General features: G+C 48.7%; 39 protein-coding genes and 1 pseudogene. 18 read left to right on the forward strand and 22 right to left on the reverse strand.

What is annotated here, in order from left to right; translation table 11 throughout:
• Positions 1 to 505: 505 nt before the first annotated feature.
• The 6 genes from mfd (at position 506) to DWX84_RS14945 (ending at position 11,311) form a co-directional block, all read left to right on the forward strand.
• The gene (gene mfd / locus DWX84_RS14920) at positions 506 to 3,868 is read left to right on the forward strand and encodes a transcription-repair coupling factor (RefSeq protein WP_122377546.1); all 3,363 of its coding nucleotides are present in this window, start codon (positions 506 to 508) and stop codon (positions 3,866 to 3,868) included.
• A 27-nt stretch (positions 3,869 to 3,895) separates the two neighbouring features.
• Positions 3,896 to 5,797, forward strand: a complete 1,902-nt coding sequence (locus DWX84_RS14925; protein ID WP_121961204.1) for a long-chain fatty acid--CoA ligase — start codon at positions 3,896 to 3,898, stop codon at positions 5,795 to 5,797.
• A gap of 24 nt (positions 5,798 to 5,821) precedes the next feature.
• Positions 5,822 to 5,977 (forward strand): hypothetical protein, encoded by a 156-nt coding sequence (locus DWX84_RS21490; protein ID WP_162613644.1) that lies wholly within the window; start codon positions 5,822 to 5,824, stop codon positions 5,975 to 5,977.
• A gap of 388 nt (positions 5,978 to 6,365) precedes the next feature.
• Entirely contained in the window at positions 6,366 to 7,193 is an 828-nt protein-coding gene (locus tag DWX84_RS14935) for a DUF6261 family protein (protein ID WP_122377547.1), read from the forward strand.
• 179 nt (positions 7,194 to 7,372) lie between these two features.
• A complete protein-coding gene (locus DWX84_RS14940; protein ID WP_122297682.1) occupies positions 7,373 to 9,961 on the forward strand; it encodes a DUF5686 and carboxypeptidase-like regulatory domain-containing protein in 2,589 nt (862 codons plus the stop codon).
• A gap of 54 nt (positions 9,962 to 10,015) precedes the next feature.
• On the forward strand, positions 10,016 to 11,311 hold the full coding sequence (locus tag DWX84_RS14945; protein WP_005863068.1) for a Na+/H+ antiporter NhaC family protein: 1,296 nt from the start codon (positions 10,016 to 10,018) through the stop codon (positions 11,309 to 11,311).
• Between the two features lie 151 nt (positions 11,312 to 11,462).
• Here the strand turns inward: DWX84_RS14945 and DWX84_RS14950 are convergent, their stop codons facing one another.
• From DWX84_RS14950 to DWX84_RS15000, 11 genes are all read right to left on the reverse strand, one after another.
• Entirely contained in the window at positions 11,463 to 12,431 is a 969-nt protein-coding gene (locus DWX84_RS14950; RefSeq protein ID WP_057326474.1) for a hypothetical protein, read from the reverse strand.
• A 6-nt stretch (positions 12,432 to 12,437) separates the two neighbouring features.
• Complete coding sequence (locus DWX84_RS14955; protein ID WP_057326475.1) at positions 12,438 to 12,980, reverse strand: ferredoxin domain-containing protein; 543 nt, start codon at positions 12,978 to 12,980, stop codon at positions 12,438 to 12,440.
• Between the two features lie 71 nt (positions 12,981 to 13,051).
• On the reverse strand, positions 13,052 to 15,166 hold the full coding sequence (locus DWX84_RS14960; protein ID WP_121961201.1) for a KamA family radical SAM protein: 2,115 nt from the start codon (positions 15,164 to 15,166) through the stop codon (positions 13,052 to 13,054).
• Between the two features lie 123 nt (positions 15,167 to 15,289).
• Positions 15,290 to 15,685, reverse strand: coding sequence for a response regulator (locus DWX84_RS14965; RefSeq protein ID WP_009275015.1), 396 nt, complete (start codon positions 15,683 to 15,685; stop codon positions 15,290 to 15,292).
• Between the two features lie 131 nt (positions 15,686 to 15,816).
• Positions 15,817 to 17,688: a TonB-dependent siderophore receptor gene (locus tag DWX84_RS14970; protein ID WP_121961200.1), complete on the reverse strand. Its 1,872-nt coding sequence runs from the start codon at positions 17,686 to 17,688 to the stop codon at positions 15,817 to 15,819.
• Positions 17,689 to 17,780: 92 nt separating this feature from the next.
• Positions 17,781 to 18,182 carry a nickel-responsive transcriptional regulator NikR gene (nikR, locus tag DWX84_RS14975; RefSeq protein WP_005857797.1) on the reverse strand — a complete coding sequence of 134 codons (402 nt, stop codon included), beginning with the start codon at positions 18,180 to 18,182 and terminating at the stop codon, positions 17,781 to 17,783.
• Positions 18,183 to 18,271: 89 nt separating this feature from the next.
• Positions 18,272 to 19,867, reverse strand: a complete 1,596-nt coding sequence (locus DWX84_RS14980) for a SusD/RagB family nutrient-binding outer membrane lipoprotein (RefSeq protein ID WP_121961199.1) — start codon at positions 19,865 to 19,867, stop codon at positions 18,272 to 18,274.
• Between the two features lie 4 nt (positions 19,868 to 19,871).
• Entirely contained in the window at positions 19,872 to 23,177 is a 3,306-nt protein-coding gene (locus DWX84_RS14985; RefSeq protein WP_048928209.1) for a SusC/RagA family TonB-linked outer membrane protein, read from the reverse strand.
• A gap of 172 nt (positions 23,178 to 23,349) precedes the next feature.
• On the reverse strand, positions 23,350 to 25,014 hold the full coding sequence (locus tag DWX84_RS14990; protein ID WP_122377549.1) for a SusD/RagB family nutrient-binding outer membrane lipoprotein: 1,665 nt from the start codon (positions 25,012 to 25,014) through the stop codon (positions 23,350 to 23,352).
• 29 nt (positions 25,015 to 25,043) lie between these two features.
• Complete coding sequence (locus DWX84_RS14995) at positions 25,044 to 28,157, reverse strand: TonB-dependent receptor (protein WP_122378557.1); 3,114 nt, start codon at positions 28,155 to 28,157, stop codon at positions 25,044 to 25,046.
• A gap of 234 nt (positions 28,158 to 28,391) precedes the next feature.
• Positions 28,392 to 29,411, reverse strand: a complete 1,020-nt coding sequence (locus DWX84_RS15000) for a FecR family protein (protein WP_036615587.1) — start codon at positions 29,409 to 29,411, stop codon at positions 28,392 to 28,394.
• Between the two features lie 160 nt (positions 29,412 to 29,571).
• Between DWX84_RS15000 and DWX84_RS15005 the strand changes: the two genes are divergently transcribed.
• From DWX84_RS15005 to DWX84_RS15015, 3 genes are all read left to right on the forward strand, one after another.
• On the forward strand, positions 29,572 to 29,940 hold the full coding sequence (locus tag DWX84_RS15005; protein ID WP_005857809.1) for a DUF488 domain-containing protein: 369 nt from the start codon (positions 29,572 to 29,574) through the stop codon (positions 29,938 to 29,940).
• 14 nt (positions 29,941 to 29,954) lie between these two features.
• The gene (gene gpmA / locus DWX84_RS15010) at positions 29,955 to 30,701 is read left to right on the forward strand and encodes a 2,3-diphosphoglycerate-dependent phosphoglycerate mutase (protein ID WP_048928687.1); all 747 of its coding nucleotides are present in this window, start codon (positions 29,955 to 29,957) and stop codon (positions 30,699 to 30,701) included.
• Positions 30,702 to 30,767: 66 nt separating this feature from the next.
• The gene (locus tag DWX84_RS15015; protein WP_005857830.1) at positions 30,768 to 31,340 is read left to right on the forward strand and encodes an RNA polymerase sigma-70 factor; all 573 of its coding nucleotides are present in this window, start codon (positions 30,768 to 30,770) and stop codon (positions 31,338 to 31,340) included.
• Between the two features lie 50 nt (positions 31,341 to 31,390).
• Here the strand turns inward: DWX84_RS15015 and DWX84_RS15020 are convergent, their stop codons facing one another.
• Both DWX84_RS15020 and DWX84_RS15025 read right to left on the reverse strand, forming a co-directional pair.
• The gene (locus DWX84_RS15020; protein WP_048928686.1) at positions 31,391 to 32,326 is read right to left on the reverse strand and encodes a sugar phosphate isomerase/epimerase; all 936 of its coding nucleotides are present in this window, start codon (positions 32,324 to 32,326) and stop codon (positions 31,391 to 31,393) included.
• A gap of 118 nt (positions 32,327 to 32,444) precedes the next feature.
• Positions 32,445 to 33,878 carry an aspartate ammonia-lyase gene (locus DWX84_RS15025; RefSeq protein ID WP_005863095.1) on the reverse strand — a complete coding sequence of 478 codons (1,434 nt, stop codon included), beginning with the start codon at positions 33,876 to 33,878 and terminating at the stop codon, positions 32,445 to 32,447.
• A 451-nt stretch (positions 33,879 to 34,329) separates the two neighbouring features.
• Between DWX84_RS15025 and trpB the strand changes: the two genes are divergently transcribed.
• The 8 genes from trpB (at position 34,330) to DWX84_RS15070 (ending at position 42,273) form a co-directional block, all read left to right on the forward strand.
• The gene (gene trpB, locus DWX84_RS15035; RefSeq protein WP_008772462.1) at positions 34,330 to 35,514 is read left to right on the forward strand and encodes a tryptophan synthase subunit beta; all 1,185 of its coding nucleotides are present in this window, start codon (positions 34,330 to 34,332) and stop codon (positions 35,512 to 35,514) included.
• A complete protein-coding gene (locus DWX84_RS15040) occupies positions 35,511 to 36,914 on the forward strand; it encodes an anthranilate synthase component I family protein (protein ID WP_008779674.1) in 1,404 nt (467 codons plus the stop codon). The genes trpB and DWX84_RS15040 overlap by 4 nt, the downstream gene beginning before the upstream one ends.
• A 122-nt stretch (positions 36,915 to 37,036) precedes the next feature.
• The gene (locus DWX84_RS15045) at positions 37,037 to 37,603 is read left to right on the forward strand and encodes an aminodeoxychorismate/anthranilate synthase component II (protein WP_048928685.1); all 567 of its coding nucleotides are present in this window, start codon (positions 37,037 to 37,039) and stop codon (positions 37,601 to 37,603) included.
• Between the two features lie 169 nt (positions 37,604 to 37,772).
• Positions 37,773 to 38,771 (forward strand): anthranilate phosphoribosyltransferase, encoded by a 999-nt coding sequence (trpD, locus tag DWX84_RS15050; protein ID WP_048928684.1) that lies wholly within the window; start codon positions 37,773 to 37,775, stop codon positions 38,769 to 38,771.
• A 13-nt stretch (positions 38,772 to 38,784) separates the two neighbouring features.
• The gene (gene trpC / locus DWX84_RS15055; protein WP_048928683.1) at positions 38,785 to 39,579 is read left to right on the forward strand and encodes an indole-3-glycerol phosphate synthase TrpC; all 795 of its coding nucleotides are present in this window, start codon (positions 38,785 to 38,787) and stop codon (positions 39,577 to 39,579) included.
• Positions 39,576 to 40,289 (forward strand): phosphoribosylanthranilate isomerase, encoded by a 714-nt coding sequence (locus tag DWX84_RS15060; protein ID WP_044544558.1) that lies wholly within the window; start codon positions 39,576 to 39,578, stop codon positions 40,287 to 40,289. Before trpC ends, DWX84_RS15060 begins: the two co-directional genes overlap by 4 nt.
• Before the next feature lie 25 nt (positions 40,290 to 40,314).
• A complete protein-coding gene (trpA, locus tag DWX84_RS15065; RefSeq protein ID WP_048928682.1) occupies positions 40,315 to 41,088 on the forward strand; it encodes a tryptophan synthase subunit alpha in 774 nt (257 codons plus the stop codon).
• Between the two features lie 42 nt (positions 41,089 to 41,130).
• Entirely contained in the window at positions 41,131 to 42,273 is a 1,143-nt protein-coding gene (locus DWX84_RS15070; RefSeq protein ID WP_048928681.1) for an iron-containing alcohol dehydrogenase, read from the forward strand.
• 58 nt (positions 42,274 to 42,331) lie between these two features.
• Here the strand turns inward: DWX84_RS15070 and DWX84_RS15075 are convergent, their stop codons facing one another.
• From DWX84_RS15075 to DWX84_RS15105, 7 genes are all read right to left on the reverse strand, one after another.
• The gene (locus DWX84_RS15075) at positions 42,332 to 42,910 is read right to left on the reverse strand and encodes an LUD domain-containing protein (RefSeq protein ID WP_009017215.1); all 579 of its coding nucleotides are present in this window, start codon (positions 42,908 to 42,910) and stop codon (positions 42,332 to 42,334) included.
• Positions 42,910 to 44,277, reverse strand: a complete 1,368-nt coding sequence (locus DWX84_RS15080) for a lactate utilization protein B (RefSeq protein ID WP_009017214.1) — start codon at positions 44,275 to 44,277, stop codon at positions 42,910 to 42,912. Before DWX84_RS15080 ends, DWX84_RS15075 begins: the two co-directional genes overlap by 1 nt.
• A complete protein-coding gene (locus DWX84_RS15085) occupies positions 44,274 to 45,014 on the reverse strand; it encodes a (Fe-S)-binding protein (RefSeq protein ID WP_009017213.1) in 741 nt (246 codons plus the stop codon). The genes DWX84_RS15080 and DWX84_RS15085 overlap by 4 nt, the downstream gene beginning before the upstream one ends.
• Before the next feature lie 61 nt (positions 45,015 to 45,075).
• The gene (locus DWX84_RS15090) at positions 45,076 to 45,657 is read right to left on the reverse strand and encodes a Crp/Fnr family transcriptional regulator (protein WP_008772471.1); all 582 of its coding nucleotides are present in this window, start codon (positions 45,655 to 45,657) and stop codon (positions 45,076 to 45,078) included.
• A 72-nt stretch (positions 45,658 to 45,729) separates the two neighbouring features.
• A complete protein-coding gene (carB, locus tag DWX84_RS15095) occupies positions 45,730 to 48,957 on the reverse strand; it encodes a carbamoyl-phosphate synthase (glutamine-hydrolyzing) large subunit (protein ID WP_009017212.1) in 3,228 nt (1,075 codons plus the stop codon).
• Between the two features lie 118 nt (positions 48,958 to 49,075).
• A complete protein-coding gene (gene carA / locus DWX84_RS15100) occupies positions 49,076 to 50,257 on the reverse strand; it encodes a glutamine-hydrolyzing carbamoyl-phosphate synthase small subunit (RefSeq protein ID WP_122377548.1) in 1,182 nt (393 codons plus the stop codon).
• Positions 50,254 to 52,140 (reverse strand): amidophosphoribosyltransferase, encoded by a 1,887-nt coding sequence (locus DWX84_RS15105; RefSeq protein WP_044545050.1) that lies wholly within the window; start codon positions 52,138 to 52,140, stop codon positions 50,254 to 50,256. Before DWX84_RS15105 ends, carA begins: the two co-directional genes overlap by 4 nt.
• A 349-nt stretch (positions 52,141 to 52,489) precedes the next feature.
• Here DWX84_RS15105 and DWX84_RS15110 point away from each other — a divergent pair, with 349 nt between their 5' ends.
• Positions 52,490 to 53,650, forward strand: a complete 1,161-nt coding sequence (locus DWX84_RS15110) for an ATP-binding protein (RefSeq protein ID WP_009017211.1) — start codon at positions 52,490 to 52,492, stop codon at positions 53,648 to 53,650.
• An 86-nt stretch (positions 53,651 to 53,736) separates the two neighbouring features.
• On the opposite strand, the gene DWX84_RS15115 is transcribed toward DWX84_RS15110, so the two are convergent.
• Together DWX84_RS15115 and DWX84_RS21890 are read right to left on the reverse strand one after the other, a co-directional pair.
• Positions 53,737 to 55,368 (reverse strand): IS1182 family transposase, encoded by a 1,632-nt coding sequence (locus DWX84_RS15115; RefSeq protein WP_009017210.1) that lies wholly within the window; start codon positions 55,366 to 55,368, stop codon positions 53,737 to 53,739.
• 155 nt (positions 55,369 to 55,523) lie between these two features.
• Positions 55,524 to 55,646 (reverse strand): annotated as a pseudogene (locus DWX84_RS21890) (UDP-N-acetylglucosamine 2-epimerase); the annotation flags it as partial.

The raw sequence follows: 55,646 nt of genomic DNA on the forward strand, positions 1-55,646 counted from the left end.
GTGGATATAATCTAATGTTCTCATAATTGCTACTTTTTAATTTGTTATACTTTTTGCTTTTCTTGTACCACAAAGATACGGCAAGTATAAGTAGCTGTCAAACAGATAATTTTTATATCAAGATAGAGGAAATTTATTAAACTATTCCATACAATAAGTATGCAAATGACATGAATACATAAATAATTGGATACTAACATTTTAAAAAGACGATTATCATTTTCGAAAAACACGTACGTGTTTTTTTGAAAAGTCGTACATGTTTTTCGGGAAACACGTACGACTTTTTACAGAATCATACGGCAAGGAACTAGAACATACAGAAAAATATACGATAAGTCTCCCTTTTTCAGGGGGCCCAAAAGCATTTCCCCCAAAATCCCCTACTCGAATTATCGCTGTGGTTTTAGAGAGCCGTAAAAGTTACTTGATAAAGAAAGAAACCGGACGAACACCTATAAAAACTTAAGCAAAAAGGTTACCTTCGCGGAAACAAGATTTCGCTTTGGAAGTACAAGAATTATTGAAACTATATGCCGCTCACCCGCAAGTGACGGCGCTGGACACCTTACTGAAAAACGATACGTCCCGCAATATATTCCTAAAGGGACTGAATGGCTCGGGTCCGGCAATGACGATCGCCTCTCTTTTTACGAAAGGAAGGGGGAGTTATGTGTGCGTGTTGAACGACCAAGAGGAAGCCGGCTATTTCTATCACGACTTGATGCAACTTACCGCCAGCAATGAGGTATACTTCTTCCCATCCGCTTACCGGAGGGCCATCAAGTACGGGCATGTCGATCCGGCGAACGAGATCCTGCGCACCGAGGTACTCAGCCGGTTGCAAGACCCGGACGCCTCTTTCGTGATCGTCACGTATCCGGACGCCTTGGCGGAACGAGTCGTGGCCCGGGAGGTATTGAAGGAGAATACCTTAAAGATCAGCGTGGGCGAGAAGCTGGATAATATGTTTGTCTCCGACGTGCTGGACGAGTATGGCTTCGAGCAGGTCGACTATGTATATGAGCCGGGGCAGTACGCCCTCCGTGGCAGTATCCTCGACGTTTTCTCTTTCTCCAACGAGTTTCCCTACCGTATCGACTTTTTCGGCGACGAGGTGGAGACCATCCGTACGTTCGACGTGGAGACGCAGCTCAGCAAGGAGAAACTGGACAGCATCTATATCGTACCGGAGATGAGCAAGAACGCCAAGGATAGTACTTCCTTGCTAGGCTCCCTTCCCCGGAACACCTGCATAGCGGCGAGAGATCTCGCATGGTGCAAGGAGCGCATCGGAAGCGTATGGAACGACGATCCGGTGGTAGCCGACGAGGAATCCTTCGCTGATATCGACCAGATGCGGAAGAAATTAGTCCGGGGCGAGGACTTCCTACGGGAGGTCTTGGATTTCCGTCGCATCCATTTCGGGGCACGGCCGATGGGAACGGCGGACGCTACCATCCATTTCTCTACGCAAACGCAGCCGATCTATCATAAGAATTTCGACCGGGTGAGCGAGTCGTTCCATAAATACCTCGACGAGGGCTATACATTATATATATTGAGCGATCAAGAGAAACAAGCCAACCGTATCCGGATGATTTTCGAGGATAGGGGCGACAATATCCCTTTCACCGCCGTAAACCGCACGATACACGAGGGATTCGCCGACGATACGCTACGCATCTGCTTTTTCACCGACCATCAATTGTTCGACCGCTTCCACAAGTTCAACTTGAAGAGCGATAAGGCACGAAGCGGAAAGATCACCCTTTCGCTCAAGGAGCTGAACCAGTTCTCGCAGGGGGATTATATCGTACATATCGACCATGGCGTAGGACAGTTCGGGGGATTGGTACGCACCGAGGTGAACGGTAAGATGCAAGAGGCCATCAAATTGATTTATCAGAATAACGATATTATATTCGTCAGCATCCATTCCCTGCATAAATTATCGAAATACAAGGGGAAAGAGAGCGGCGAGCCGCCTAAGTTGAGCAAGCTCGGCACAGGCGCATGGGAAAAGATGAAGGAACGTACCAAGGCGAAGGTGAAGGATATCGCCCGGGACTTGATCCTCCTCTATTCCAAACGCAAGCAAGAGACGGGTTTCGCCTACACGCCGGACAGCTTCATGCAGCATGAGCTGGAAGCCAGCTTCATCTATGAGGACACGCCGGACCAGATGAAGGCTACCGCCGAGGTCAAGGCGGATATGGAAAGTACCCGTCCGATGGACCGGTTGATTTGTGGAGACGTTGGTTTCGGAAAGACCGAGGTGGCTATCCGTGCGGCATTCAAGGCGGTATCGGACAATAAGCAGGTGGCCGTGTTGGTACCCACCACCGTACTGGCTTTCCAGCATTACCAGACGTTTTGTGAGCGCTTGAAGGATTTCCCTTGCAAGATCGATTATATCAGCCGGGCCCGTACGGCCGCACAAATCAAGGCTACCTTGAAAGAGCTGAAAGAGGGCGAGGTGAATATCTTGATCGGCACCCACCGGATCGTCGGCAAGGATGTACGTTTCAAGGATCTGGGCTTGCTTATCATCGACGAGGAGCAGAAGTTCGGGGTATCCGTCAAGGAGAAGCTTCGGCAGCTGAAGGTGAACGTGGACACCTTGACAATGACGGCCACCCCAATCCCCCGTACCCTACAGTTCTCCTTGATGGGGGCCCGGGATCTTTCCAGCATCACCACGCCACCGCCCAACCGTTATCCCGTGCAGACGGAGGTGGAGCGTTTCAACCCCGATATCATCCGGGAAGCGATCAATTTCGAGATGAGCCGGAACGGGCAGGTATTCTTCATCAACAACCGTATCCAGAACATTTACGAGATGGAAGCCTTGGTACGGCGGGAAGTCCCCGACGCACGGGTAGCCGTGGGGCACGGGCAGATGGAGCCGGAGAAGCTGGAAAAGATCATCCTCGATTTCGTGAATTATGAGTATGACGTATTGATAGCCACCAGTATCGTGGAGAGCGGCATCGACGTGCCTAACGCCAATACGATCATCATCAACAACGCCCAGCAATTCGGGCTTAGCGACCTCCATCAGCTACGCGGACGGGTGGGACGAAGCAATCGGAAAGCCTTCTGCTACCTCCTTTCCCCGCCCCTCACCTCGCTGACGCAGGAGGCACGGCGCAGGTTGCAAGCGATCGAGAACTTCTCCGAGCTGGGTAGCGGTATCCATATCGCCATGCAAGACCTCGATATCCGGGGGGCCGGCAATATGTTGGGGGCTGAGCAAAGCGGTTTCATAGCGGATCTGGGTTACGAGACGTACCAGAAGATCTTGGAGGAGGCGGTAGACGAGTTGAAAAGCGAGGAATTCGCCGATCTTTACGCCGATAACACCGAAGGGCACCGGGATACGGGCAGCGAGTACGTCCGGGAGACCTATATCGAGAGCGATCTGGAATTGATGTTCCCTCCCACCTACATCCCCAACGACTCGGAACGTATTTCCCTATACCGGGAGTTGGATAATATGGAGGAGGAACGTGACATCCTCGCCTTTACGGAGCGCCTGAAAGACCGCTTTGGCAAGATACCGAAGGAGGGCAAGGAGTTGATCCGGATCGTGCGCCTCCGCCGCATGGCCAAGAAACTGGGCATGGAGAAAGTGGTCCTGAAGAAAGGGCAGATGAGCCTCTTCTTGGTGAATAACCCGGACAGCCCGTATTACCAAAGCGAGGCGTTCGGCAAGCTGCTGGGCTTCATCCAAAAGCATCCCCGTGAATGCAACCTCCGGGAGCAGAATGGCAAGCGAAGCATCGTGATCAAGAACGTCCCTACGGTGGAAGCGGCATGCGGCTACCTGCAAGAGATGGAAAAAATAAACTCAACCAACTTTTGACACATCCTCTTACAAACACGAAAAGATATGGAAAAGAAAACGATTATAGACCTTTTTGAGAGTTCAGCCAAGCGATTCCCGAGTAATCCTTTTTTATGGGAGAAGACGGGCAAGCGATTCGAGCCAACCACTTACGCCGAGGTTCGCGACCTCGTCTATGAGGAAGGCGCGGGCCTCATATCGCTGGGTGTGCGAAAGGGGGATAATATGGCTTTACTGAGCGAAGGGCGCAACGCGTGGATCATCGGAGAACTGGCCATGTTCTACGCCGGGGCGACGAACGTGCCCCTATCCATCAAGCTGGAGGAGGCGAACGACCTCCTGTTCCGTCTCGTCCACGCCGACGTGAAATATATCATGGTATCGGGCCAGCAACTCAAGAAAATCCGGGCGATCAAGGATAAGCTCCCCGCCGTACGGAAGATCATCGTACTCGACGAGCAAGCGGAATACCAAGACCGTGAGATGCCGCTGTCCGAGATACGCCGGATGGGGAAGGTCTATCTGGGTATTCATCCGATAGAGGAGTTCTTGGCGATCGGGCAATCGCTGGGCAACGATGATTACGCCACCATCACCTATACCTCCGGCACGACCGCCGATCCGAAAGGCGTGATCCTCACCCACCGTAACTATACGGCGAACGTGGAGCAAGCGCTCACTTGCGTGGATATAGACGATACGTGGCGTACGTTGGTGATACTCCCGCTGGACCATTGCTTCGCCCACGTGGTAGGATTCTACATCTTCATGTCGAAGGGAGCCTCGGTAGCTACCGTGCAGGTAGGGCGTACCGGTATGGAGACCTTGAAGAATATCCCTATCAATATAAAGGAGTTCAAGCCGTACCTGATACTGAGCGTCCCCGCCTTGGCGAAGAACTTCAAGAAGAATATCGAGCAAGGTATCCGAGCGCGAGGCAAGAACGCCGTCCGCCTTTTCAACCTAGCCTTACGGATCGGTTATATCTATAACGGGGATAGCGACGAGGAGGAAGGAAAAGGTTTCCGCGTCCTCTTGAAGCCACTGGTCCGTTTGTTCGACAAGCTATTGTTCGCGAAAGTCCGTGAGAACTTCGGGGGCGAACTGAAGTTCTTTATCGGAGGGGGCGCCTTGCTGGATAAGGACTTGCAGAAGTTCTATTACGCCTTGGGAATCCCGATGTACCAAGGATACGGGCTGAGCGAGGCGACACCGATCATCTCGACCAACGGCCCCCGCCGCCATACCTTCGGCAGTAGCGGCGTATTGGTGCGGCCCCTCGACCTAAAGATCTGCGACATGGACGGCAACGTACTTCCTCCGGGGGAGAAAGGCGAGATCGTCATCCGGGGAGAGAACGTGATGGCCGGCTACTGGAAGAACCCGGCATCGACGGCCGATACCGTAAAGGAGGGTTGGCTGTACACCGGGGATATGGGATATATGCATGACGGGCTTCTTTATGTGTTGGGGCGTTTCAAGAGCCTGCTGATCGGAAGCGACGGGGAGAAATACAGTCCGGAGGGTATAGAGGAAGCCTTGGTAGAGCATTCCTCTTGCATCGACCAGCTGATCCTGTACAATAACCAGAGTCCGTACACGACCGCCCTGTTGGTCCCTAACAAAGAACGGTTGCGGAAACATCTGGCCCACCAGAATCTGGACCTCACGAGCGATCAAGGCCGGGAAGAGGCCATCCGTATCATCCAGCGCCAGATCGACCGTTTCCGCAAGGGAGGCGACCTGTCTAGTATGTTCCCGGATCGTTGGTTGCCGACCACCTTCGCCATCCTCCCCGAGCCTTTCACCGAGCAAAACGGCATGGTAAACAGCACCATGAAGATCGTCCGGGGCAAGGTAGAGAAAGCCTACGCCGCCCGTATCGCCCAGCTCTATACCCCCGAGGGGAAGAACCCGCTGAACAAGTGGAACAAGGAGGCGTTGTAGAGACGCGGCGTGCTCGCCTACTCCATGCACCCCCGAGAAGGCTCCCTAAGCACGAAGCAGTATTACAACCCGGAATATTATCCGTTCTTGGTTCCTACGTTAGATGACAATGGCAAGCAGATCGGGGATCTGGTACAGCCCGAGGGCGGCACACGTATCATCGTGATCAAGAAGAAATGATTTATCGGCGAGGCCCGGCCACCAAGGTTGGGCCTCGCATTTTTTACAGATTTGACCTCGCGCCCGATATAAGTCCCATTTCAAATTTGAAATTCCACCTCGCACCCGATGTAAGCCCAGTCTCAAACTTGAAATTCCGTTTCACACCCAATGTAAGCCCCATTTCAAATTTGAAATTCCACCTCGCGTCCAATGCAAGCCCAGTTTCAAAATTGAAATTCCGTTTCGCACCCAATGTAGGCCCCATTTCAAAATTGAAATTCCATTTCATGCCCGATGTAAGCCCGAATATATGAAAAATGCGATAGGTTTTGGTGGCTGGATCCCAAAATTATCATACCTTTAGCACTGTAAAACGGATCTAGCGATCCTCCTAAAATTTTCAGATATGGAAAAAATAACCAAGGTGAATATTATTTATTTACAGAGATTGAACAACGCCGAGTACCGAACCTTCATGGCCCGCTACGGGAACCTGCTCGCGGGTGGCGGAGGCGACTCGGAATCTCCCGACGAGATCAGCTTCGACCCGAACGACCCGCTGGGCATCCCCCAAGAACTTCGTACGGCCTTCGCCACCGATTTCGCCCTGTTGACCGACGCCGTGAACCAATCCTCGGCCAGCGAGGAGACTGCACAGATGTCCGCCCTCGACAAGGAGAGGGATGATCTCTTGATCTTCATTACTTCCACTATTACCCAAATGACGAAAAGCCCGCTGGCGGCGCAACGCACGGCGGCCGAGAAGCTATACCTTCCCGTGAAGCCCTACATCGGCGCCGCACGCCTCGCCAACTTGCAGGAGACGGCCGCCATCGAGGGCTTGCTAGTAGACCTCGACAAGGCCGGGATGCCCGAGGCGCTGACGGCGATCAACCTCACCGAAGTAGTAGCAGCGCTGAAAGAGAAGAACAAGCAATACGCCACGCTCACCGAGCAACGCGCCAACGCCAAGGCGGACGACCCCGTAGAGAGCGCCAAGAAAATCCGCCTACGCATGGACGAGGAATACGACGAGATGTCCACCTACGCCTTCGCGCAAAGCGTGGTGAAGCCCACTCAAGAGACCGCCGCCTTCATCAACCGCCTCAATGCGCTGGTCGACGAGACGAACGCCCTCTACAACCAACGCATAGCGCAGGCGAGGGCCGCAGCCGCCAAGAAACAAGAAGGCGACAAGCCCGCTACCGACAGCGACTCGCCATCAGAGATATAAAATAATGAAGATCTTTTTCGTTAAATAATGAAGCTCGCATTTTCTACCGCCGGGTTTCCCATCGAGCGGTGGGAAACCCGGTGATTAATGATTATTAATAGCCTCTCCCCCCTCCCTCCCACGAAAAAAACATACCTTTGCCAACAGTATTATCCGTGAAGGAATAACGAGACATTTACATGATAAGATCTATTCGCTATATCACTTTGCTAGTCCTGTTACAATTCGTGACCGGCATTTCCGTCCTATACGCCCAGAGCATAACTTCCGCGTCCGGAATCGTGAGAGACTCCGTAAGCGGGGAACCCCTATCCTACGTATCCGTCATGTTCGAGAACTCGACGATCGGGGCGATGACCGACGATGACGGGGCTTTCAGCCTCCAGAATGACAAAGGGCTTACCCGGCTGGTCGTATCCTCGCTTGGATATGACAATAAGGTCGTAAACCTAAAGGCGGGGCAAAAGAACAACGCCCTCAACGTGCTCCTCCGGCCTACCTCGTTCGAGATTGCCGAGGTAGTCGTCAAGCCTAAACGTGAGAAATATTCCCGCAAGGACAACCCCGCCGTGGAACTGATCAAGAAAGTCATAGAGCATAAGAACGACAACCGCATCGAGGCGAAGGACGAGTACCAAAGCGAGGTGTACGAGAAGCTCAGCATGTCGCTGGACGACTTCAACCCCAATCTCGAGAAGAATAAGTTCCTGAAGAAATTCAAGTTCATCAAGAACTATCTGGATACCTCGGAGTTCAACGGGAAACCGATCCTGACGATCTCCGTCCGTGAGACGATCTCCGACCAATACTACCGCAAACATCCCAAGGCGGAGAAGACGATCACCAAGGCCAAGCGCCAGCAGGGTATCGACAAGACCTTGGACGATGGAGGCGCCATCACCGCCAACCTTGAGGAGATATTCAAGGGCGTCAATATCTTCGACAACAATATCAATATCTTGTTGAACCGTTTCGTGAGCCCGCTGTCTTCCACGCTGGCCGTCTCCTATTACAAATATTATATCATGGATACGGTGGACGTTGCCGGAGATAAATGTGTGGATCTCGCCTTCGTGCCCGTAAACAGCCAGAGCTATGGTTTCACGGGCCGCTTGTACATCACGCTGGACGGTAATTACGCCGTCAAGAAATTCCTCTTGAACACCCCGGCGAACATCAACCTCAACTGGGTGGACAAGCTCCGGATCGAGCAAGAGTTCAAGCGGATGCCGGATAGCACTTGGGTGCTCGCCAATGAGAATACTTACGTTAATTTCTATATCGTAAAAGGGGCGCAACAGCTCTACGCCCACCAGCTAAGGAATTTCGATAAGTATCAGTTCGACGTGCAGAACGCCGACTCGATCTTCGGCCTTCTCGGCCCGATCCATGAGTTGCCCGAAGCCACCGCCCAGACCGACACCTTCTGGATACACAACCGCCATGTCCCCTTGAAAGAGAAAGAGAGCGCCTTGGACGACTTGCTGGCGCAACTTCGCAAGGTACCGGCTTTCAACGTGATCATCAAGACCGCCGAGATATTGATCACCGGTTATATCCCGACCACGGCGGACAAGGATAAGAGCAAGTTCGATTTCGGACCGATGAATACCACGTTCAGCGCCAACCATCTGGAGGGCTTCCGCATGCGTGTGGGAGGTATGACGACGGCAAACCTCAACCCGCACTGGTTCGGTAGCGGTTATCTGGCCTATGGCGTAAACGACCGTAAGCTAAAGTATAACGCCAAGCTGACGTATAGCGTGAACAAGAAGAAATATCACGAGGGAGAAAGCCCGGTGAACAATATCTCTGCGATCCAAGAGTACGACGTATATACGCCTGGTCAGGACTTCCTCTTCACCAGCAAGGATAATATGTTCGTGGCATGGAAGGTGGGCGAGCCCGTCACCATGATGCAATACATCCGCAAGACCATGCTCCAGTACCAGAAGGAATGGCTGAATGGCCTGACCCTTACCACTTGGGCGCGGAACGAGAACAACGAGGCGGCCGGAACGCTCCGCTACGACCGTTACAACGCCGACGGGACATTGACGAACCTAAAGAGTTTCACCAACACGGAGCTAGGGACCCAGCTTCGTTTCGCCCCGGGCGAGCGTGCCTATAACGGACGAGAGGGTAAGAACTCGCTTTTCAACCTCTCGAAAGACGCTCCCGTATTCAAGCTATCCCATCAGATGGGATTGAAGAACGTGTTGGGGGGCGACTTCAACTACAACCATACGGAGATCAGCGCCGAGAAACGGATCTGGCTCTCTTCCTTCGGACATATCGACGCCTTGGTGACGGCGGGCAAGGTATGGGACAAGGTTCCTTTCCCCTTGCTCATCATGCCGAATACCAACCAGTCCATCACGATCCAGCCGCAAGCCTTCAACATGATGCGTGCGCTGGAGTTCGTAAGCGACCAGTATGTTTCGTTCTACTTCACGTATTATATGAAGGGATGGATCTTAAACCGTATTCCCGGCGTGAAGTGGCTACGTTTGCGTGAGGTGATATCGTTCAGCGGTTTCTACGGAGGACTGACTGATAAGAACAACCCTGCCTTGGACCCGACGGGACTATACCGCTTCCCCGAGGGAACCTCGCCGATGGGCCGTACGCCTTACCTAGAGGCCAGCGTAGGTCTGGAGAACATCTTCAAGATATTACGGATCGATTATTACCGCCGGTTGACGTATCTGGACCAACCGAATATCAAGAAGGGGGGCGTGCGTATAGCGCTGCGGTTCTCCTTCTAAGAGTTGACAGTTGAGAATTGACAGTTGACAGTTAAATGTAGGAGAGATAAGAAAATGGGGGAGTTGGAACGCAGACCGAACGCATGGGCGTTGACGCCGCTGGTGGTATTCTTATTGACTTATTTGGTGGTGTCTATCGTGGCGGGGGATTTCTATAAGATGCCGATAACGGTAGCCTTCGTCATCTCCTCGATCGTAGCGATAGCGATCTCCAAGGGAGGCAAATTAAGCAACCGTATCGAGCAGTTCTGCCGGGGGGCGGCCAACAGCAATATCATGCTGATGGTATTGATCTTCATCCTCGCCGGGGCCTTCGCCCAGACTGCCAAGGCGATGGGTGCCGTAGACGCTACCGTGAATCTGGCGATGTCCATCCTGCCCGGTAACCTGTTGGCGGCCGGAATCTTCCTAGCCGCTTGCTTCATATCCATCTCGGTAGGTACGTCGGTGGGCACGATCGTGGCCTTGGCCCCGGTAGCCGTCGGTATAGCGGACAAGACGGGGATGCCGGACGCCCTTATGCTGGGTGTCGTGGTAAGCGGCGCCATGTTCGGCGATAACCTGTCGTTCATATCCGATACGACCATCGTAGCTACCCGCACGCAGGGTTGCCAGATGTCCGATAAGTTCAAGGTGAATATCCGTATCGCCCTCCCGATAGCGATCCTGACCGGATTGATATACGTGCTGGTGGGAAGCGGCGTGGAGAACGCTTACGCCCCGGCCCCGATCGAATGGGTCAAGGTGATCCCTTATCTGGTGGTATTGGTAACCGCCGTTTGCGGGATCAATGTCATGTTGGTGTTATTCATCGGGATCGTCCTGTCCGGTATAGTAGGTCTGTGGACCGGTAGCTTCGATATCTGGGGCTGGAACGCCTCCATGGGACTAGGTATCACGAATATGGGCGAGCTGATTATCGTGACGCTTCTGGCAGGAGGCATGTTGGAGATGATCCGTTATAACGGGGGTATCGACTGGATCATCCGCAAGCTTACCTCCCGCATCCATTCCTCCAAGGGGGCCGAGATGAGCATAGCGGCCTTGGTAAGTTTCGCCAACCTCTGCACGGCCAACAATACGATCGCCCTCATCATGGCCGGCCCGATCGCCAAAGATATAGCGGACCGGTTCAAGATAGATCCCCGCCGCAGCGCCAGCCTATTGGATATCTTCTCTTGCTTCGTACAGGGAATCATCCCCTACGGCGCCCAGATGTTGATGGCCGCCGGACTCGGGCATGTCTCCCCTATCGAGATCATGCAATATCTTTACTACCCGTATCTATTGGGAGCAGGCGCCTTATTGGCGATCTTATTCAATTATCCGAGGAAATATACACTCGTATAGACTGCCCGTCCTTACGAAAAAACACAATAGTATTCAAAGCAAAAAGACTATTGTGTCCGGGATTGAATACTATTGTGTTCGCTGATGAATACTACTGTGTTCAGGTGGGAACACGGTAGTGTTTGGGAGCGATGGGAATACCGCTGTCGGATTAGCCGAACAAATCCAGCGTAAGCTGTTTCTTCGCGGCTTCCAGTTTACGAAGATGCCGCTTGCCTTGAGGGGTGACGATCTCCATCTTATCGAAACGGGTACGTATCACCGTAGTCACGGTATAGCTCACGTTGACCACCTCTCCTAGCTCCGACAGACGGCGGGCGATCTCCAAGACGCAATCGATGCACATACCGCTCGTGAACGAGATCTTGTCCTCGAACATCTGTTTCTTGAAATCCTCATCTTGCATATAGAAATCGATCGTCTCGCCTCCCTTGTTGTAGATACCTTTCCACCGATACTTACTGTCTTTCAGTACCGGCGAGATGATCTCTATCGTGGCCTTATTATCCTTGACCGTAGGCAGATCGTCGCTACGCAAGATAAAATAATCGAACTGGTCCCGTTTCACCTCCAGCGAACCGGAACGGTTGCGATCCTTCTCGTTCAACTCACGTACCGAGATTTTCGTCACCTTCGGATACCCTTTCAAAGCCTCGTAGAAATTAGACTTACACTTACAGAAACGGGGCGAGGCGTTCAACAGGTCGATCAAGCGGTGTGAAGGCGTAGCCCCCGGAGTCTTCAGCCGTAGTTCACGGCGTAACTTGGACAGCTCATGCTGCATCTCCTCCTCGTCCGCCGGCGTACGATCCATCAGCGGTTGTCCACCTACCGACAAGGAAGGACGGGTCAATATCTGCATCACCAAGTTCAACACGATAGAGATAGAGCGGCTACTCTCCCCAGCCACGCCCAGCTTCTCACGGAAACCACCCTCCTTATCGTAAGGCTCGTTGTAAACCGTCAGCTTCACGTCCAGCATATCCGCCAAGGAACGTATCAGCGTAAGAATCTCCTTCTCACACCGGTGCTTGGTCATGGCATCCATATAATTGGATTTATTATTAAAGGAATAACGTATCTCCAGCTTATTCGCGAATTTTAGAATAGAGTCACTCATTTGTTTCTAGTTTTTCGGTTCTTCTTTCGGTTTACGATCAAAAAACGGGTTCTTCGACGAGGCGCTGACCGGTATCGCCATCACGCATTTACAGTCTCCCAACAGCCCCAGTCGTTGGGCCGCCAAGCCGGCGCTGAACATGACACGAGTATCCACACGCAGGTCCGCCGCCGTAGCGCAAGCCGAGCCGATAGCGATACCCAGATCGACGGAATTAATAGCGCACGGAACCAAGTCCGGCTTCTCCACGCAGGTATCGAAACCACAATGGGCGCAGTTCAAGCCTTGTACTTTCTGGGAGGTACCGATAATCACCACGGCATCGGCACTCTTTATATTCTCGGCGTCACGGAGCAGGAACTTGAATCCGGTCTCGGCCGCTATCTGGATCATCTCATCGGACAAGCGCAAGATATCCCCATCCGTCACCATCGCTATCTCTATGATATCAATACCCTTGCCTTTAGGAGCCGTGCGAGCGGCTGTCATCATACGGCGTGCGGCCTGTAACACAAGCTCATGCCTGATTTCTCTTTCGTTCTGTATCATATCCTTCTAAATTCAGTGAAACAAAATTAAGCAAAATATACGAAACCAAGGCAAACATATGAGGATAGAATTCATAATTCAAGATTAGTCATTCGGTCCGTGGCCTTAAAGGGATAAGCCGGGTATTCATAAATACTGAAGCGAGGCTCCGTCTCTCCCTCGCAATAATTCCAGATCGTACGGTACTCATTGACATCCTCGCCCATCTCCTTCAATTGCCTAAGGTAAGCGGCCACGGATTTATTCTCCACGATATAAACCTCACCCATTTGATCGATAATCGGGCTATGCCGACGGCTCCCGTCGTGATCGAACTTAAGAATCCGCTTTCCCTCGGAAGTCAGGCCTATGGTATGGAAAGTCATGCTCTTACCAATAGCGGGCAAGTTCAATACATTACGATCCGTACCTGCGAACAACAACCCGTTTTCCTTCAGGAAACGAACCAAACGCTTGCCTAAAGGACGTTGGTTACGGATCATATCATACAACTCCGCCTGTTTCTCCTCCGGCACCTGCCCGAAGATCTTCTCCTCACGAGCCTCTTGCAACGAGCGGCTATTCGGGGTGTAAACCGCATAATTCTCCAGGAATCCTTTCACGGAGAACGTATAATAGCAAACCACCCCAAGGGCGTTTAAGGTCTGCCGTAATTTCGCCGTATGTCCCTTACGGGAAGCCGAAACCGTATATACCAACTGATTCGTGATCGTCCAGCCCGCCGCCAAGATCGCCTCGATAGCCTGCCTCGCCTCCGGTGTCACCTCTAGTGGAGACTGGAAATGCGTTTGTATATAGAACTGGCTCACGCCGATAGCGGAAGCCTTCTCCTTGAACTCCCTCAATATACCGACCAACTCATCGGTCACACGCAGCGGAAGATAAGCCAGCAACCGGGAACCTAGCCGTACCCGTTGCAACTCGGCGTACTTCTCGCCCTCCGGACGGCTCTCGTTCGCCTTCCGTTTCCGCACCGCCATCTTATATACCGCCTCCAATATCTTACGCAAGGTAGCGTTCTGGCTCATCAAGGCATCCCCGCCCGTTATCAAGATATCCCTCAGTTGGGCGTCTTCCTCAAAATAACGCATCAGACGACGTAACTTCCGGTCCCAACTCTCCTTAGGCTTCAGAGCCTCGAAATCGAAATTCAACCGCTCGCTCTGGAAATCATACATGCGCTGGCAAGAAGCGCACAATCCACCGCAGGCACGCCCCATCGAATCGGGGATCAAGATCGCCACCTCCGGATACCTCCGGTGTATATTATGTCCCTCCGGCAATAGCCAACCCGCCGCGTTCGGCTCATCGGCAACGACCATGTCTTCCTTTTCCCACGCCTTAATGCTTCCATACGTATCTACCAGCTCGTTCGAGTACATGATGTACGATCGCACCGTAGCGTCGTCATACCCCTCATGTTCTATATTTAATAGGGAAAGATAATAAGGAGTCACAAAAAAGGGCATCCCCTTCTTTTTGGCACGAGCCAATAAGCTCATCGTCTCGTCCGACAGGGAATATCCCAAAAAGGAGTTCAATTCCGTAGGACTCTTGATCGCCATCGACAAATGGAAACGAGCGGTATTCCACCATTCACGTACCCGGGCCTCTTTCTCCTCATAGGAGATGCCCTCGGCGAACTGAAAACGTGACGAAGGGCTATGGCGTCTTTCTATCTTCTTGATCAAGCAAGCGATGATACGCTCCTTGTTCCTCTCACGGATAGCGATTACCTCCGGGTCAAGCCCGGTCGGCCAGCGGCTCATCTGCCTTTTCACCAATGCCCGGTCCGGTAGGATCTCAACCGGATATTCCAATAAATCAAACTGATGGTATAGGTCAATGAATAAATCAGGAGAGACCTCATTTTCCAAATGGCCGGTCAGGAACTGCCAAAGATAAGTGACCGTCCGCACCGGAAGACGCTCGCCCGTAGACAGCTCGTCCACGAAAGTATCATCATGCTCAATCAAAAGAAGGATACGTCTCGCCACCGCCATTCCTACGTTTTCTTGGGTACTTTCCTTTTCCGTGAGCCGGGATAAAATAAGAGAACGCAAAGCATCCTTAAAATACTTTGCGTTCTCACTTTCTTCCGCTAAGGTCACCAACCAAGGGAAGCTCTGATTATATACTTTTTTTAGTTTAGAAATGTCGGATACAAGATGTTCTTTTTTTATCATAAGCATGTCATTTTTGTAGATTAGAATACATTTGTAAAGCGCCCTCTTGACGATTTCCTACAAAAATAACAAAAAATACGACAAAATGCCGTTTATACAAATCTAAAACATCTTAATAAATCCTTACCATACGATCGACGGACAATACTGCGATATCGTATTTTTCAATACCTTTAGATTGATCGGCTTCGTGATAAAACCAGAAGCCCCGGCTTCTTTAGCGGCTTCCATATCAGAGTCGAATACATAAGCCGATTGCATGATTACGGGGATATCTTTCGACAGCTTACGGATTTCTTTCAAAGACTCGATACCCGTCATCTCAGGCATCTTTATATCCATCAAGATCAAGTCCACCTCGTTTTCCTTAAAGAGAGCCAAAGCTTCCAAACCAGTTTTAGCACGGATCAAATTACAATATTTATGTAAAATGGTCTTCAGAAGTAAATAATTACTTTCCTCATCCTCTGCGATTAGCAACGTGGGCTTTCCTCCCCCCAAATCATTTTTCACATCCATATATATAACGTTTTATTCTTTTAATCAAAATCAAATAAACTCTGATGAAGCAAAGATAAAACAAATATTAGAAAGTAGACATAAAATTCAAGGAGATATGAGTATTCGGGGAAGTTCTTTTTCCACCCATGCTAGAAAGTTACGTCTATACCTCCCATAAATATCGCCTTCGGCATCGGGAATCCTTCGTTGATGGAATAACGGGCAGCCGTTAAATTCTCTCCTTTGACAAATAGATTCAAGCCTTTATCACGTGTACCGAAACGGTAGGCTACCTTCGCGTTCAGAACCGTGTAATCCTCTTTCACCTTGTCCGCCGTATTGATATAAAGGTCGAAAATGGATTGTACGTTCACGTTGAAAGTGAAACGTCCCGGGGCATACATCACGCCAGCGAAAAACTTATGCGCCGGAGCCGCCAGCAGGGCCTTGCTCGTATGCAAATAGCTATAGTTCATATCGAGGCTTAAATTCTTGAGAATCTGGTAGCGGGAATCGAACTCGATACCTTTATTGGTAAAAGTACCCGTATTGACATTCTTAGGGCGTCCGTCTATACGTGTCGTCTCGATCATATCTTGCCCGTCGATAAAAAAGGCGGTCAACTCCGTAAACAAGTTGCCATCCAAGAATGTCTGTCCGATGGATACCTCGTAGTTCATCATGCGCTCCGGTTTCAAATCTGGGTTCTGAGGCGGGAACATGTACATCTCCCGTATATTCGGACTCCGGAAGCCTTTCGACAAAGAAGCCTTTATCACGTTTCCCTCGAACGGACGTACCGTGAAGCCGGCCTGCGGAATCCACTCGCCGCCGAAGATACTGTTATGCTCATAACGAACCCCGGCGTTCAAGCTTACCTTGTCAAATAGATCCTGCTGCATGATAACGTATCCGGCTACCTCGTTCACGGTCTTATTCACCAACTCATTCTGGTTATCATTGATACTATCCTGCCATGCGTGACCACCCCAGTTCTTATAATCGATGCCGACCGTAAAACTATTCCCTTTCACCAAGCGGAAAGACTGATAAAGCAAGAAACCCGCATTATGATCGTCCGAATAAAACAGATAAGGATTAGGCGTCCCGCCCGGATTATACCCATCATCAATCTTATGATGGCCCCAGTTGTAGAAAGCACGAAGGGCACCACTTGTCTTCCCGTAATTATTCTCTAAAGCGAAGGAGGTAGTACCTCGCAGGATATTCATTATATTATCGATAAGCGGATTTGTTATCTCTCCCGGGTTCTGGTTCTTGAACTTAGCTAAGCTTACGTCTCCCGTCACCTTATAATGATCATCAATCTTATATCCTAACTTAGCGAAACCATTCGTGATATGGAACTTCGAATCCGGACGATGTCCATCCGTGCGGTCATGATTCAAGGAGATATAACTACTAAAGTTACCGATATTGTACCCATTATTAATCATATACTTCTGGGTGTTATACGAGCCGTACATGATACGGGCTTGTGTACGTCGTCCCGGCCGATTATGCTGGCGGGTAATGATATTCACGACACCTCCCATAGCGTTCGAGCCGTATAATAAGGAACCCGGCCCACGGATCACCTCCACCCTTTCCACGTCCGAAGCCACATAGGTATCCGGAAGCGAATGGCCGAATATACCGGCCCATTGAGGCTGTCCGTCGAACAACATCAAGACCTTATTACTCTGTCCGACACCCCGGATATTAACCGTCCCGGCCGCTCCCTCGGAGACGCCAAAACCTGTAATCCCTTTTTCCGTGACAAACAGCCCGGGTACTCGCTCCGACAATACGGGAAGCAACGCCGATTCACTGCTAGCCTCAATCTCTTCCCGTTCGATGACCGAGATAGATAACGGCACACTGTTCCGGTTCACATGGATCTTGTTGGCGGAAACCACCACCCCTTTCAAATTGATCAGACTGTCAATCTCTGCCGGATCTATCGCAAACGCCATGGAGCCTATCAACAGTCCGGAAACTAGTAAAAGTTCTTTTCTCATATACTACTTACATCTATAATATTTATCATTTTAAACATCCCGTAGTGGCACGTTCACCAGAAAACGTGTTACCAAGCCTGCAAAAAAAAGCATTAATCCGCCCGGCTCATCACCAACTTACCATGCTTAATGCCTTTGATTGTCGTCAACTTATCCGACAATTCTGTCAAGCGGTGAGCCGTTCCCATCACCGTCACTATATGCAAGCAAAAATTCTGATTGATATAATACTGGGAAGACGACAAGATCACATCCTTATAATTTTGTTGGATACCCGTGATTTTCAAGGAGATCTCTTTCTTGACTTGGTCATACATGATCACGATCGTCCCGGCTACGATATGGTTGCATTGCCATTTACGTTCGGCTACATTCTTCTCTATCAGAAAACGAATCGCCTGTGAACGATTGGCGAAGCCATTCTCATTCACATATTGATCCAATGATTCCAACAGATTGTCTTCCAAAGAGACACCAAAACGTTTTAAAGACATAAACCCTTTTTTTATAATTTTCGGTGCCAAAGGTAGTGTTTTTTCAAGAATCTCGGTATTCTATCGGCAGGAAGAGGAAAAATTAGTCGCTAATCACGAAAATTCACTCCGGTATCCCACCATAAGCGGGTACCTCCGGTATCCGGACCTCCCAGATACTCACACAAGGCGGAATATTGAGCCGGGTTACCGGAAATAATGCTAACCGGGAAATTCAAACGACGAATCATCGTTCGCGTATCGATCTTTCCATTGCTTTTATTCACCAAAACCGGGAACAAACGGGGATAACCGGTACGCCTCTGCTCCGCCCAAGCCTCACAGCCCTCGGGGTAACAAGCGATCCATTTTTGGGTAATGATCTTCTCCAGCTTGGTCTCCCTAGAGGCTTCTTCATCCCATGCCGGAGACACCAAGCAAAGCGCCTTCGCCGAATAGTCGGGAGTAAACGTATCCACGAAATCGGCGGCAACATGATCACTTTGTAAATAAGCGTTCGCCTCTCCTACCCTCCATTGATTGAACGATGATCGTACGCCTTGCTCATAGCAAGTCCCGGCGTCCTCCCCGGACCAGCCCCGCAAGGCTGCCTCCGCACGTAAGAACCAAACTTCCGCAGGCGTCATTAAGATAGCGTCCGTTTTCTGGGTAATCGTACTTCTCGAATGCTCACTATAGCGGGAATGATTAAATCCTGTCCCTTGCCGGATTCCCCGGTACTCCCCGGAATATCCCTTTCCGGTAGCAGGCTCAAAATAACGGGATAACCGAGGGTCTTTATATCCTTTAAGGATCGATTCCATATTAGCGTTCATAAAAACCTCTCCCCACGCCTTATTGATCTCCCCCAGCGGATTCGAATAGCCGGTTCCGGCGGTAGAAACCGCGACGACCTCATAAGCCTCCTCCAGCAAACCGGCTGGATGTGTCAGCGACTTATGCGCCTCATCCCTTGCCTTATCAGGGTCAGCCATAGCAATACGAATCGCCAAGCGCAAACGTAATGAGTTGGCGAAACGCATCCATTCCCCAAACGTCCTGTAATTCTCCGGCATAATCATATCGAAACGAGAAAAGGTTTCCTCTCCATCATATTCAGACAGCAGGTGAATAGCCTCCCCCAAATCTTGGAAAAAAGCATAATAAGCGTCTTTCTGGGAATCCGGCATTACCCCGGCATCCGACTCCCCAAACTTTGTATACACGATCGGGCCATAATAATCCGAGATCCGATGCATGATCTCTACTTTCAGTATTTTAGCGATCGCATAGAAAGCCGGATATTTGTCACGGGAATGATCTTCCGTCTGCTTTATCTCCGTCATGATATATCCATACGTATTATCCCACATCGTACCATTCCAGCCATCCTGCAAATTATAGACCGTATTCCCCAATCCTGCGTTGAAGGGTTTAAAATCATGCATATAACCGGAAAACATATCCGCATTCAGATTTTGCATCGTCTGGAAATGCCAGTTCTTGCCACTCCCCCAATCATAATTAAAATAAATCCCCATCTGGACTACCTTTAGCCAGACACCGAACGTATTATAATCATACGTTTTCTGCTCATCGGTAAAACCCGTATTATCGGTATTATACTCCTCGAATTTACCCGTACAGGAAAAAAGGAGTAATACAGCCAACAGAGCTGCCATCTTATTCAGAAATCTCGTCTTCATACGCTTAGAATGAAAGTTTCACATTAAAGCCGACACTTCTCGTAGTCGGTATCCCGAATATATCAATCCCTTGATTGCTATTGCTCGCCGAAAGCACGGCATCCGGATCAAATGGAGCCTTTTTATAAATAAAGAATAGATTCCGGGCGACAAAAGACAGTTCCGCCTTTTTGAGAAATTGTTTTCTCCCCAGCAATCTCTTCGGTAGCGTATATCCCAAAGATAACTCCCGCAAACGGATATTGGTAGCATCGTACATATAATATTCAGTCACACCGTTTCGTCCTCCCACCTGCTCATAAAATCCTTTTATGTTATAAATATGATGCCCTTCCAAATCCACATACCCCATCGTACGGGCCTCTCCGGAAACCTTACTCACTCCCGTTTGGTCAAGCACAGCCTGAGTCTGGGCCAGCACATCTCCCCCAAAATGCCCGTCAATCAAGAAATAGAACGAGAAATCCTTATACGTGAAACTATTTCCCCAACCCAATAAGAACGCCGGATTGCAATTCCCCACCTTAGCCGTATTCCCGCTGCCGATCTCTTGGGGCAAGCCGTCCCGACCATACACGATCGCACCATATTTATCCCGCTCAAAAGCTTTCCCATAGATATCACCAAACGAGCCACCTTCCACCAAACGCATCGTATAGCTAGAGGAGAATCCTTCATCTCCTTGAATAAAGCTAGCCAAATCATCATGTAGTTTCTTTACTTCATTTTTATTCCGGGAAAAGTTGAGTGTCGTATTCCATTTAAACTGATTCGTTAAGATAGGAACCGCACCGAACGTCAATTCCACTCCCATATTCTGTATATTTCCCGCATTCACAAAATAATACTTGTATGCGGCTCCAGCGGAAGAAGGTAAAGAGAAGAGTTGATTTTTCGTATTGGTCTTATAGAACGTAAGATCCACGTCCATACGATAATCAAAGAATTTCCATTCGGTACCTATTTCAAAAGAACTGCTCATCTCCGGCTTCAAGGTACCGAACGGAGCCGTATCATTCGGCTGGGGAATCCCGCCCGCGGCGATATGGCCTACCGTATTGCTAACGAATAAGGGTATATCATTACCCACCTTACTCCAAGAAGCCCGTACTTTCCCAAAAGATATCAAGGAAGGCATCGAAAAGGATTTAGGGATAATCCAAGAAAGACCGACTGAAGGATAGAAAAAACCTCTTGATTTACGTTCCGTAAACGCAAGGGTAGATGACCAGTCATTACGTGCGGTCACATCTAAGTAAAGGCTTTCCTTATATCCCAACTGCGCCATAGCAAAAAAGGATTGCATTTGCCGGCGTGCGTCATCCGACTCCTCGATGTAGGCACTGGACGACATGTTAATATTAGCGATCGTAAAGACATTCGGATAATACAAGGAAGCCGTTTTCGAATCCAGCCTCAACGCACTGGTGCGTGTGTCCGTTATGCTCGTACCGATAGCGGCGTTCAAGGAGAAATCACCCCAGCTTTTATTCAATTTGGCCATCAAATCCCCATAGAGCAACGTAGTCTGGTAGGTGTAATAAATGTAACGCCCGTTCTCACCGGCGATACCCGGAGAGGTAGAAGCGTATATTTCCTGCTGATACTTATCATTCACATAATCGATATTTCCACGGCCCTGTAATGTAAGCCAATCTGTCACCTTGAAACTAGCGGAAGCCAACGCCAACACACGGGCACGTTTGTCCTCGTTTTCCGTACGGTTGACCAACCAATAAGGATTTTGCTCAAAATCAGTAATCGTAGTATACCAGTTCTGGACGTTCATATTCCGTTTCTCGTTATATACCTCAAAGTTCTCCTTATAAGGTGCCATATCCATCCCTCTAGGAAACGTGTATAAACCTTGTAACGGGTTCATATAAAATCCCCCGGCCGTAGGTTTTCCTTTGATTGTTTGGAGTATCAAGTTTACCTGCCCCTCCAAGATCAAACGATCATCAAAGAAAGAAGAACTTTCACGGAGATTAAAATTATGCTTGCTTAAATTATTCTTAGGAACGATGCCCCGTGCGGTCGTATTGGCATACGAAAAATAATTTTGCACATGGCTATTCCCTGCCGTAAATATCAATGAGTTAATAGCGGTAATACCCGTCCGGAAGAAATCGCCGACAGGGTCATAGACCGGAAGAGAAGCCCGGTCTCCCCAACAAGTTTCCGCCCCTTCCATCCGTCCGAACTCATTCTGAAACTTGGGGAGACTGATCGCTTGATCAACAGTCAGCGACGAGGAGAAATGAATATTCCGTACCCCGGCCTTACCTCTTTTCGTTTTGATCAAGATCACACCGTTCGCCGCTTGTCCCCCATACAACGCAGAGGCCGAAGCCCCTTTCAAGACACTCAAACTCTCTATATCATCAGGATTTAGATTAGAGATACCATCGCCCGCATCCCGGTTACCGGCATCGGCCGTACCACCGATCGTTGTCAAGGCTTGCTCACTGCTAATGCTCAAGATCGGGACACCGTCTATCACATACAAAGGCTGGTTATTTCCGGATGCGGAACGACTACCTCGAATAATCACCCGGGACGAGCTACCCAGACCGGCGGAAGTCCGGTTAATCTGGAGTCCAGCCATCTTTCCGGAAAGCGTACTCATAAAATTAAAATCCTTGGCCCTTACCAATTCCCCACCTGTGATTAACTGGGTGGCATAAGGCAAGGAAGATTCTTTCTTCTCGATACCAAGAGCCGTAATAACTACCTCGTCCAAAATCTGGGCGTCATCCTCCAACTGCACATTCAATGACAATTGCCCCTCATACTCAATTTCCCGTGAACGATAACCGATATAAGAAAAAACCAAAGTAGCCTCCTCGGGAAGCTCCAATACAAAGCTGCCATCCATATCCGTAATCGTACCGTTTCTCGTTCCTTTTTCCACCACATTCACGCAGGCAATAGGCTCTCCTTTGTGATCGGTCACGATGCCTTTTACCTTACCATCCAGCTTTTGTTGCATTTGGATTATCGCCTCTTTCTTATTCAAGATGATCTGGTCATTCATGACCGTATAGACGATCTCCGTGTTCTTAAATAATAAATTTAAAATCTCGAAAACCGTACGTCCGGATAAAGATTTACGCACTTTCTCAGATAAATTGATCACCTGAGCGTCATAAATAAAAGAATAATTGGTTTGACTCTCAATCTCATCCAGAGCGCCAGCCAAGCTAACCGGGGGAGAGATACGAATATAGGATTCCGAACGTTCCTGTTGGGCGCCCAGCGGGAATATACATAATAATAGTAGAATGAAGATATAAATATATAATCTCATAATTTACACACGCACAATTTATCATGGGTAAATGTAAGAATTATTATCTAATACTATTCAATTATAACAAAAAAATCTCGCTTGGAGTACTGTTCTTCACAGATAAGTATCTCCAAACGAGAATAACCATCAGCTTCTGTTAAAGCTCAATATAATCAATCTGTCTGTTTATTTATTTTGAAGATGTGCAATAGTTGGAATTCTTATCCCACCAAATCGGGGTCGAAACCACATCACCTTTCCCACCTAACATGGATTTGCCTTTCTCATATTCAGCAGCATTTACCAATTGCTCTTTCATCGGGTATTTCATACGTTTGATGAAATTTTGAGGATTCAAGATATTTGTATCACTATTATTATATACAGCTTGATCTCGATAAACAGCCACATCCAAACGAGGCAAGTTCAAACGACGCTTGTCATTCCAAGCTTCCTGCGCCAAATCTGGAAGTCCGGCGATATATTTCTGCGTGATGATCTTCTCTAAAGCCGTATTGCCTGCGCCTTGTTGATCGTCATATTTCGCGCTGGTACCAGCCTCATTCTTTTCCGTGGAAGCCAAATACTCCTCAACATCACCCGATACACCCCAAGTCTCGAAGGAAGCACGTACACCTGCCTCATAAGCAGCTTTAGCATCACCGGCGACCAAATTACGGGCGAACAACTCAGCTTTCAAGAAATCAACTTCCTCAGAAAGGAACATATCATAAGGACGAGATTTATACGGAGCGCCATCTTTAATAATAAAGCCCATCTCTGCACATTGCTTAGACTGATAAATACCAGTATTCGCCTCCTCTGCTTTCGCACCGTATACCAAACCTTTCCAATCACCATTCTCAATACCCGGCTGGAACATCTTCGGGGCACGAGGGTCTACCTTAGCGGGATGTACATTCGATACGGCAACTCCGGATGTCTGGTTTACCACGCCGGCAGGCCAATCGATATTACCGATATTAGTCACTAATTTCTCAAATGACTTAGACATACAGATCGGACCGCTCCAAGTAATCTGGAACATCGTATAGTTATAGTCCTGTCCCCAAGAACCATCCGCTTTTGGAGGCATATAAGCATTATCAGCCTTGCTTGAGATCAAACCACAAGGAGATGTCAAAGCGGCATTTGCCTCAGCGACACATTTCTCTCGATCCACCTCAGATAGACGAACAGCGAAACGAAGACGCAAGGAGTTTCCAAATTTTTTCCAAAGAGAAACGTCATTCTTATAGACCAAGTCGATACCTGCATCCGAGAATATAGGCTCAGCGCTATCGTTAAAGCTATTCAACGCCTCATCCAATTCCGTGAAATATTCATAATAGATATCCTTCACCGATTTATAAGGAGGATTATCTTCTACGGTAGCATAGGCCGGGAAAGGCATCGGACCAAACTTATCCGCAGCCAGGCTATGGATATACACACGCCAGATACGAGCGAAAGCGATCGTATTAGCGTATAAGTCCTTATCTTTTTCCATCAAACTACGGATCACGATATTGATAGAAGAAATCTGTGTCAGATACGCTTGCCATGTTAAATTGTTCCACTCGTCATTTTGGATATAATTCTTAGTTGCCCAACCACCGCCATCGACCAACATTTGAGAGTAGAAATCAATTTGCAAAGGTTTCAAGCGTTGTTCCACATCACCATCGATAATCATCCCACCACGTAGCGTAGAGGCCAATCGAGGTTCGCTCATATTGTAATTTACATCATCCGTCGGCTTATCCGGGTTATCATTTATACCTGTCAGGTCGCAACTGGCCATACTCGCCATCATAAACGAACAAGCTGCTAATATCTTTATATTACTTTTCATAATAATTCCATTTTTAGATTTATGTTTCATTAAAATGCCAAATTAATATTGAAACCTAAGCTTCTCATAGTAGGCATAGAACCGTACTCGATACCTTGGGCGTTACCAGATGTATAAGCAGCCTCCGGGTCGAATCCCTTTGTCTTACTATAAATCATGAACAAGTTACGAGCCACGAAACTCAAGCGAGCGGAAGTAAATGGAGTCTTCGCCAACATCGTTCTCGGGAAATTATAACCCAAACTCAACTCACGTAAACGGATGTTTGTCGCATCGTACATATAAGCCTCTGTCACGTTATTGCTAGAAAGACCATTCCAATAAGCTTGAGCCGTAATACTCTTCGTATTGGGAGTACCATCGGCCAATACCCCCGGAACAACCATACCATCACGACCATCCAACGTCATCTCTAAATTACCGGATGAAGCACCCGCACGGATAGATCCCATATACACATCACCACCATAACGCATATCGAACATGAAGTTCAACACGAAATTCTTATATGACAAGGTATTGCTCCAACCCATCATCCATTTCGGCTGGTTGTTACCCAACAATACCATATCGTCCGTTCTCAAAGGAACACCATCGGCACCGATAATAATGTTGCCGTTATCATCCCGTTGATAAGCGTAACCGTAAATATCTCCATAGGCTCCCCCCTCGTGAGCGACGATCTTCAAGAAACTTACTGATGCGTCACTAAGGATCTGCTCTTTCGTATCATCTGTCAATGAAATTACCTTGTTGATATTCTTTGACCAGTTCAACTGAGTATCCCATTGGAAACCACTCTCGGAGATATAAGGAGTAGCGTTAAACGCAACCTCTACACCCTTATTCTCAATATTACCGGCGTTGATCATCTTTTTCTTGAACCCTGTAGCGGAAGGAACATCGATCTTTAAGATCTGGTCTTTGGCGTTCTTCTTATAATACGCTACGTCGACACCAACCCTATTCTCAAACGCCTTCAACTCAAGGCCTAACTCCCAAGAGTTGATCGTCTCATTCTTTAAATTTGGATTTGCCATCCAATCCTCGTTGCTGGCATTAAAAATACCCCCTTTAATATCATAACTGATATTATAATAGTCACGCAACATATAAGCGTCCGTATCATTACCTACCTGAGCCCAAGACGCACGGATCTTACCGAAAGAAAGAATACCCGTGTTATGCCCCATCTTATTCAACATTTGGGTGAAAATCCAGCTAACACCTACCGACGGGTAGAAATAAGAGTCATTGTCTTTTGGAAGTGTTGAAGACCAGTCGTTACGAGCAGTTAAGTCCAAATACAAATAGTCGTCCCAAGACAATGATGCCGTAGCATATAGCGAGTTGATTTGTTTACGGTTGCGAGTATACTCACCACCATGTGTCTTACCGTTGGCGATCGCATGGAAATCGGGAATCACAAACTCACCGGATGATTCCTTGTACCATGTAGAATTACGGTACATCATATTACCACCTACCGTACCTACGATACCGAATCGATCCCAGTTGCCTTTAGCTGTCAATAAGAAATCGGAGTTGATCTCGGTGAATTTCTCCATATTGGCTGTCATGCTACCGTTGTTCTCCCAATACGGGTTACCTGTCGCACGGATTGTCTCATACTGGATGGTGTAATTATCCATACCAGAGCGAAGCTTCAAGCTCAACCAATCCGTAAACGTGAAATCCAAGGCCGCGAATCCGATAAAGCGGTCTTTCTTATCCTTGTTCGTATTGCGGTAAGCGGACCAATACGGGTTATTGGCGTTGGCTCCCGTGTCGATCAGATAACCAGCGGGCTTTCCGTCCGCACGTTTCCAATCATTATCTTTATAGGCGTCATAGTCAGAGAAGCCCACACTTCGGGGCATACTTAAATAGTTAAGGAAGATATTATCCGGGTCGCCCGCTAATTTCACACGGTTGTTCGTATGCTGGCTTACATAATTAACCTTCACGTCGGCCGATAACCATTTAGACAGTTTAGCCGTAGAACGCAAGTTGATAGACGTACGATCCATTCCGCTATTCGGAACAACACCCTTATTATCCAAGCGTGTCACGCCGGCACGGAAAGTGATATCCTCGGAACTCTTGCTCAAATCCACGCTGTTTGTCCAAGTGGTACCAGTGCGCAAGAAATCCTTATATAAATCATTGTCTCTCGCCGCATACTGGTAAGAACCCATCGCCATATCCTTAGAAGAACCGTCCATAGCGGCACCCCAGCTCGTCGCTTTATTATTATCGAAAGCGCCGTCGATACCTTGTCCGTATACATCTTGGAACTTCGGGGTTTGCATCGGGTTCTCAGCCGTGAAATTCGAGTTGATACTTACGCCCCAACCTTTATTCTGGCTACCTTTCTTAGTCGTGATCATCACGACACCGTTACCTGCACGGCTACCATACAACGCCGCGGCTGCCGGGCCTTTCAATACGGACATACTCTCGATATCATCCGGGGAGATATCAGAGATACCGGAACCTTTATCCACGTTACCGTTACCCCAATAGTCATCCGTACCACCGCTAAAGTTATCGATAGGTACACCGTCCACAACGATCAACGGCTGGTTATTACCAGTAATAGAGTTATTACCACGAATCACGATACGAGAGGAACCACCGACACCGGTACCATTTTGCTTGATCTGCAAACCTGCTACCTTACCAGCCAAAGCGTTGGCCACGTTAGCATCACGGGTTTGCGTCAGGGACTCGCCTTTCAATTCAGACATAGAATATCCCAAAGCCTTTTTCTCTCGCTTGATACCCAAAGCGGTTACCACGACTTCATCCAAGGCTTGCGTATCATCGACCAATTGAACCTCGATAGAAGGTTGTCCGGTAAAGACGATCTCTTGCGTATTAAAACCGATATAGGAAACTTGTAAAGTCGCATTGTTAGGAACATCCAACTCGAAACGGCCATCCATATCCGTGATGGTACCGTTGGTAGTTCCTTTAACAATTACGTTAGCACCAATAATAGCCTCGCCCGTTTTGTCCGTAACGACACCGACTGCTTTTCGTGTCTGTTGTTGAGCGTTTAAGACTGTGACTTCATGCGTGTTCTCTGCGAAAACCATGGCCGGTACCAAACAGAATGCGCATACCCCCATGTTAATCATTAACGGAATTTTTCGAAAAAGAGAATAACTATTCCCCCTTAAAGCATTTAAGGTTACAATTTTATTCATATTTTTGTAGTGTTACTATTTATAATAAAGTTATTTGTAGCTGCGCCAACAGCTCTTCTTGACTTTTCGTACGGGAGAATACGCCAATATTCTTCCGTATGTTTTTAATCCTTGTTTATTCTTTCTTCATGGGCAGACGTATTTTAGAAGGTTACACATTATTTCTCATTTTGATATTTCCACGACTGAGGTTCCCGATCCACTGTCCTTAACGGTAGGTTTATGTATCGCATACTGGATTCCCGACGCCAATTTCAGGTATTCCAATACTTGAGGCAATTGCTCGTCCTTGAAACGGGCTGTTATTATGGACTTGAGTATCTCGTTATCTTTTACCTCGAATACTACGTGATAATGACGTTCCAGCGTTTTCAATACTTTATCCATCGGATGGTTCCTGAAGATAATCTCCCCGTTCTTCCAAGCCGTGTCATATTCGGTATTCACGTCGAACACCTTGATCTTGTCAGCACCCTTTTGATACTCAGCTTTCTCGTTTGGCTTCAACATCTGTGTCATTCGCTTTCCTCCGGACACGACGTTCAACTTTACCGATCCCTCTACCAAGGTGGTCTCTATCATACTCTCGTCTTTGTAAGCGGATACATTGAAAGAAGTACCCAACACCTCTACCGAGTAATCTTTATCCGCTTTCACAATAAAAGGCTTATGGGCATTCTTCGTCACCTCGAAATATCCTTGTCCGGTTAATTCCACCGTACGGGTATCCGCATTGAAATCCGAAGGATATCTCAATTCGCTATTGGCATTCAGCCAAACCTTAGAACCGTCAGGTAAATCGAATGCCGAAACCACCCCAGGATTCGTGCGTACGGCTAGCGTACGCACGTTCCCTTGACCCTGCTGTATGAACAAATAAGCGGATAAAAGAAAGACTGGAATGAATAACACGGCCGCAGCCCGTTGAATAACACCTAACACTTGTCTTAAAGCTAATCTTTTCTCTTTCTTATGGATTCTTGATTTAAAACGAGACAACGCCTCGTCCGGGTTCACGGTCCGCATGACTTTTAGGCGACTTGCCACTTGAGCTGTAAAATAGACCTGCTCCAACAGTTTCTCGTTTTCTAGAGAGGCGGCCCGCCAGTTTTTCACCTCCACAGCTTCCTCCTCGGTCAACATCCCATCGATGTATCGGATCAATATGTCTTCGTTTATTTCCATTTTTTCTTGTTTCTATAATTAATACAGTTGAGACAAAAGATGTACTAAACAAAAAAACGATTTTTTTCAAGAAAATTGAATAATGGCAAAAATACCGTTCCTAAAGAAAGGCTCAACAATATCCCTCTTTCTACTGTTTTACCACAAAATGAGACTTCTTATGGTAAAGATTCTTTTAAAACGGATTTATGAGGAGCCAAGTGAGGCGGATGGTTATCGCATTCTTCTCGACAGGCTATGGCCCAGAGGACTGAAGAAAGAGGATGCGAAGTTTGACGAATGGAGAAAAGACATCACTCCATCTAAGGAGTTACGCCAATGGTTCCACGAGGATAAAGACAGGCATTGGGAAGTATTCCAAGGTCGCTACGGGATGGAGATCAAGCAGAACCCGGATTTCATTCCTTTCTTACGAGAGATCGAGAAGCATCCGGTTGTCACTTTCCTCACGGCAGCGAAGGATGTACAACATAGTCATCTACCTATATTAAAAGAAGTCATCGAGGATTTCGAGAAAAACAAATCATAAAAATAAAAAGACCTATGAAAAGTATCGTATTGCTTCGCCACGGCGAAAGTGTATGGAATAAAGAGAACCGGTTCACCGGTTGGACCGATGTGGATTTGACAGAAAAAGGCGTGGCCGAAGCTTATAGGGCCGGCAACTTATTGAAAGAAAAAGGATATGTGTTCAATAAAGCCTATACCTCTTATTTAAAACGGGCTGTCAAAACCTTGAATTGTGTATTGGATCGCATGGACCAAGACTGGATCCCGGTGGAGAAGAGCTGGAGGCTGAACGAGAAACATTACGGATCGCTACAAGGGTTGAACAAGAGCGAGACCGCCCAAAAGTATGGAGACGAGCAGGTCTTGATCTGGCGTCGCAGTTACGATATAGCCCCGCTTCCCCTATCGGAAGGCGACCCTCGTAACCCTCGCTTCGATATCCGCTACAAAGACGTGCCGGATAAAGAGTTGCCCCGTACGGAATCCTTGAAAGATACGGTTGAGCGGATTCTCCCTTATTGGAAAGAGGTTATCTTCCCGACGCTCCGGACCGCCGACCAGATCCTTGTCGCCGCTCACGGAAACAGCTTGCGGGGAATCATCAAATATTTAAAAAACATCTCCGATGAAGAGATCGTTCATCTGAATCTCCCGACAGCCGTTCCATACGTGTTCGAGTTCGATGATGACTTGAAACTCGTGAATGATTATTTCCTTGGCGACCCGGAGGAAATCAAGAAACTCATGGAAGCCGTAGCCAACCAAGGAAAGAAAAAGTAGCGGGATTCATGCCTCTTATCCGGAATTATTCATTAAGTTTGCAACCAAACAAACTTAAACACTATTGTGGACGAGAACGCAGAACGAATTTCACTAGAACTTATCGCAGGAGACGAACAAGCGTTCGACACCGTGTACAAACAATATTACCGGGGATTGTGCGCCTTCGCCTCCCAATATGTAACAGTACCAGAATCGGAGGAGATCGTACAAGACGTGATGATGTGGCTGTGGGAAAACCGAAAATCCCTAGTAGCGGACATGTCCCTGAAATCACTCCTCTTCACCATTGTCCGCAATAAATGCCTCAATACGATCAGCCACATACAGGTTAAGCAACAAGTGCACGAGAGATTGTACGCCAAGTTCCAAGAGCAATTCGAGAATCCTGATTTTTATATAGGAGAACTGATGGCCTTGGCCTCCAAGGCCATCCGGGAGCTCCCGGATGAATACCGTAAGGCATTCGAGATGAACCGTTTCGAGGAAATGACCTACAACGAGATCGCCGAGCGGACAGGCGTATCCCCCAAAACAATCGCATACCGCATCTCTCAAGCGCTCAAGATATTACGGACGAAATTAAAGGACTATATCCCTTTATTGGTATGGCTGCTTTACGAACAAACACGCTCATAACGGAGGAAGCATCCTACCGCCATGAGCGTTTTTTTAATGAGTCAAAAGACTTATTTCACGAACGGTGCTTTCAATAAATAATCCACGCAGCCTTTCACGCCCTCAAACTGGGAACGTCCGTCAGGCATACCCTCCAACTCCACGAAATAATCCTTGATTCCATTCGCGTAAGCTTGCTGGAATATATTCTCGAAATTCATCATCCCGGACTCGCCTAGAATAGCACGGTCCTTGATGTGCAATACCTTAATACGGTTCGGATATTTCTTCAACCACTCTATCGGATCTTGTTGTCCCATCACGGCCCAATAAACATCCATCTCGAAAAATACAAGCGAAGGATCAGTATTCTTCAAGAACAACTCATAGATGCAATCTCCTTTCACACGCCTTCCCAGCTTGGCCTCCGTACTACCCGGATTTACCTTGGCGAACTCCATCTCATGGTTGTGATAGCCGAAAGGAATACCGGCCGCTTTCACGATCTTACCCGCCTCGTTAAAAATCTCGCAGACGAAAGCGGTTTCCTCGGTGCTACGGGTACTCGGTTGCCCGGGCTGGATCAAGTACTTCACGCCTAGTTTGGCATGGTCATCAGCCGTCTTCTTCCAATACTCGGAGATCTGGGAGCGATTGGCCTTCGTGTACTCACGTACCGGAGGATTCACGTGGGAACTGGTGATCTTCAATCCGGCATCATCCACCATCTTCTTGAATTCCATCATGTCTACACCGCCGATCTTGCCTTCCTTGTAACCGGCCAATTCCAGATTCGTGTACCCCATTTTCTTGATCTTTTTCAATCCACCGGGTACATCCGCATAAAGTTCCTTGCCTAAAGAATAGATTTGTAAACCAACTGTCTTAGCGGCCATCGTTTCAGAAGTGACAGGTTTAGCCGCATCTGTGCTCCCGACCTTTCCGGCCATCAGGCCACCCAAGGTGAAAAGGGACGCATTCTTTAAAAAATCTCGTCTATTTATCATGATTATTAGAATTAAGTCAGTCCAAAGATAGAGATTATAATCTAAAAAAAGACCGCATAGGATGGAAAAATCCACCTATACGGTCCACAAATGGTATACATTATATAATAGGACTCGATTAACGGCGAGGCTTGATATCCAACTTCACCGGCTTGATCATATTCTCCGGGCTTAAGATCGTATCCAATTCCTCCTTGGTCAAGATACCATGATCCAGTACCAATTGATAAACGCTAACGCCGGTCTCCAACGCCTCCTTCGCGATCTTGGTCGAGTTCTTATAGCCGATTACCGGATTCAAGGCCGTCACCACGCCGATGCTATGATGTACCTCCTCACGGCAACGATCCTCGTTAGCGATAATACCGTCCACGCAACGGGTACGCAAGGTATCGAAACCATTGATCAGCAAATCCACGGACTCGAAGCAGCATTGTGCCATCACCGGCTCCATGGCGTTCAGCTCCATCTGGGCGGCTTCCCCGGCCATGGTCACACATAATTCATTACCCATTACCTTATAAGCGATCTGGTTCATCACCTCCGGGATCACAGGATTCACCTTACCCGGCATGATAGAAGAACCCGGCTGCATAGCAGGCAAGTTAAACTCACCCAAACCGCAACGAGGGCCGCTTGCCAACAAGCGAAGGTCATTACATATCTTATTCATCTTCACGCAAACCCGCTTCATGGCGGAAGCATAGCCTACCAAGCAAGAAGTATCCGAGGTAGCTCCTACCAAATCGGAGGAGAGACGGATATCCCATCCGGTTATCTCACGTAAAGCCGCAATACATTTCTCCGCGTATCCCGGCTCGGCACAAATACCCGTACCGATAGCGGTAGCTCCCATATTAACCACCAAGAAATCGGCGGCGGCCTCATTCAAGTGAGCGATCTCATCCTGCAAGATGCTGGCGAAGCCATTAAAGGTCTGCCCCAACGTCATAGGTACGGCATCCTCCAACTGCGTACGTCCCATCTTGATAATTTGCGAGAACTCCTCTCCTTTCTTACGGAAAGAGGCGATCAATTCCTCCAAATGGGGAAGCAATTGAAGATGCTTAAAATACATACCGATATGGATAGCGGTCGGATATGCGTCGTTCGTGGATTGCGAGCAGTTCACATGGTCGTTCGGTGAGCAGTATTGGTATTCACCCCGCTCATGCCCCATCAGCTCCAAGGCACGGTTGGCGATCACCTCATTCGCGTTCATATTCGTAGTGGTACCCGCTCCGCCTTGGATCATATCCACCGGGAACTGGTCGTGATGTTTACCATCGAGAATCTCCCCACAAGCGGCGATGATAGCGTCTTTTTGCTCTACGGTAAGCAAGCCTAATTCAAAGTTAGCCATGGCAGCCGCCATTTTTGTTATAGCTAATCCTTTAATGAATAAAGGATATTCACTCAAACGGAATTTACTGATTGAGAAATTCTCGATTCCTCTCAAGGTTTGAACTCCGTATAATGCTTCGGCGGGGATTTCACGAGCGCCGATCAAATCGCTCTCTATGCGAGTTTTTCCAGTTAATTTAGTATCCATATTAGAAATATTAATCGTTTTTTATTGTTTCCGCAAAGGTAGAAACTATTATTTTGAAAGCAAATTATTCTTCGAAATAATAAAAACAAATACCAAAAACGCCAATACACGTCTACACAAGGCTCAATGAATTACAATTTGTCAATAGAGCAGTTTTAATAGACCTTCTGATCTTTTTTATCTCATTCATAAAAAAAGTACGATTTTATTTGCTGTTTGTCAAAGATTCCATATATTTGCTGCCGTAATAACAAAACAGAGTCATGAGAACATTCGTAGTAAATACATATTGGTGGTGGCGCTCCGTACAACTCAAAAGGTCGTAAGGAACGAAGACTCGTATGTATATATAAACACTACATAAAGATATAAAGAGGTCTGTCGCACTTGCGGCAGGCCTCTTTTCTTTTTATGGCAAATTCAAAAGGAAAATAACTAAAATAGATAAAAGATGAAAACGTATCAAGTTGACAAGAATGGTTACTATGGTGAGTTCGGCGGGGCCTATGTTCCCGAGATCCTTCATCAATGCGTGGAAAATTTACAGAATACCTATCTGCAAGTGTTGGAGAGCGATAGCTTCAAGGAAGAGTTCGATCAGTTATTGCGTGATTATGTAGGCCGCCCCTCCCCTCTTTACTTGGCCAAACGGTTGAGCGAGAAGTACGGATGCAAGATCTATTTGAAACGGGAAGACTTGAACCATACCGGAGCACATAAGATCAACAATACGATCGGCCAGATCCTCCTAGCCCGCCGCATGGGGAAGACCCGTATCATCGCCGAGACGGGTGCCGGACAGCATGGAGTGGCTACGGCTACGGTATGTGCCTTGATGAATATGGAATGTATCGTTTATATGGGGAAGACAGACGTGGAACGCCAACATGCCAACGTACAAAAGATGGAAATGCTGGGAGCTACCGTCGTGCCCGTGACCTCGGGAAACATGACCTTGAAAGACGCCACGAACGAGGCGATCCGTGACTGGTGCTGTCATCCTTCGGATACGTATTATATTATCGGTTCTACGGTAGGCCCCCATCCTTATCCGGATATGGTAGCCCGGCTGCAATCCGTTATCAGCGAGGAGATCAAGAAGCAACTGCTGGAGAAGGAAGGAAGGGATCACCCGGATTACCTGATCGCCTGCGTAGGCGGGGGAAGTAACGCCGCCGGTACGATCTATCATTTCGTGGATGACGAGCGGGTGAAGATCGTCTTGGCCGAGGCCGGCGGCAAGGGCATCCACTCCGGCATGAGCGCCGCCACGATCCAATTGGGTAAAGAGGGCATCATCCACGGGGCACGTACCTTGGTCATGCAGAACGAGGACGGACAGATCGAGGAACCTTATTCTGTTTCCGCCGGCTTGGATTACCCGGGCATCGGCCCGATCCACGCGAACCTCTCCGTAAAGCACCGTGCGCAAATCCTAGCGGTAGATGATGACGAGGCGTTGGAGGCCGCTTTCGAGTTGACCCGTCTGGAAGGAATCATCCCGGCCTTGGAAAGCGCCCATGCCTTGGGGGCCTTGGCCAAGGTAAACTTCAAGCCGGAAGAGGTGGTGGTACTGACTGTCTCGGGCCGTGGCGATAAAGATATGGACACTTACATTAATTATAAATTATCATGAATTATTCTTTCAAAACGATAAGCAAGAAGGTGATGGGCGACCTTCACACTCCCGTAAGCATCTATCTGAAAGTGCGGGATATCTACCCGGAATCGGCCCTGTTGGAAAGCTCGGACTTCCACGGAAACGAGAATAGCCTTTCCTTTATAGCGCTCCGCCCCTTGGCGAGCATCGGTATCAACAACGGGGAATGCACGGCGACCTTCCCCGACGAGACCCGTGAGGTTACCCCGCTCACCGAAGACTATAACGTACCCGAGGCGATGAACGCTTTTCTCGGCCGCTTCAAGGTGGAGGGAGCGGACAAGAAAGTCTGCGGATTATTCGGCTACACGGCTTTCGATGCCGTCCGTTATTTCGAGAACATCCCGGTCATGGAAGTTCATCACGAGGAGAACGACGCCCCCGATATGCTATACATATTATATAAGTATATCCTTGTCTTCAATCATTTCAAGAACGAGTTGACCCTAGTGGAGATGCTCCAAGAGGACGAGGCTAGCCGGCTGGAAGAAATCGAGACATTGATAGAGAACCGTAACTTCGCCTCCTATAACTTCCAGACAGCGGGTCCCGAGACCTCCCCGATCACCGGCGAGGAATACAAGGCGATGGTCCGCCAAGGCATCAAGCACTGCCTCAGGGGGGATGTCTTCCAGATCGTATTGAGCCGTCGCTTCGAGCAACCGTTCAAGGGAGACGACTTCAAGGTGTACCGGGCTCTTCGCAGCATCAACCCCTCTCCTTATTTGTTCTATTTCGATTTCGGAGGTTTCCGTATCTTCGGCTCTTCCCCCGAGACGCATTGCAAGGTAACGGGCAGACACGCCAGCATCGACCCGATCGCCGGGACCGCTTTCCGTACCGGTAATATCGAGGTAGACAAGCAGCGTACCGAGGCCCTGCTTGCCGACCCCAAGGAGAACGCCGAGCACGTGATGCTGGTAGACCTCGCCCGCAACGACCTCAGCCGGAACGCCCACGACGTGCAAGTGGATTTCTATAAGGAGGTACAATACTACAGCCACGTCATCCACCTCGTATCCCGTGTGAGCGGCGAGATCAACACCGATAGCGACCCGGTAAAGACCTACGTCGATACCTTCCCCGCCGGCACATTGAGCGGAGCCCCCAAAGTACGGGCCATGCAACTGATCACCGACATCGAGCATCATAACCGGGGTGCTTACGGCGGCTGTATCGGCTTTATCGGTCTGGATGGTGATTTGAACCAAGCGATCACGATCCGTACCTTCGTCAGCCGTGGCAACGTACTTTACTATCAGGCGGGAGCCGGGATCGTGGCTAAGAGCAACGATGAGCGTGAATTGCAAGAGGTAAACAATAAGCTGGGAGCCTTGAAGAAGGCGATAGATCTAGCGGAGAAATTAATCAATTGATTATCCGGTTGTAGAGACGGGGCGTGCCCCGTCTCCCACAGTCTGATAGTATTTTAAGTTACCATTTTGAAAGGATGAGACGGGGCGTGCCCCGTCTCTACAACAACAACAATATATATAAAATGAAGATATTATTATTTGATAATTACGATTCCTTCACCTACAATTTGCTACATATATTGAAGGAACTGGGTACGGACGTAGAGGTACACCGCAACGACAAGATCTCCTTGGAAGAGATAGAGCGTTTCGATAAGATCTTATTATCCCCGGGACCGGGCATCCCCGAGGAAGCCGGCATCCTCCTCCCCTTGATCCGCCGGTACGCCCCGACAAAGAGCATCCTAGGTGTCTGCCTAGGCGAGCAGGCCATCGGCGAGGCATTCGGCGCCACATTGATAAACCTTACCGACGTGCATCACGGCGTTTGCTCCGATATACGAATTGTCGCTAAAGATCCTATCTTCGAGGGACTGGAACCGGGTATACGTGTTGGGCGTTATCATTCTTGGGCGGTCTCCAAGGAAAACTTCCCGGATTGTCTGGAAATTACGGCGGTCGATACGGAAGAAGGACAGATCATGGGCTTGCGCCATCGTGAGTACGATGTACGAGGTATCCAATTCCATCCGGAATCCGTGTTGACACCCAAAGGGAAGACTATTATAGAGAACTGGCTGAAACGCTAATTACCTCCTAAGGCACTTATAGTTTCTTCCTAACGAAACATCAGTTTCTCTATGGTGAAACTAATGTTTCTCAAGCAAGAAACAAGAGTTTTCCCCTAGAGAAACAAAAGTTTTTCGATAAAGAAATATCGCAAAACTGCAATATTTTATCATTCAACACATTACAGACATGAAGCAAATATTATACAGATTATTCGAGCACCAATATCTAGGCCGGGAAGAAGCCCGGAACATCCTCCAGAACATAGCGGAGGGACGCTACAACGATTCCCAGATCGCCAGCCTGATCACCGTATTCCTGATGCGCAGTATCTCTGTAGAGGAATTGACCGGATTCCGGGAAGCTTTGCTGGAGATGCGTGTACCGGTAGATTTAAGCGAATACAAACCGATCGATATCGTAGGTACCGGAGGCGACGGAAAAAACACGTTCAACATCAGTACCTGTTCCTGTTTCGTAGTGGCCGGTGCCGGTTACAATGTCGTAAAGCACGGTAACTACGGGGCTACCTCGGTGAGCGGCGCCAGCAACGTGATGGAGCAACACGGCGTAAAATTCACGAACGATATCGATAAGCTACGTACCTCCATGGATACCTGCCATATCGCCTACCTCCACGCCCCCTTGTTCAACCCGGCGCTGAAAGCGGTAGCTCCGGTACGGAAGAGCCTCGGCGTACGCAGTTTCTTCAATATGCTCGGCCCGCTGGTCAACCCGGTCATGCCTACTTACCAATTGTTAGGCGTATATAACCTCCCGCTACTCCGCCTATATAATTATACGTATCAAGAGAGCTGTACCCGTTTCGCCGTGGTACATAGCTTGGACGGTTACGACGAGATCTCCCTCACGGCCGATTTCAAGGTAGCCATGCCGGAGAAAGAGAAGCTTTATACCCCGGAGATGCTCGGATTCAAACGTTGCACGGAAGCGGACCTCGATGGCGGAGAGACCCCGGAGGAAGCGGCCCGTATCTTCGACGCCGTATTAGGGAACAGGGCTACCGAGGCCCAAAAGAGCTGCGTGATCGCCAACTCCGCCTTCGCCATCCAAGTGATCTGTCCAGAGAAGAAGATCGAGACGTGTATCGCCGAGGCACGTGAATCATTGGAAAGCGGAAAAGCATTGGCTACATTCCGTAAATTTATATCTTTGAACCAAAGATAAAGAAACATATCCTATGAAAAAGGACATCTTACAAGATATTATCGCCAATAAGCGCATCGAGGTAGCCCGGCAGAAACAGGCCGTAAGCTTACAGACCTTATTGGCTTTAGGTAGCGACCGTATGGAGCGTGACACACGTTCCATGCGTGCGGCGCTGGAATCATCCCCCTCCGGTATTATCGCCGAGTTCAAGCGTAAAAGCCCCTCCAAGGGCTGGCTGCATCCGGGTGCGAATATCGCCGACGTGGTGCCCGCTTACGAGGCCGGAGGAGCCTCCACCTGCTCGATCCTTACGGACGGGGATTTCTTCGGAGGTTCCTTGGGCGACTTGCAAAAGGCCCGCAAGCTGGTGGATCTCCCATTACTTCGCAAGGACTTCATCATCGATACCTACCAACTCTTCCAAGCCCGGGTGATGGGCGCCGACGCTGTCTTGTTGATCGCCGCCGCCCTTACGGAAGAAGAATGCCGGATACTCGCCGAGACCGCCCATAGCCTGCAATTGGAAGTCTTGCTGGAAGTCCATAGCGAGGACGAGCTCAAATACATGAATGCGGATATCGATATGCTCGGCGTGAACAACCGTAATCTCGGCACCTTCCATACGGATGTAAACAACTCATTCAAGTTGGTCGATAAGATGCGAGGCTTCTCCCCTCTTTTAGTGTCCGAGAGCGGAATATCCGAGACCGATACCGTACGCCAATTGCGTGAGGCCGGTTTCCGTGGATTCCTGATCGGAGAGACCTTCATGAAAACCGAGAGGCCGGGCGATACCCTAGCCGATTTTATAGGAGGACTGGCATGATCATCAAAGTATGCGGAATGCGAGACTCCCGGAACATCCAAGAAGTCTCCGCCCTAGCCGTCAACTGGATCGGCCTCATCTTCTACGAACGCTCCCCGCGCTTCATCGGGCAAAGCCCGACGAAGCAGTGGACAGTGGACAGTGGACAATTGACAGTTAAATACCGCTTGTCGCAACTGTCAACTGTCAACTGTCAACTATCAACTAAAAAAGTGGGCGTTTTCGTCAACGCTACCATCGAGTCCATGATGGAGACAGCCTCCGCCTACAAGCTAGACTATCTCCAACTTCACGGTAACGAATCGCCGGAAGATTGCCACACCCTACAGAAAAGAGGATACTCCTTAATCAAAACCTTCCCGATCGCCTCCAAAGAGGATTTCAAGAAGACCAAGGAGTATGAGGGCCGAGTGGATTATTTCCTTTTCGATACGAGATGCGAGGGCTATGGAGGCTCAGGCAAACGTTTCGATTGGTCCATCCTAACCGAATATAAAGGAGAGACTCCCTTCTTGCTCAGCGGAGGCATCCGTCCGGAAAACGCAGAGGCGATCCGGAACTTCCGGCATCCCCGTCTCGCAGGTATCGACCTCAACAGTGGCTTCGAGATTGAGCCGGGATTGAAAGACGTCGACAAACTAAAGAATTTCATCCAACAAATTTTACATCCAGCTGTAGAGACGGGGCGTGCCCCGTCTCCCACCGTCTGATAGTATTTTTAAAATAGAATTCAAAATGAATCGCATCACAAACTTATTCCAGACCCAGAAAGACGGAATACTCTCCGTCTATTTCACCGCCGGTTATCCGAACTTAAACGATACGGCAAGCATCTTAAAAGCCTTACAGGCTAAAGGTATCCACATGGTAGAAGTAGGAATCCCTTTCTCCGACCCGATGGCAGACGGCCCCGTCATCCAAGAGGCCGCCACGCAAGCGTTGCGTAACGGGATGTCACTGCACCTCCTATTCGAGCAATTGAAAGAGATCCGGAGCGAAGTACAGATCCCGATCATCCTAATGGGCTACCTGAACCCCATCATGCAATACGGTTTCGAGAAATTCTGCGAGAGTTGCATAGAGGCCGGCGTAGACGGAATGATCATCCCCGACCTGCCTTATGCCGATTATATCTCCGACTACAAGGAGATCGCCGATCGCCATGACCTAAAAATGATCATGCTGATCACCCCAGAGACCTCCGAGGAACGAATCCGGCAGATCGATGCCCATACCAGCGGATTTATCTATATGGTATCCAGCGCCGCCACGACCGGAGCCCAACAAGACTTCAACGAACAAAAGCAGGCCTATTTCCGTCGTATCAACGCCATGAACCTACAGAATCCCCGCTTGGTAGGTTTCGGCATCAGCAATAAAGCCACTTTCGAGGCGGCGACAGCCCATTCTTCCGGTGCCATCATCGGTAGCAAGTTCGTCCAGTTACTAAAGAGTGAAGCTACTCCCGCCGAGGCGGTCGATAAGTTACTGGAAGCCCTAAAACAATAGGAACCCTATTCATGTTTACATATAAAAACAGTAAATAGTCCTATGAATAACTTCACTTTTCACAACCCAACCCGTTTATTATTCGGTAAGGGCATGATTGAGAAACTGAGTACGGCCATCCCGATGGTGCATCGCATCATGATCACCTTCGGAGGAGGTAGCGTAAAGCAAAACGGTGTGTACGACCAAGTGATCAAGGCGCTAAAGGATCGTGACTATATCGAGTTCTGGGGCATCGAGCCTAACCCCACCATCGAGACCTTGCGAGAAGCTATCCAGATAGCGAAAGGCAAGCAGGTGGATTTTCTATTGGCGGTAGGCGGTGGCTCCGTCATAGACGGGACGAAGCTAATCTCCGCCGGCATCCTGTACGACGGTGATCCTTGGGAATTGGTACAGAAAGGGTATTACTATCATACCGTGCCCATGGGTACCGTACTGACCCTGCCCGCCACAGGTTCCGAGATGAATAGCGGGGCCGTGATCTCCCGGAAAGAGACGCAAGAGAAATTCCCGTTCTACAGCAATTTCCCCGTATTCTCGATCTTGGATCCGGAGACGACCTTCAGTCTACCCCCGTATCAAGTGGCTTGCGGTATCGCCGATACCTTCGTCCACGTGATGGAGCAATATATGACTACGACCGACCAATCCCGCTTGATGGATCATTGGGCGGAAAGCATCTTAAGCACCTTGGTTGAGATCGCCCCGAAGATTAAGGAAGATCCGAGGAATTACGACCTGATGGCAGATTTCATGCTATCCGCCACGATGGGCTTGAACGGCTTTATCGCTATGGGCGTAACGCAGGACTGGGCTACCCATATGATCGGACACGAGCTAACCGCCCTTCACGGATTGACGCATGGAGCGACCTTAGCGATCGTCTTCCCCGGAACCTTACGCACCCTACGCAAGCAGAAAGAGGGCAAGATCCTGCAATACGGCGAACGGGTATGGGGTATCCATAGTGGAACGACAGAGGAACGGGTAAGCCAAGCCATCGAGAAGACCGAGCAATTTTTCCAAAGCCTCGGTTTATCTACCCGCCTCAGCCAAGAGAAGATCGGCGATACGACAATCACCGAGATCGAGAATCGCTTCAATGAACGAAACGCCGCCTTCGGGGAGGCGAAGAATGTAACGGGTAGCGTGGCACGGGAAATATTGGAGAGCTGTAAATAACGTACAACTTGTAGAGACGGGGCGTGCCCCGTCTCATCCCCTCAAAAGGGTATAGATTTTATCTTAACAGGACTACTACTTGGATCGGGCCATGCGCCCCGAATACCAAGGCTTGTTCAATGTCAGCAGTCTTTGAGGGACCGGACATGAAGACTCCGTAATCATAATCCATAGTGGCAGTACGGCGGTAAGCCTCATTCATCGTATGAACCAATTGAGTCTTGTCCAACAAGATCACCAAAGCGTTCGAGATAAAGTACAGACCTTTATAACGTACCTGACGGGGTAACCAGACAGCGGCATTCTCCGCCACGCCGAAACTACCCTCCACCACAGATACGTCCGTTCCGTTCAACTCCCGGGGATCGGTCAGCCCATCCGGGTTAAAGGTAGCGCAAGTAATCTCCTTCAAATTCGAGGCGATACGTTTCGCCTCCGGAAACTCACGGCGGATCACCTCATTCACATCCTCGCCGGGCTTTAACTCGATGGCCTTGCCACCCGCCCCGGCTAACACCTCCGAGAACGTAGCCAACTTATCCGCATAGGTAATCGCCTCCAACGTAAGCTCAGGCATCTCGTGGCATGTACCCGTATGACGACGGATACTCGCCAATATAGAATCTTTACTACTCATTATCTCACCTTATTATTCTTCCACATATCATTAAACGACTCCTTGGCGAAAGCCGGAAGCTCACGTCCCTTGCCCCAAGCGTTCAAGCCATTGTAGACCATGAAACGGGGCAAATGATTCACTACCGGAGCAAACTTCAACGCCGTATTGAACAATCCCGGACGTTCCATCAAGAACTTCATGCCGAAAGACATCACTTTCTTCTCCTTGCTCGCCTTACCGATCTTATCCAAATCTTGCCGCCAACGGTAAATCTGCTCGCCCAAATCGATCTTTACCGGACAAACGTTCGAGCAAGAAAGACATAAGGAGCAAGCCGATACGTTATCCGAATATTCCTCCGGATTCCTCAGCATACCCAAGTTGATCCCGATCGGTCCCGGAATGAAATACGTATACGAATAGCCACCACTCCTGCGATATACCGGACAGGTATTCATGCACTCGCCACAACGGATGCAATTCAACGTACGAATATGATCCGGTTTCGCCAAGATATCACTACGCCCGTTATCCACGATAATGATATGGAACTCTTGTCCCTCGGACGGACGGCGATAATGGGAAGTATAAGACGTGATGGGTTGCCCCGTACCCGAACGAGCCAGCAAACGAGTGAATACGCCCAATGCCTCCAGATTCGGTACGATCTTCTCCATCCCCATCGTAGCGATATGCACCTTCGGGAAGGAGGTTCCCATATCGGCGTTTCCCTCATTGGTACAAACCACGATCTCGCCCGTAGAGGCGACGGCGAAGTTAGCGCCCGTCATCGCCACGTCGGCATGCAGGAATTTCTCACGCAGATTCTTACGGGCGGCATGCGTCAGGTAGGTAGGGTCGATATTCCCTTTCTCCGTTCCCATCTCACGCTCCATCATCTCGCTGATCTGCTCCCGTTTAATATGGATCGCCGGCATCACGATATGGCTCGGGGCCAAATGCATCAATTGCAAGATACGCTCACCCAAATCGCTCTCCACCACATCGATTCCTTTCGACATCAAGAACTCATTCATATGGCATTCCTCCGTCAGCATCGATTTGCTCTTGATCAGGTTCCGGGCATCATGCTGGCGCAAGATCCGCAAGACGATCTCGTTATGCTCCTCGGCATCTTTCGCCCAATGCACGATAGCCCCGTTGGCGATCGCATTTTTCTCGAACTCCTCCAGAAGCGTGTCCAGATGGCTGTTGGAGTAAAGCTTGATCTCCGAAGCCAACTCTCTCAACCGCTCCCACTCGGGAAGCGAATGGCTCATCTTATCCCGTTTGGTACGTACCATCCAAAGCGTATGGTCGTGCCAAGCCTCATTCTCCTTATTCTCTAGGAAACGGGCCGCAGCTATAGCATGTTTCGTACTCATAATCCGGACGCTAATATTTGAACGATGTGAATAGTCTTGATCGGAAGTTTCTCCCGCTTGATAACCCCTTCCATATGCATCAGGCAAGAGCTATCCGCCCCGGTGATATACTCGGCGCCGGTACTCATATGATCCTTTACCTTGTCTTGTCCCATGCAAGTAGAGACCTCAGGCTCCTCGATGGCGAACATACCGCCGAAACCGCAACATTCGTCCACCCGCCTCGGCTCGAACACCTCGATACCTTTCACCAAGGAAAGAAGATCACGTAACTTGGAATAGTACGGGATATTACGCTCGCTGGGCGACGAGAGATGCAACTCACGCACCCCGTGGCAACTATTATGGATACTCACCTTATGCGGGAAAACGGCCGGCAGGGATCCCGGTCTCACCACGTCGTGCAAGAACTCGCAGATATCATAAATCTTCTTACTGTTCATACAAACGTGATCCCGCTTTCCCAATATATGGGGATGGTTCTCTTTTACGAAGGCTACGCAACTGGCCGAGGGGCCTACCACGTAGTCATAGTTCTTAAACTGTTCCTCCATCCGGAGGGCCAAGCGAGCCGCCTCATCCTCGAAGCCGGCGTTCGCCATGGGTTGTCCGCAGCAGGTCTGGTCCATCGGATAATCGACATCCACACCCACATGCTTCAACAATTTATACGAGGCGATACCCACTTCGGGATACACCGCGTTAATGTAACATGGGATAAATAATCCTACCTTCATACTAATTATATCTTTATATCCTTATATACGACACCGTATATAATTAACACCTAAAGGCCCATCACAACTGCATATTTGCCCTAACCCGGCTCAACGTCTCGGGAGTCATCAACAAATAAGAAGCGATATGGGACAAGGGGGCACGCTGCACGATCTCAGGGTGTTCTTTCAATAAGCGGGCATAACGTTCATTAGCGGTCTCGAAACGAAGGAAATCCGCTTTCCGTTGAGACAGGATCAGCGAATTCTCCAACAGGCGGCGATACATGACCTCGATCTCGTAATCCTCGGCGCACAATGCCAATAAAGGATCATGAGGAATACCATACAGTACCGTATTCTCCAAGGCCTCCACCAACAGATTAGCGGGACGTTGGCGCAAGAAGCTCTCGATGCAAATGAAGATGTTGTCCTCGCTGGCGAAATGCTCGGTCAGCTCTTTCTTATTCTTGAAGTAAAACTGGCGAACCATTCCCTTATAGACATAACCGAGTTGCGTACAAACCTCTCCTTCGCTCAAAAACAGGGCGCCTTTTTTCAATTCTGTCCGGATTAAGATAGAGGCCAGTTTCTCAACAGCTTCCTCACTGAGTAGAATCGATTGCGCCGCAATCCTGCGAGCTATAAATATCGCTGTATCCATATTCATGGTTGTTTTTGTTTGTTTCCGCAAACTTACGAAATAAATACCACTTGATTTACATCAAGCCCCCATTTATTTATATTCCTGCCAACTCTTGATGCAGATATCATCTACGCTCAAGGTACAGAAGGCTTGAATGAAAGCGCTCGCCAGACGGGCATTCGTAATCAACGGGATATTCAGGTCGATGGCGGCACGGCGGATCTTATAGCCGTTGTCAAGCTCGCCGGCGGAAAGGTCACGAGGGATATTCACGACCATATCGATCTGCTTCTCATGAAGCATCTTAAGCGCCTGCGGTTCTCCCTTCTCGCTCGGCCAGTACACCTTCGTACTCGGAATGCCATTCTCCGCCAAGAAACGGTGCGTACCTCCCGTAGCGAATAGGTTGTAGCCTTTCGTCGCCAACATCTTAGCGGCATCCAGCATGGCTACCTTCTGCTTCGGCGTACCGGTGGACAGGAGGATATTCTTCTCCGGAACCCGTTGCCCGACAGCGAGCATACTCGTCAACACCGCCTCGGATACATCGTCGCCCAGACAACCCACCTCGCCCGTGGAAGCCATATCGACCCCTAATACCGGATCGGCTTTCTGCAAGCGATTGAACGAGAATTGAGAGGCCTTGATACCCACGTAATCCAAATCGAACTCATTCTTATTCGGTTTCTCTACCGGCAAGCCCAGCATGACACGGGTAGCCAACTCGATGAAGTTTATCTTCAGCACCTTGCTCACGAACGGGAAGGAACGGCTGGCACGAAGGTTGCACTCGATCACCTTGATCTCATTGCCCTTCGCCAGATATTGGATATTGAACGGGCCGGAGATATTCAGCTCCTTAGCGATCTGCTTACTGATACGCTTGATACGACGAACCGTCTCCACATATAATTTCTGGGCCGGGAACTGAATCGTAGCGTCGCCGGAATGAACCCCGGCAAACTCGATATGCTCGCTAATGGCATACATCACGATCTCACCATGATCGGCCACGGCATCCATCTCCACCTCTTTCGCATGCTCGATGAACTGGCTTACCACCACCGGATGCTTTTGGCTGACGTTGGCGGCCAATTTCAAGAAACGCTCCAACTCCTCTTGATTCGAGCAGACATTCATGGCGGCGCCACTCAGCACGTAACTCGGGCGAACCAATACGGGGAAGCCTACCTCCGCCACGAAGCCATTGATATCCTCCATGGAAGAAAGCTCTTTCCAGCGGGGTTGATCCACGCCAATACGATCCAACATGGCGGAGAACTTCTCACGGTCCTCGGCATTATCGATGCTCTTAGCTGACGTACCCAAGATATTCACATGCTGTTCGTCCAAACGCATCGCCAAGTTATTCGGGATCTGGCCACCGGTGGAGACGATCACGCCGTGCGGGTTCTCCAGCTCGAGGATATCCATCACACGCTCGAAGGTAAGCTCGTCGAAATAAAGGCGGTCGCACATATCATAGTCGGTAGACACCGTCTCGGGATTGTAGTTGATCATCACGGAGCGGTAACCCTCCTTACGGATCGTATTCAAGGCCTGCACGCCACACCAGTCGAACTCCACCGAGCTACCGATGCGGTAAGCGCCGGAACCCAGCACGACAATCGAGCGATGATCGCCCAAGTACGTCACGTCGTTTTCCGTACCGCTATACGTCAGGTACAGGTAATTCGTCCGCGCCGGATACTCGGCGGCCAAGGTATCGATCTGTTTCACCGCCGGAAGAATGCCATGCTCCTTACGGAACTGGCGAACCAACATCATACCCTTCTCCACATCCCCGTCGAGACCGATCGCACGGGCGATCTGGAAATCAGAGAACCCTTGTATCTTCGCCCGGCGGATCAACTCCGGATTGATGCGCCAACGTTGGATCCCCTTCATATCGAAAGCGTGAAGCTCCTTGGAGGTCTGCATGATTCCATATAGTTTCTGTAGGAACCATCGGTCTATCTTGGTAAGCTCATGAATCTGGTCTACCGTATAACCGGCCCGGAATGCCTTCGAGATAACGAAGATGCGGCGATCGGTAGGCTCGTGCAACGCCTTATCGATATCCTCGATCACCAACTCCTTATTCTCCACGAAACCGTGCATACCCTGCCCGATCATACGCAAGCCCTTCTGGATAGCCTCCTCGAAGGTACGTCCGATCGCCATCACCTCGCCAACCGACTTCATGCTGGAACCCAACTCACGAGCCACGCCGTGGAACTTACCCAAGTCCCAGCGAGGGATCTTACATACCACGTAATCGAGAGCCGGCTCAAAGAAAGCGCTAGTCGTTTTCGTCACGGAGTTTTTCAAGTCGAACAAACCGTAGCCCAAGCCTAATTTAGCGGCCACGAAAGCCAACGGATAACCGGTCGCCTTAGAAGCCAAGGCCGAAGAACGGCTCAAGCGGGCGTTCACCTCGATCACCCGGTAATCCTCACTCTCCGGATCGTAAGCGTATTGCACGTTACACTCGCCCACGATACCGATATGGCGAATGATACGGATCGCCAACTCACGTAATTTATGATAATCCGTATTGCTCAAGGTCTGCGAGGGGGCAATCACGATAGACTCTCCCGTATGGATTCCCAGCGGGTCGAAATTCTCCATGTTACATACCGTGATGCAGTTATCGAAGCGGTCGCGCACCACCTCGTACTCTACCTCTTTCCAGCCCTTCAAGCTTTTCTCCACCAATACTTGCGGAGAGAAAGAGAAAGCCTTCTCTACCAACACGTCCAATTCTTCCTCATTGTCGCAGAAACCGGAACCCAAGCCCCCCAGCGCATAAGCGGCACGGACGATGACCGGATACCCCAGCTCAGCGGCCGCACGACGAGCGTCAGCGGCGTTCTCCACGGCCTCGCTCTTGATCGTCTTCACGTCGATCTCATCCAGCTTGCGTACGAACAACTCCCGATCCTCGGTATCCATGATAGCCTGCACCGGGGTACCCAATACCTTCACGCCATACTTCTCCAGCACGCCGCTTTGGTAAAGAGCCACGCCACAATTCAACGCCGTCTGCCCGCCGAAAGCGAGCAAGATACCTTCCGGACGTTCCTTCTCGATCACCTTTTCCACAAAAAAAGGAGTAACGGGCAGGAAATAAACCGTGTCCGCGACTCCTTCCGAGGTCTGTACCGTAGCGATATTCGGATTGATCAATACCGTTTGAATCCCCTCTTCCTTAATCGCCTTCAGGGCTTGGCTGCCTGAATAATCGAACTCGCCCGCCTCACCAATCTTCAAGGCTCCGGAACCGAGTATCAGGACTTTCTTTATATCTTCTTTCATTGCTTTACTTTTTTTAATGTTCTCTTTTAGGGTAAGCCTAAACACCCGTTTAGGGTAGACCTAAACACTCATTTAGGGTTGCCCTAATCCCTCGTTTAGGGTGGGCGTAAATCCCCGGCTACAACAATTCCGTGAATTTATCAAACATGAACTCCGTATCCAGCGGCCCGCTGCAAGCCTCGGGATGGAACTGAGAGGAGAAGAAAGGCTTCGTCTTATGCTTGATACCCTCGTTCGTCCCGTCATTCATATTGATGAACAGCGGTTCCCACTCCTCACCCAGCGTATCGTTATCCACGGCGTAACCATGGTTCTGCGAGGTGATGAAGCATTTCTCCGTGCCTACCATACGTACCGGCTGGTTATGGCTACGATGACCGTACTTCAATTTATAAATAGAAGCACCGCCGGCTTTCGCCAACAACTGGTTACCCATGCAAATACCGCAAATCGGCTTATCCCCGGAAAGCGCCTTACGGATATTCCGCACGGCGGCATCGCAAGTATCCGGATCGCCCGGACCGTTGCTGATAAACAAGCCATCGTATTCCAGCTGATTGAAGTCGTAGTCCCAAGGCACACGGATCACCGCCACGTTACGCCTCAACAGGCAACGGATGATGTTATGTTTCACGCCGCAGTCCAAAAGCACGACGCGCTTTAGGAATTGAGAATTGAGAATCGAGAATCGGGAATCGGAGGCTTCCGATAAAGAACAGGTCTGGCTCGTACCATCGGGCAGGTAACAAATAATCTCCTTGCACGATACCCGATCCACATAGTTCACATGCTCATAATCCTCGATCTTCAATTCCCCATTTCCAATTTCGTTATCGGCATCGCCGATAACGATGCGTCCCATCATCACGCCATGCTCACGCAATTTCTTAGTCAACGCACGCGTATCGATACCGTATATGCCCGGGATCTTCTCCTCCTTCAACCAGTCGCCCAAGCCGCACTCGGCGTTCCAGTGGCTATACTCATGGCTGTAATCGCTAACGATAATCGCCTCGGCGTGGATCTTCTCGCTCTCCATAAACGTAGCGATCCCGTTCGGCTCGAACGTACGAGGCGGGACACCGTAGTTACCAACGAGCGGATAAGTCAACACCATCAACTGGCCTGCGTACGAAGGGTCCGTCAAGCTCTCCGGATATCCGGTCATAGCGGTATTGAACACGACCTCGCCGGCCACCGGTCTCTCATAGCCGAAAGAGTAGCCACGGAAGACGGTACCGTCGTCTAACATCAAAGTTGCTGTTCTGTTTGTCTGCATAGAATCTGTATGTTGTGTCATTTCACTAAATATTCTTCTTCCATATAGTGAATAAAAGCCTCGTTCACTAACCGAGTCCCGCCCGGTGTCGGGTAATCGCCGGAGAAATACCAGTCACCCGGATGCTCCGGACAAGAGGCATGCAAGCCCTCCAAAGTCTGGTAGACAATCTCTACTTTCGCCTGCGTCCCGGCCGGTGTAAGCAACTCCACCATCTTAACGGATATCTCCTCGTCCGTAAACGGGGCGTATATCTCCTTTACGTAATTCACCAACGGACCATCCGCCGCTGTTTGTTGTCGCTTCGCCTTCTGATAAGCGTCCAAGATCACGTATTCCATCCTCCGGTCACGTAACAGGGCCACCGCAGCCTTAAAAGCGATAAACTCGTTCATCCGGGACATATCGATACCGTAATAATCCGGGTAACGTACCTGTGGAGAAGAACTTACGATTACGATTTTCTTCGGATGCAGGCGATCCAAGATACCGATAATACTCTGGCGTAAGGTAGTACCCCGCACGATGCTATCATCTATCACAACCAGATTATCGATAAAAGGTTCAATACTTCCGTAAGTAATATCATATACGTGCGCCGCCAGATCATTGCGGCTATTGCCCTCAGCGATAAATGTACGTAATTTTATATCTTTTATAGCTACTTTCTCCGAGCGGATTCGCATGGAAAGGATTTGCTCCAGTTCCTCTTCCCTAAGCAAGTGACTACGATCGGCGATCCATTCTTTCTTCAGCTTATTCAAATAGTTGTTCAATCCCTCCTGCATCCCGAAATAAGCGACCTCAGCCGTATTCGGGATAAAAGAGAAGACGGTATGATTCAAATCATAATCCACCGCTTTCAAGATCGGATGCACGAGATTATCTCCCAAACGCTTCCTTTCCCTGTAAATATCCACGTCGCTACCCCGTGAGAAGTAGATACGCTCGAAGGAACAAGCCTTATTCTCTTTCGGCTCCACGATCTGGGAGATATGCCACTCGCCTTTCTTGTTGACGAGTATCGCCTCTCCCCGATTCAACTCCCGGATATTCTCTACCTGCACGTTCATCACGGTTTGTATAACCGGACGCTCGGAAGCCAACACGATAATCTCATCATCCGCATAATAGAAGGCCGGACGGATTCCCCACGGGTCCCGTACGCTAAACGACTCGCCACTACCGGTGATACCGCAAATCACGAAACCACCATCCCAGCCCGGAGTACAGCGCTTCAGCACGTTCGACAAATCGATTTGATCCTCGATGGCATGCGTGATATCCATCCCTCTCAATCCTTCCGCCTCACACTTTTGGTACAGGCGCTCCACTTCCCGGTCCAGCCGGTGTCCCAGCTGCTCCAGCATAATATACGTATCGGAATATTTCCGGGGATGCTGGCCGATCGCCGTGATCTCCTCGAATACCTCATGAACATTTGTCAGGTTGAAATTTCCGCAAACGGCAAGGTTCTTTGCACGCCAGTTATTGCGTCGTAAAAAAGGATGGATATAAGAGATTCCGGATTTTCCGGTGGTACTGTAACGGAGGTGGCCCATATAAAGCTCTCCGGCGAAAGGTAGGTTGGCTTTGGCGAATAGCGGATCGTTGAGTTGCTCGGGGGTTAAATCCTTGTAGTGTTCGTGAACTGCGGCAAATATCTCGGTAATAGCTCCGGTCCCGACGGCCCGTTCACGGAACATATATTCCTCTCCGGCATTTGCCTCTAACTTCACGCAGGCTAAACCCGCTCCTTCCTGCCCCCTGTTATGCTGCTTTTCCATCAGCAAATAGAGCTTGTTTAGTCCATACATCCAACTACCGTACTTCTCGTGATAATACTCCAAAGGCTTCAGTAACCGGACCATGGCGACACCACACTCGTGCTTCAATACTTCCATTGTCGAATCAACTTTTTGATTTTGCCGCAAAGATACAGACAATCCCTAACATATTGTTTAAACAAACATAAAATAATTGACACTTTCACGGAAAAAATGTTTTTATCGGACGTTTGGTTAACAAAGCTTACATTTTATAAGCAAAAGGGAGGGTTTTATTTTCAATCCATAAGCCACTCATTTCCCTCTTGAAAGAGGCCTTTCAAAGATATCCATCCGAGAACCGTAATATTTCCGTAACAGAAAGAAAAACACCAATATTCTTTCTAGCACAGAAATATTCTTGCATAAATTCTTTCTATCATAGAAATAATTCGGTAATTTTGTGCGTAAATATAATTTCCATAGAATGAATACAAATATACTCCAAACACTGGTAACGGCCATGCAACGCCGATTAGCGGCTCTTCCGCAGAGATTGCGACCATTTACCACGGAGTTTGATGAGCTCCCTAAAAACCTGATGCTAACCGGTGCCAGAGGATGTGGCAAATCTACATTTCTACTCCATCATTCACAAGGCAGGCGCTTATTATACTTTTCTGCTGATAATCCGAAGATTATTGGCGAACCGCTCTATGACTTAGTTAGTAGCGTATTCATGCTTGGTTATGAAGGTGTTATTATCGACGAGATTCACTACGCATCAAACTGGAGCATACATCTGAAGGCCTTGTATGATGACTATCCAGGAAAAATCATCTGGATTTCAGATTCCTCATCGTTAGTACTTCGTGATGGCAAAGCCGACTTGTCCAGACGTTATGTAGCGATACAGATGCCTTTAATGTCGTTCAGAGAATTTCTATATCTTGAAACTGGCCAAATATACCCCAAGTATAAACTGGGAGACACAATACTACCTACACAACCAGATGCGGAGCTGTTGAACCATTTCCTCAATTATCGTAGTTACGGTACACGTCCTTTCTACCAAGAGAAAGATTTCGAAGCACGTTACATGGCTATCATCGACAAAATTCTCAATAACGATATACCGTTCTTCCTGCCTAGCATTTCCGAAAACAACCTACGTGTGATGCGAGCCATTATCGGCACACTGGCAAACTCCTCAATACCTCGTGTACAAGTCACCTCCTTATGTTCCGACTGGGGAATAGGAGCGGAAAAACTCTATCAACTACTCTTTGTGATGGAAAGTGTAGATCTATTGAAAATAGTAAGGTACCCCAATGACACGAAAGCCCGTAGCACTGGCGCAAAAATGTTGTTCGCAGACCCATGTGCTTATAAGGTTTTGAATGCTGACCAAGGAACGGAACGTGAAGCCTACATTGTCCACTGCTTTTCTAGGGCAGGTTACGAGATAAACGCCATGAAAGACGAGAAGAAAGGTGATTATGTGATTACAAAAGACCATGTATCACAAACCCTAGAAGTTGGAGGAAAAAATAAAAATCCTAAAGAAGCGGATTACGTCTTGAGAGACAACACCGACTACCCTGTAGGCAACGCCATTCCATTCTGGCTCATGGGTATGATGTGGTAGTCTTTTGTAATACAAAGGTGGTGAGAAGCATAATGTCATGTTTCCGGAAACAAAAAAGGTGTCTGAAAAGGATACCTTCTTTTTTGTTATGCTGCCCGTTCATTATCCATTTTTATTTTTAAACCATCTTTGGTCTTCTCAATTATCTCTTTTCGAGAAGCCATCCTACAGAAATAAGTAAAAAACAAAAGAGAACTGACTTTTTTAGCCAGTTTCCTTATATTATGTGCAATAGCAACCAGGGTAAACTCTGTTTTTACCTTCTCCAACCCTCTTAATCTAAACCGGTTCCATGTCGAGTTATGCTTTATCTGCGCAAAGACTGCTTCCGGTTCTATACATCGTCTGCCCCGATGATAAATACCTTCTTCACTCATGAGTTTTTCCCGTGTTTTTTGTTTATACCTGTTAAGGTTATAGTTAACTTCTATGATCCGGTTAGTCTTTGATTTATGACATTGAGATTTCAACGGGCAACCCTCACAGTTCTGTGCCTGATAACGCTTCAGTACGGATACATATCCCAAATCGGACTTACTTTTCCTTTGACCTTTATATTCCATATGTTGTCCCATCGGGCATACGTAATAATCCCTTTCCCGGTTGTAGTAAAGGTTCTGTATGGCAAAAGCATCCTTCTTCCAGGAACGCTTCTGCTCTTTGTGGAAATAATTGTACTTGACAAAAGCCTCTATACCCGCATTTTCCATAAACTCGTAGTTTTGTTCGCTTCCATAACCGGCATCGGCCACTACTATAGAGGATTGCCTATGATAAGTCTCTCGAAAATCTTTCAAAAAAGGAATTAAAGTTCCCGTATCTCCGGCACGCCTGTAAATCGCCAGATTGGTAATAAATTGATTCTCTGTAGCAATCTGTATGTTATAGGCGGGTTTCAATTGTCCGTTTTTCATATGATCCTCCTTCATGCGCATGAAGGTCGCATCCTCATCGGTCTTACTGAAAGAATTACGGTCCCCTAATTTCTCTAATTGCGATTCATATTTGGCAAGGCTGGGCAGATATTCTTCCTGTAGCTTTTTGACTTGCTTCTGCTCAGCTTTGTTCATCCCGCAGAGCCGTTTGTTTAAAGCGCTCACTTTTTCCCGCAAACCACAGGAATCCATATCCGGTAAGGTATCCGGGGTCCTTTCCTGTTTGTCCTGTTCGATATGTTTGTCAACCTCACTAAGGATTGCCTGTATTTTCGATTCCAGTTTTGTCTTGTTCTTTTCCACGCTGCCACGCCAGACAAAAGTGTAGCGGTTGGATGCCGATTCCACTTTGGTGCCATCAATATACTGTACATCCAAACTGACATAGCCGGATTCCTGTAGCAGTAGAACAATGGCTGAAAACAACGATTTTATATGTTCTTTTAAACGTTTGCCACGGAAATCATTGATCGTGCGGAAATCGGGAGTACTATTACCGGACAACCACATGAAGTGAATATTCTCCTGCAAGGCCTTTTCTATTTTGCGGCAGGAATAGATATTGTTCAGGTAGGCATAAAACAGGACCTTGAGCATCATACGGGGATGGTAGCTGCTGGTGCCTCCTCCTTTATATGACCAGAGCAGACAACTGATATCCAACGCATCTACAACACTGTTTACGACACGGACGGGATGATTGGGAGCGATCTTTTCCGATAAACTGACCGGAAAAAGTACATTTTGGTTGGAAGTTAACTCTTTAAATACTATCTTAGTCATCGCTATAATGTTTGTTTGTTGCAACGGTAAGATAATACTTTTTACTGAAATAAACAATAGCAAAAAGGGGCTGTCACACTTTTTGGACAGCCCCATGTTAAAAAACAACGGATTATCTATTTACCAATCTCGAGGGTAGCCTATCTGCCATATCCTCATTTCCTCTGATTCAAAAATTCTACGATCCTTCCACAAGCCAATCCATCCCCATAGGGATTAACCGCCTTGCTCATCGCATCGTAATAAACAGTATCATCAAGCAACGCCGAGACCTCGCT

The organism is Parabacteroides sp. AF21-43, from assembly GCF_003635435.1.
GTDB lineage: Bacteria > Bacteroidota > Bacteroidia > Bacteroidales > Tannerellaceae > Parabacteroides > Parabacteroides distasonis.

Excerpts from the sequence above, each read along its gene's own strand:
- DWX84_RS15080 (WP_009017214.1), bottom strand. The coding sequence starts at position 44,277 with ATGAGTACGAAACATGCTATAGCTGCGGCCCGTTTCCTAGAGAATAAG.
- DWX84_RS15025 (WP_005863095.1), bottom strand. The coding sequence starts at position 33,878 with ATGGATACTAAATTAACTGGAAAAACTCGCATAGAGAGCGATTTGATC.
- trpA (WP_048928682.1), top strand. The coding sequence starts at position 40,315 with ATGAATCGCATCACAAACTTATTCCAGACCCAGAAAGACGGAATACTC.
- DWX84_RS15000 (WP_036615587.1), bottom strand. The coding sequence starts at position 29,411 with ATGGAAATAAACGAAGACATATTGATCCGATACATCGATGGGATGTTG.
- nikR (WP_005857797.1), bottom strand. The coding sequence starts at position 18,182 with ATGTCTTTAAAACGTTTTGGTGTCTCTTTGGAAGACAATCTGTTGGAA.
- DWX84_RS15045 (WP_048928685.1), top strand. The coding sequence starts at position 37,037 with ATGAAGATATTATTATTTGATAATTACGATTCCTTCACCTACAATTTG.
- trpC (WP_048928683.1), top strand. The coding sequence starts at position 38,785 with ATGAAAAAGGACATCTTACAAGATATTATCGCCAATAAGCGCATCGAG.
- gpmA (WP_048928687.1), top strand. The coding sequence starts at position 29,955 with ATGAAAAGTATCGTATTGCTTCGCCACGGCGAAAGTGTATGGAATAAA.
- DWX84_RS14955 (WP_057326475.1), bottom strand. The coding sequence starts at position 12,980 with ATGATACAGAACGAAAGAGAAATCAGGCATGAGCTTGTGTTACAGGCC.
- DWX84_RS14990 (WP_122377549.1), bottom strand. The coding sequence starts at position 25,014 with ATGAAAAGTAATATAAAGATATTAGCAGCTTGTTCGTTTATGATGGCG.
- DWX84_RS15085 (WP_009017213.1), bottom strand. The coding sequence starts at position 45,014 with ATGAAGGTAGGATTATTTATCCCATGTTACATTAACGCGGTGTATCCC.
- DWX84_RS14995 (WP_122378557.1), bottom strand. The coding sequence starts at position 28,157 with ATGATTAACATGGGGGTATGCGCATTCTGTTTGGTACCGGCCATGGTT.
- DWX84_RS14960 (WP_121961201.1), bottom strand. The coding sequence starts at position 15,166 with ATGATAAAAAAAGAACATCTTGTATCCGACATTTCTAAACTAAAAAAA.
- DWX84_RS15110 (WP_009017211.1), top strand. The coding sequence starts at position 52,490 with ATGAATACAAATATACTCCAAACACTGGTAACGGCCATGCAACGCCGA.
- carB (WP_009017212.1), bottom strand. The coding sequence starts at position 48,957 with ATGAAAGAAGATATAAAGAAAGTCCTGATACTCGGTTCCGGAGCCTTG.
- DWX84_RS15070 (WP_048928681.1), top strand. The coding sequence starts at position 41,131 with ATGAATAACTTCACTTTTCACAACCCAACCCGTTTATTATTCGGTAAG.
- DWX84_RS14925 (WP_121961204.1), top strand. The coding sequence starts at position 3,896 with ATGGAAAAGAAAACGATTATAGACCTTTTTGAGAGTTCAGCCAAGCGA.
- DWX84_RS14945 (WP_005863068.1), top strand. The coding sequence starts at position 10,016 with ATGGGGGAGTTGGAACGCAGACCGAACGCATGGGCGTTGACGCCGCTG.
- trpD (WP_048928684.1), top strand. The coding sequence starts at position 37,773 with ATGAAGCAAATATTATACAGATTATTCGAGCACCAATATCTAGGCCGG.
- DWX84_RS14950 (WP_057326474.1), bottom strand. The coding sequence starts at position 12,431 with ATGAGTGACTCTATTCTAAAATTCGCGAATAAGCTGGAGATACGTTAT.
- DWX84_RS14980 (WP_121961199.1), bottom strand. The coding sequence starts at position 19,867 with ATGAAGACGAGATTTCTGAATAAGATGGCAGCTCTGTTGGCTGTATTA.
- DWX84_RS14940 (WP_122297682.1), top strand. The coding sequence starts at position 7,373 with ATGATAAGATCTATTCGCTATATCACTTTGCTAGTCCTGTTACAATTC.
- DWX84_RS15060 (WP_044544558.1), top strand. The coding sequence starts at position 39,576 with ATGATCATCAAAGTATGCGGAATGCGAGACTCCCGGAACATCCAAGAA.
- trpB (WP_008772462.1), top strand. The coding sequence starts at position 34,330 with ATGAAAACGTATCAAGTTGACAAGAATGGTTACTATGGTGAGTTCGGC.
- DWX84_RS15005 (WP_005857809.1), top strand. The coding sequence starts at position 29,572 with ATGGTAAAGATTCTTTTAAAACGGATTTATGAGGAGCCAAGTGAGGCG.
- DWX84_RS15115 (WP_009017210.1), bottom strand. The coding sequence starts at position 55,368 with ATGACTAAGATAGTATTTAAAGAGTTAACTTCCAACCAAAATGTACTT.
- DWX84_RS15090 (WP_008772471.1), bottom strand. The coding sequence starts at position 45,657 with ATGGATACAGCGATATTTATAGCTCGCAGGATTGCGGCGCAATCGATT.
- DWX84_RS14935 (WP_122377547.1), top strand. The coding sequence starts at position 6,366 with ATGGAAAAAATAACCAAGGTGAATATTATTTATTTACAGAGATTGAAC.
- carA (WP_122377548.1), bottom strand. The coding sequence starts at position 50,257 with ATGACACAACATACAGATTCTATGCAGACAAACAGAACAGCAACTTTG.
- DWX84_RS15105 (WP_044545050.1), bottom strand. The coding sequence starts at position 52,140 with ATGGAAGTATTGAAGCACGAGTGTGGTGTCGCCATGGTCCGGTTACTG.
- DWX84_RS15020 (WP_048928686.1), bottom strand. The coding sequence starts at position 32,326 with ATGATAAATAGACGAGATTTTTTAAAGAATGCGTCCCTTTTCACCTTG.
- DWX84_RS14985 (WP_048928209.1), bottom strand. The coding sequence starts at position 23,177 with ATGAGATTATATATTTATATCTTCATTCTACTATTATTATGTATATTC.
- DWX84_RS14965 (WP_009275015.1), bottom strand. The coding sequence starts at position 15,685 with ATGGATGTGAAAAATGATTTGGGGGGAGGAAAGCCCACGTTGCTAATC.
- DWX84_RS15075 (WP_009017215.1), bottom strand. The coding sequence starts at position 42,910 with ATGAGTAGTAAAGATTCTATATTGGCGAGTATCCGTCGTCATACGGGT.
- DWX84_RS15040 (WP_008779674.1), top strand. The coding sequence starts at position 35,511 with ATGAATTATTCTTTCAAAACGATAAGCAAGAAGGTGATGGGCGACCTT.
- DWX84_RS14970 (WP_121961200.1), bottom strand. The coding sequence starts at position 17,688 with ATGAGAAAAGAACTTTTACTAGTTTCCGGACTGTTGATAGGCTCCATG.
- DWX84_RS21490 (WP_162613644.1), top strand. The coding sequence starts at position 5,822 with ATGCACCCCCGAGAAGGCTCCCTAAGCACGAAGCAGTATTACAACCCG.